This is a genomic window from Pseudomonas sp. R2-37-08W (assembly GCF_003851705.1).
GTDB lineage: Bacteria > Pseudomonadota > Gammaproteobacteria > Pseudomonadales > Pseudomonadaceae > Aquipseudomonas.
On record NZ_CP027728.1, the window covers coordinates 412359 to 470029 of the forward strand.

The window sequence follows — 57671 nt, forward strand, 5'->3', positions numbered from 1 at the left end:
CGATCACCAGGGCGATCGTCAGGGCCAGCGAAGTGAGGCGGGACAAATGCAGCATGTCGAACGAGCTCCTAATGTAGATGCGACCCTATCCTTGGGATCGGCACCATTGTGCGGGATCGCTCGGGCGACCCTGCTGACGAATAGCGAAGTACAGCGCCGGCGTGTCCTGGCCACCACTGTTACCGACAGTGGAGATGGATTCACCGGCTTTTACCACATCACCTGCCGACTTGAGTAACGTCTGATTGTGGCCGTAAAGGCTCAAATAGCCATTACCGTGGTCAAGAATCACCAGCAAACCGGCCCCGCGCAGCCAATCGGCAAACACCACGCGCCCGCCGTGGACGGCGTGGACCTGGCTGCCGGCAGAGGCGCTGATCATCACCCCATCCCACTTGGCGCGGGTGTCGTCGCCACGGGTTTCCCCAAAGCGTGCCAATAGTCGACCATCAACGGGCCATGGAAGTTTTCCGCGAGCTGAAGCAAAAGGCCCGCCGAACGACTCGCCGCTGCTGGAAACCAATGGGCCAGGCGCTGCATGTGCCGGCTTGCGTAGAGCCGGCGCATCGGTAGTGGCTGCCAGTTCGGCCTCACGCTGGCGCTTTTTTTCGGCTTCCTGCTGCGCGATCAACGCCTTTTGCCGCGCTTCTTCGGCCTCGCGCGCCTGGCGCGCCAGGGTTTCTTCGATAGTCTTGAGCACTTTGGCCAAATCGGCCTGGTCTTGCTCGCGCGCTTGCAGCTTGGCGTCGCGGGCTTTCACGTCGTCGTTGAGCTTGGCCAGGGCTTGCTGGCGTTCCTTGCGGACTTTATCGAGCTCGTTGCGCTGGGTGTCGAGTGCGGTTTTCTGGTCGAGCAGCTGTGCCTGCTGGTCATTGATCTCCTGCTCGACATTGGCCAACTGGCGCAGGGTTTCGTTGAAGCTCTTCAATTGCGCCAGGCGTGCCTGGCTCACGTAATCGTAATAGGTGAGGGTGCGGGCGAATTTTTCCGGGTTCTGCTGGTTGAGCAGCAGCTTGAGGTATTCCTGGCGGCCGCTCTGGTAGGCGGCGCGGGCCTGGATCGCGATCAGGCGTTGCTGCTCAACGCGTGCGCTCTGGAGTTTTTTTTTCTCAGCGTCGAGTCGCTCCAGTTCCGACTCGCTCTTCTTTAATTCTTTTTGCAGCTCCTGGACCTGCTTCTCCAGCTTGCCCATTTCGGTTTCCGTGCCGCGCAGGTCTTTCTGCACGCCGGATTTCTCTTCCTGGAGCTTGCCGAGCAGTTTTTTCAGCTCGGTAATATCCTGACGCGTAGCGTCCAACTGTTGTTGGGTTTGGGCGCGCTCATCGGCAAACGCCGGTTGGAGCAGGCAGACAAGAGCAAGGGTAATCAAGGCGCGAAGCATAGAGGCGGGCGACACCAGGGGAAAGGGACGGCCTAGTATGCCCGCCAAGCGCTGCAAAAAAAACGCCCAATTGGGGCTTGCGGGCAAGATAGGTGCCGAGTGGCGGTGGTATGGCAAAAAGATATCTAGCAAACGCTGCAAAGCTAATGTGGGAGGGGGCTTGCTCCCGATTGCGGTAGCTCAGTCACATAAGCGTCGACTGGCACACCGCTATCGGGAGCAAGCCCCCTCCCACATTGTTATGCGTTGCTGTTTAGATCAGACCAAGATCGAGGTCCCGGTCATCTCTTTTGGCTTCTCCAGACCCATCAACATCAGCATGGTCGGTGCCACATCCGCCAGTACGCCACCGTTGCGCACTTTGAAGTCGCGCTTGCCGACGTAGATGAACGGCACCGGTTCGGTGGTGTGGGCCGTATGGGCCTGGCCGGTGGATTCATCGGACATCTGCTCGCAGTTGCCGTGGTCCGCCGTGATCAGCGCTTCGCCACCGACCTTGTCCAGGGCATCGACGATGCGACCGACGCACAGGTCCAGGCATTCCACGGCCTTGACCGCCGCTTCCAGGTTGCCGCTGTGACCGACCATGTCGCCGTTGGCGTAGTTGACCACGATCACGTCGTAACGCTGATGCTCGATGGCGTCGACGATCTTGTCGGTGACTTCCGGCGCGCTCATTTCCGGCTGCAGGTCGTAGGTGGCGACTTTGGGCGAGGGGATCAGGATGCGCTCTTCGCCGGGGAACGGTTCTTCACGCCCGCCGGAGAAGAAGAAGGTCACGTGGGCATATTTTTCGGTTTCGGCGATGCGCAGTTGCGTCTTGCCGTTTTTTGCCAGGTAGTCGCCCAGCACGTTTTCCAGGCTGCCCGGAGCGAATGCCGAGGGGGCCGGGATATTGGCAGCGTATTGGGTCAGCATGACGAACTCGACGTTCGGCTGGCGTGCGCGTTCGAAGTCTTTGAAGCCGTCGTCGACAAACACATGGCTCAGCTCGCGGGCACGGTCGGCGCGGAAGTTCATGAACACCATGGCGTCGCCGTCTTCGACCTTCACCGGCTCGCCGATGGTGGTGGCCTTGACGAATTCATCGCTCTCGCCACGCGCATAGGCGGCTTCCAGGCCTTGCTGGGCGGTAGGGGCGTTGAATTCGGCCTGGCCGTCGACGATCAGGTTGTAGGCTTGGGCCACGCGGTCCCAGCGGTTGTCGCGGTCCATGGCGAAGTAGCGGCCCACGATGCTGGCGATACGGCCCTTGCCCAGGGCGGCGAAGGTGGTGTCGAGCAGTTCGATGGACGACTGCGCACTTTTGGGCGGGGTGTCGCGGCCATCGAGGAAGGCGTGCAGGTAGATTTTGTCGGCGCCGCGCTTGAAGGCCAGTTCGGCCATGGCCACCAGGTGGTCCTGATGGCTGTGCACGCCGCCATCGGACAGCAGGCCCATGAAGTGCACGGCCTTGCCGGCGGCGACGGCTTTATCCACCGCCGCGCAGATGGTTGGGTTCTCGAAGAACTCGCCATCGCGGATCGCTTTGGTCACGCGGGTGAAGTCCTGATAGACCACTCGTCCGGCGCCGAGATTCATGTGGCCGACTTCCGAGTTGCCCATCTGGCCGTCCGGCAGGCCCACATCCATGCCGGAACCGGAGATCAGGCCGTTGGGTACGGTGGCGGTGAGGCGGTCCAGCACGGGCTTGTTCGCTGCGTACACAGCGTTGTCGTGGTGGCTTTCACTGTGTCCGAAGCCATCGAGAATTATCAGGACCAAAGGTTTAGGCGTGGTAGTCATAGATCCTCTCGCGGCGGTAATAAAGGAAGACAATGGAAAAGGGAGTGGCAGTTTAAAGCGAAGTTCCAACCGCGTCACCGCTTTACGGGGGTTGGCCGCCCCTGGCGGCTGTGTATACTTACCGCCATTTTAACGCCCTGGAACCTCCTTGATGGTTGATCACCTGATTGCATTTGCCACTGCCCACTATCTGCTCGTGGGTGCCTTCGTCATCCTGCTGGCGCTGCTGATCGCTCACGAATTGAGCCGTGGTGGCCGCAGCCTGAGCACGTCGGAGCTGACCGCGCTGGTCAACAAGGATGAAGCGGTTGTCGTGGATATCCGCCCGGCCAAGGATTTCGCCGCCGGCCATATCGTCGGCGCCCTGAACATTCCCCAGGACAAGCTGATGGCGCGTCTGGGAGAGCTGGAAAAGCACAAGGCCAAGACCATCATCCTGGTCGACGCCCAGGGCCAGCATTCCGGCACTCACGCGCGTGAAATGCTCAAGGCCGGCTTCACCGCCGCCAAACTGTCCGGCGGTATCGGCAGCTGGAAGGCCGATAACCTGCCGCTGGTGAAGTGATATGAGCCAGGTTGTCGTGTATTCCAGCGATTATTGCCCTTATTGCGTGCGAGCCAAGGCTTTGCTGGGTAAGAAGGGCGTTGCCTTCGAAGAGATCAAGGTCGATGGCAAGCCCCATGTGCGCGCCGAAATGGCCCAGAAGGCAGGGCGCACGTCGGTCCCGCAGATCTGGATCGGCACCCGGCACATCGGTGGCTGCGACGACCTGTTTGCCCTTGAGCGCGCCGGTAAACTTGATGCGCTGCTGTCCGCCTAACCCCTAAAAGCCCCAAGATAGAGAAGGATCTGCGATGACTGATCAACAGAACACCGAAGCAGCAGAAGCCCAAGGCCCACAGTTTTCGCTGCAGCGCATCTATGTGCGTGACCTGTCGTTCGAAGCACCGAAAAGCCCGGCCATCTTCCGCCAGGAGTGGACCCCAAGCGTTGCGCTGGACCTGAACACCCGTCAAAAAGCCCTGGAAGGCGACTTCCACGAAGTCGTGTTGACCCTGTCGGTCACCGTCAAGAACGGCGAAGAAGTGGCCTTCATCGCTGAAGTGCAACAGGCCGGTATCTTCCTTATCCAGGGCCTGGACGAAGCGTCCATGAGCCACACCCTGGGCGCGTTCTGCCCGAATATCCTGTTCCCGTACGCCCGTGAGACCCTGGACAGCCTGGTCACCCGTGGCTCGTTCCCGGCGCTGATGCTGGCACCGGTGAACTTCGATGCCCTGTACGCTCAAGAGCTGCAGCGCATGCAACAGGAAGGTTCGTCGACGGTTCAATAAGTCGATGCGGTAAAAAATGTGGGAGGGGGCTTGCCCCCGATGGCGGTGGGTCAGCTACAGATATGCTGGCTGATATACCGCTATCGGGAGCAAGCCCCCTCCCACATTTGCTATGCGGTGTTACTTGAAGCCGAGTTGGCGCCAGCCTTCATAGACCGCCACGGCGACGGTGTTCGACAGGTTCAGGCTGCGACAGCCTTCGCGCATCGGCAAGCGCAGGCGATGGCCGTCGGGCAGGGCGTCGAGCACTTCGGCCGGCAGGCCCCGGCTCTCGGGCCGAACAGAAACGCGTCGCCCTCGGCGAAGCTGGCATCATGAAACGGCCGCGAGCCCTTGGTGGTGAATGCGAACAAGCGCGGGTGGCCCAGGCTTTCCAGGCAGCTTGCCAGGTCGGCGTGGCGCTTGAGGGTGGCGTACTCGTGGTAATCCAGCCCGGCGCGGCGCAGGCGTTTGTCGTCCATGTCGAAGCCCAGCGGCTCGATCAAATGCAGGTGGCAGCCACTGTTGGCGCACAGCCTGATAACGTTGCCGGTATTCGGCGGAATTTCTGGTTGAAAAAGGATGACGTGAAACATGCACGGCTCCGAAGGTAAAGATGCGCTGCATTCTACCCCCGAAGACGACCCGAGGCCGAAGCTATTGCCACGGGTGCTCGGCTCACTGGCGATTGTCGGCTTGATGATTGGCTTGATGATCGGTCGCTTGACCACTGCGGACCCGGTCGAGCTGCAACAGGTGGAACCTGCGGCGGACGGTTTGGTGGTGTGGTTCAACAGCGAACCCAAGCTGCACGGCGAGCATATCGACGGCACCGTGGCGCTGCTGTTCGACGCACAGGGCAAGGCCGCCAGTGGGCAACTCAAGGTCAATGACAAGGACGTGAACTGGCGCATCCGCAAGACCGACGGCGGTTTGCTGCTGAACCTGGTGGCGGCTCGGCCATTGCGAGGGGAGTGGAAGGGCGAAGAGGTCGATGACCGCTGGCGGCTGGAGATCCATCTCCACGAGCAATAAAAGAGGGAGTTCCCGGCCTGCCTGTACCAGGGCTCCCAAAACGGGGTAAAGCCTAGGGCTTCGGTGTTAAAGAGGGGATTCTCGGCCTGCCTGTACCAAGGTCCCGAAACTGGGTAGTACAAGAGTTATTGCAGGGGGCGTGCCAGAGTTTGCAATTGGCGCCATAAAACTTGCAAGAAAGCGCAAAGCCCCGGAATTCGGGGCTTTGGTGGCCTCAGCGTTGAAGAGTTTTTCAGCCGTAGCAATCTTTCGGGCGCCGGCTCCATGCCCGATGCCGGTTCATGGTGCATTGAATCGGTGCATGACTATGAGCCTTGTGAAGATCCAAATGTGGGAGGGGGCTTGCTCCCGATAGCGGTAGATCAGACACAGATGTTGTGACTGAACAACTGCTATCGGGAGCAAGCCCCCTCCCACATTGGATCTTCGGTGGATCAGAGAGCGGTGATCAGCTTTCGTCACCTTCGTCGTCGTCACCGCCGTCGACCTTCATCCCCAGCTCCTTGATCTTGCGCGTCAGGGTGTTACGCCCCCAACCCAGCAGCACGGCGGCATCGCGACGGCGGCCAGCGGTGTGCTTGAGCGCGGTCTCGATCATGATCCGCTCGAACGCCGGCACGGCGCTGTCCAGCAGGTTCGACTGGCCGCGTGCCAGGGCTTGGTCGGCCCATTGGCGCAGTGCCTGTTCCCAGTTGGTGACCGGTGCCGAATCCTGCGGCAGGCTCAGCAGTTCCGGCGGCAGGTCGCTGATGTGCACTTCGCGCCCGGAGGCCATCACCGTGATCCAGCGGCAAGTGTTCTCCAGCTGGCGTACGTTGCCGGGCCATGGCAGGTTCTTCAGGTATTCCTCGGTCTCGGTCTTGAGCAGCTTCGGCTCGACGGCCAGCTCCTGGGCGGCGCGGCTGAGGAAGTGACGGGCGAGGGTGGGAATGTCTTCGCGGCGGTCCGACATGCGCGGGATGTGGATACGGATCACGTTGAGGCGATGGAACAAGTCCTCGCGGAATTTGCCGGCGTGGACCAGGGTTTCCAGGTTCTGGTGCGTCGCCGCGATGATGCGTACATCCACCTTGACCGGCGTATGCCCGCCGACGCGATAGAACTCACCATCGGCCAGCACCCGCAGCAGGCGGGTCTGGGTATCGGCGGGCATGTCGCCGATTTCATCGAGGAACAGAGTGCCGCCGTCCGCTTGCTCAAAGCGCCCGCGCCGCAGGTTGGCCGCACCGGTGAACGCGCCTTTTTCATGGCCGAACAGCTCGGACTCCATCAAGTCTTTCGGGATAGCCGCCATATTCAACGCGATAAACGGCGACGCCGCCCGAGGGCTGTGACGGTGCAGCGCGTGGGCGACCAGCTCTTTACCGGTACCCGACTCGCCGTTGATCAGCACAGTGATGTTGGAGTGGCTCAAGCGCCCGATGGCGCGAAACACTTCCTGCATCGCCGGCGCTTCACCGATGATTTCCGGCGTGCGCGTCAGGGCCGGCGGGGCTTCCTGGTTCTGCTGTTCCTGGGCGTGCTGGTTGGCGCGCTTGACCAGCGCTACCGCCTCATCCACATCGAACGGCTTGGGCAGGTATTCGAAAGCGCCGCCCTGATACGACGCGACAGCGCTGTCCAGGTCCGAGTGCGCCGTCATGATGATCACCGGCAGGCGCGGGTGCTGTTCGCGAATCCGCGCCAGCAGGTCCAGGCCGCTGGCGCCGGGCATGCGGATATCGGAGATGATCACATCCGGCTGCTGGCGAGCCAGGCGGCTCATCACACCGTCGGCGCTGTCGAAGCTCTGGGTGGTCATGCCTTCCTGTTGCAAGGCTTTCTCCAGGACCCAGCGGATAGAACGGTCGTCATCGACGATCCAGACAGTTTCACTACGGCTCATGTCGTGGGGGCTCCTTGTTCCAATGGCAGGAAGATCGAGAACGTGGTGTGGCCGGGATGGCTCTCACATTCGATCAGGCCCTGATGCTGGCTGATGATGTTCTGGGTAATGGCCAGGCCCAGCCCGGTACCGTCCGGGCGGCCACTGACCATGGGGAAGAAGATGGTTTCCTGCAATTCCGCAGGAATGCCCGGGCCGTTGTCGATGATTTCGACCTTGGTCACCAGGCGATGGCGCACATGGCCGATGGTGAACTGGCGCAGGGCGCGGGTGCGCAGGCTGATGCGGCCCAGGCGCAACTCGTTCTGGCTGCTGATGGCCTGCATGGCGTTGCGCACGATATTGAGCACCGCCTGGATCATCTGCTCGCGGTCGATCAAGACATCGGGGATGCTGGGGTCATAGTCGCGCACCAGGGTGATGCAGCCCTGGCTTTCGGCCTCGACCAGCTGGCAGACGCGCTCCAGCACTTCGTGCACGTTGGTCATCGCCAGCGACGGCAGCTTGTTGGAGCCGAGCATGCGGTCCACCAGGTTGCGCAGGCGGTCGGCCTCTTCGATGATGACGTTGGTGTAGTCCTTGAGATGCTCCTCCGGCAGCTCGCGGGCCAGCAACTGCGCCGCGCCACGAATGCCGCCCAGCGGGTTCTTGATCTCGTGGGCCAGGCCGCGCACCAGCATCTTGCTGGTTTCCTGCTTGGACAGCTGCGCCTCCTCCTTGGTGATGCGCAGCAGGCGGTCGCGGGGGTGCACTTCGAGCAGCAGCAGCGTCGCGCCATTGCTCAGGATCGGCGTCACCGCGTAGTCGACAGTCAGCGTCTGCCCGGTCAGGGCGGTGAGCATCGCTTCGCGCTTGGTGAACGGGTGTGCCTGCTCCACGGCCTGGCGCAACGAGCTCAAGGCCTCGGCCGACTCGGTGAACAATTCGCTGATGAACTGCCCATGGCTGCGCTGGCCGCTGATAGCCAGGAGCATCTCCGCCGCCGGGTTCATGTACTCAAGGCGCAGGTCGGCGTTGAGCAGGATGGTCGCAGTAGTCAGGTTGTCGAGTAACAAACGGTGCAGTGCATCACTGATGGTCATCAGGACCTCTTTTGGAGCAAGGCGCAGGCTTGAGGCACACGCTGATACAAGGAAAATGCAAAAACCAAACCAAGGCTCCGAAAAGAAGCGTTAAAGCCCTGAAATAAGGAGTTCAGGCGCGAAACTGTGGCGTTCTGCCAGCTTGTTCGGGAAGAATCGAACCAAAATGGGCTGCGCTGGTGGGGTGGGTGCAACCTGTCGCACCAATATAGTGCGTTTTGAGAAAGTCTGTTCAGGAAGCTGAATGCACCCAAATCCAATGTGGGAGGGGGCTTGCTCCCGATAGCGGTGTATCAGCTGTTAAATATGCTGACTGACACTCTGCTATCGGGAGCAAGCCCCCTCCCACAGTTTTGATTGGGTTTGCACGCGTTAACCTTTGTAAACGCACAGCTCCGCGGTGGCGCGGATCATCGCCAGTTGGCGTAGCGGGTCATTCAGTGGCTCATGCACTGCCTCGGCAAGCCATTGCGGGCATTGAGGGTCTGTGCGCAGGGGTGTGAAGTCGGCCAACTGTTGCAGCAGGCGTTTTTGCAGCTCATCCAATCGCGGGCGAATCTGCTTGACCAAGTCCGGACGCGGATCGTCGGGGGCCTTGCCCTGGAATTGCCAGTCGGACAAATGGGTGTACTGCACCAGTTTGTTTGCCTCGATCTGCGCCGCGAAGAATTGCTCGGCAGAGGCGGGGTCCAGTTTGTAGCTCGGTGCTTGGGCGACGACGCTGGCGATCACTTCCTGCTCGCGCTTTTTATCTTCCACGGGCTTATGGCTGTCCCATTTGCTCAAGGCTACCTGGTCGGCGATCTCCAGGCGCTCGGCGATGCTGTTGAGCAGTGGCTCAAGGGTAGGCGGGGCGGCGCAAGCACCGGCACTGACGAACATCAAGGCAAATACGAATCGAGATTTCAAAGGCGATCCCCTGTAGGAGCGAGCTTGCTCGCGAAGGTCGTTAACGATAGCGCGTAAATGTTGAAGAAATGAGGTGTCTTTGCGTTTTTCGCGAGCAAGCTCGCTCCTACAAAAAATTGCGCAAAAAAAGACCTCCCGAAGGAGGCCCTTTTTCAATCACGCTACATCAAGCAGCGCTACCGGATCAGCAGCTGTAGTACAGCTCGTATTCCAGTGGGTGTACGAAGGTACGAACCTTGATTTCTTCTTCGCTTTTCAACTCGATGTAGGCATCGATGAAGTCGTCGCTGAACACGCCGCCTTTGGTCAGGAACGCACGGCCCTTGTCCAGCTCTTCCAGGGCTTCTTTCAGGCTGCCGCACACTTGTGGGATCTCTTTGGCCTCTTCAGGCGGCAGGTCGTACAAGTTTTTGTCGGCGGCGTCGCCAGGGTGGATCTTGTTCTGGATGCCGTCCAGGCCAGCCATGACCAGGGCTGCGAAAGCCAGGTATGGGTTGGCTGCCGGGTCCGGGAAGCGGGCTTCGATACGACGAGCGCGCGGGCTGGACACGTAAGGGATACGGATAGAGGCGGAACGGTTACGGGCCGAGTAGGCCAGCATCACCGGCGCTTCGAAGCCTGGAACCAGACGCTTGTAGGAGTTGGTCGACGGGTTGGTGAAGCCGTTCAGGGCCTTACCGTGCTTGATGATACCGCCGATGAAGTACAGGGCGGTGTCGGACAGGCCGGCATAACCTTCGCCGGCGAAGGTGTTCTTGCCTTCTTTGGCGATGGACAAGTGAACGTGCATACCCGAACCGTTATCGCCGTACAGCGGCTTAGGCATGAAGGTAGCGGTACGGCCGTAGGCATCAGCCACGTTGTGTACGCAGTACTTCAGGGTCTGGACTTCGTCAGCCTTGGCGACCAGGGTGTTGAACTTCACACCGATTTCGTTCTGGCCGGCAGTCGCCACTTCGTGGTGGTGAACTTCGATGACCAGGCCCATTTCTTCCATGGCGTTGCACATGGAGGTACGGATTTCGTGGTCGTGGTCGAACGGCGGAACAGGGAAGTAGCCACCTTTGATGCCTGGACGGTGGCCTTTGTTGCCGCCTTCCACGTCCTGGTCGGACATCCACGAGCCTTGTTCGGAGTAGATCTTGAACATGGAGCCGGAGATGTCGGACTTGAACTTGACCGAATCGAAGATGAAGAATTCTGGCTCAGGGCCTACGAATACGGTGTCGCCGATACCGGTCGACTTCAGGTATTCCTCGGCACGCTTGGCGATCGCACGTGGGTCGCGGTCGTAGCCTTGCATGGTCGAAGGCTCGATCACGTCGCAGACGATGATCAGGGTTGGGTCTTCGGTGAACGGGTCGAGGACGGCAGTGCTGTCGTCCGGCATCAGGATCATGTCGGAGGCTTCGATGCCTTTCCAGCCGGCGATGGAGGAACCGTCGAACATCTTGCCTTCTTCGAAGAAAGCATCATCCAGCGCGTCGCGAGCCGGCATGGTCACGTGGTGCTGAGTACCTTTGGTGTCCGTGAAGCGCAGATCAATCCATTTAACGTCATGATCTTTGATGAGTTGAACCGACTTCGACATGGTGTCCTCCGGGTGGCTTCGGGCTAGGGTAGTGGAGTTAGCCCTTAGAATTTGGGTGATGCCGGCGCGGATACTCCGCCAAGGCAACCTGCCTCACAAGAGAGCAAATTGCATGCCAGTGCGCCAACATGGTCTTTTTGCGTCAAAATGGCCCCTATAACGGTGCAATTGGCCAAAGCGCGGTAAATAGCGCACTGCAATGTAGCGCTAACGGGCGAAAATGACCCGTTTTGGTGCGTAGCGAATGCGCTGCATATTAACTGGTTAAACCTTGAGCGATTTCCGCTATAATCCGCGCCCCCCTTTTTCAGCAGGCCCGGCGCGCGCTGTTTCCATGAAATTAATCGTTAAAGTCTTCCCCGAGATCACCATCAAGAGCCGACCGGTACGGACGCGTTTCATCCGTCAATTGGCCAAGAACATCCGTGCCGTGCTCCGTGACCTGGACCCGGCTGTGGTGGTGAATGGCGTGTGGGACAACCTCGAGCTGGAAACCCGCCTGACCGACGCCAAAGCCTTGAAGGACATGACCGAGCGCCTGAGCTGCATGCCGGGTATCGCGCATTTCCTGCAGGTGGATGAGTACCCGCTGGGCGACTTCGACGACATCACCGAGAAGTGCAAACAGCACTTCGGTGACGCGCTGGCCGGCAAGATCTTTTCGGTGCGCTGCAAGCGTGCCGGCAAGCATCCGTTCAGCTCCATGGATGTGGAAAAATACGTCGGCAGCAAGCTGCGTCGCGAGTGCGGCGCCGCCGGAATTTCCCTGAAAGCACCGCAAATTGAAGTGCGCATGGAAATTCGCGACAAACGGTTGTTCGTGATCCACAGCCAGCACAACAGCATCGGCGGCTACCCGCTGGGTGCCCTGGAACAGACCCTGGTATTGATGTCCGGCGGTTTCGATTCGACGGTGGCGGCCTACCAGATCATGCGTCGCGGCCTGATGAGCCACTTCTGCTTCTTCAATCTGGGCGGGCGTGCACACGAATTGGGCGTGATGGAAGTCGCGCACTTTATCTGGAAGAAGTACGGCAGCTCCCAACGCGTGCTATTTGTGAGCGTACCGTTCGAGGAAGTGCTGGGCGAAATTCTCGGCAAAGTCGATAACGGTCATATGGGCGTCGTATTGAAGCGTATGATGTTGCGCGCGGCGTCGCGGATTGCCGATCGGTTGCAGATCGACGCGCTGGTGACCGGTGAAGCGATCTCTCAGGTATCCAGCCAGACGCTGCCAAACCTGTCGATCATCGACTGCGTCACCGAGAAACTGGTGTTGCGCCCGCTGATCGCCAGCCACAAGCAGGACATCATCGATCAGGCAGAGCAGATCGGCACCGCCGACTTTGCCAAGCATATGCCTGAGTATTGCGGGGTCATCTCGGTGAACCCCAAGACCCACGCCAAGCGCAACCGCGTGGAGTATGAAGAACAACAGTTCGACATGGCGATTCTGGAGCGAGCGCTCGAGAACGCCAAACTGGTCCCGATCGATCGCGTCATCGACGAGCTGGGCCAGGATGTGCAGATCGAAGAAGTCAGCGAAGCCCTGGCCGGCCAGATCATCGTCGACATCCGTCACCCGGATGCCGCCGAGGATGAGCCGCTGGAAATTCCTGGCATCGACGTACAAACGCTGCCGTTTTATGCATTGAACGCGCGTTTCAAGGAACTGGATGACAGCCGTCAGTACCTGCTGTATTGCGACAAAGGCGTGATGAGTCGCCTGCATGCCCACCATTTGCTCAGTGAGGGGCATGCCAATGTGCGCGTTTATCGACCGAGCTAAGAGCCCGGGGCTGTTTGCCTGTGGCCTGCGTCACCGGCCCCCCGACTCTGCCGTCAAGCTGTAACGGCAAGGCCTGACTCTACTGTAAATCGCTGCCACGACCTGTCAGCACACCGAATCCTCTGATCGAGATACACAAGTGATCGAAAATCTACGTAACATCGCCATCATTGCTCACGTTGACCATGGTAAAACCACCCTGGTAGACAAACTCTTGCGTCAATCCGGCACCCTGGAGCGCAACGAGCTCAACGACGAGCGCGTGATGGACTCCAACGACCAGGAAAAAGAGCGCGGTATTACCATCCTGGCAAAAAACACCGCAATCAACTGGAACGGCTACCACATCAACATCGTGGACACCCCGGGCCACGCCGACTTCGGCGGCGAAGTAGAACGCGTAATGTCGATGGTTGACTCCGTTCTGCTGCTGGTTGACGCTCAAGACGGCCCTATGCCGCAAACCCGTTTCGTGACCAAGAAGGCCTTCGAAGCCGGCCTGCGTCCGATCGTGTGCATCAACAAGGTTGACCGTCCAGGCGCGCGTCCGGACTGGGTTCTGGACCAGATCTTCGACCTGTTCGACAACCTGGGTGCCACCGAAGAGCAGCTTGATTTCCAAGTGATCTACGCCTCGGCCCTGAACGGTATTGCCGGTCTGGAACACACCGCCATGGCGGAAGACATGACCCCGCTGTACCAGGCCATCGTTGACCACGTTCCACCACCGAAGGTTGACCGTGAAGGCCCGTTCCAGATGCAAATCTCGGCACTGGACTACAACAGCTTCCTGGGTGTTATCGGCGTTGGCCGTATCGCCCGTGGCAGCGTCAAGCCGAACACCCCGGTTGTCGCGATCGGCGCCGACGGCAAGAAGCGTAACGGCCGTATCCTGAAGCTGATGGGCCACCACGGCCTGCACCGTATCGACGTTGAAGAAGCCTTCGCCGGCGACATCGTGTGCGTCAGCGGCATGGACTCGCTGTTCATCTCCGACACCCTGTGCCAGCCGGACACCGTCGAGGCGATGAAGCCTCTGACCGTTGACGAGCCAACCGTTTCCATGACCTTCCAGGTCAACGACTCGCCGTTCTGCGGTAAAGAAGGCAAGTTCGTGACCTCCCGTAACATCAAGGAGCGTCTGGACAAAGAGCTGCTGTACAACGTTGCCCTGCGCGTTGAAGAAGGCGACTCGGCCGACAAGTTCAAGGTCTCCGGCCGTGGTGAGCTGCACCTCTCGGTACTGATCGAAACCATGCGTCGCGAAGGCTTCGAAATGGGTGTTGGTCGTCCGGAAGTGATCATCCGTACCGTTGACGGCGTGAAGCAGGAACCGTTCGAAAACGTCACCATCGACACCCCGGAAGAATCCCAGGGCAAGGTGATGGAAGAGATGGGCCTGCGTAAGGGCGACCTGACCAACATGGTGCCGGATGGCAAAGGCCGTGTGCGTCTGGAATACAACATCCCTGCTCGCGGTCTGATCGGTTTCCGTAACCAGTTCCTGACCCTGACCAACGGTGCTGGCATCCTGACCTCGATCTTCGATCGCTACGACACCATGAAGTCCGGCGACATGTCCGGCCGTCAGAACGGTGTTCTGGTATCGGTAGAAACCGGCAAGGCGCTGACCTACTCCCTGGAAACCCTCCAGGCACGTGGCAAGCTGTTCGTTGAACACGGTCAAGAGATCTACAACGGCCAGATCGTTGGTCTGAACAGCCGTGACAACGACATGGGCGTCAACCCAACCAAAGGCAAGAAGCTCGACAACATGCGTGCTTCGGGTAAAGACGAAACCATCGCTCTGGTTCCACCGGTGAAGTTCACCCTGGAACAGGCCCTGGAATTCATCCAGGACGACGAGCTGTGTGAAGTCACGCCTAAGTCGATCCGCCTGCGTAAGAAGATCCTGGACGAAGGCGAGCGCACCCGCGCTGCCAAGAAAGCCAAGAACTGAGTTAACTCAGGCTGAATAAAAACGCCCCCGGTCGAAAGGCCGGGGGCGTTTTTTTATGTCTGATCGTTCCCACGCTCTGCGTGGGAATGCCTCTGGGGACGCTCTGCGCCCGCCCTTAAGAGCGGACGCGGAGCGTCCAGGGCTGCGTTCCCACGCGGAGCGTGGGAACGATCATCAGAACTTGTCGAGCGTCTTGAAATTAGTCTCGCGCACCACTTCCTTGGGCTTGTACGCGCAATACCCCGGCCGCGGCCCGATTTTCGGGTGGTTGCGGCAGGTATCCGGGCGCTTGTCATAAATAGTGCAAAAGCGCGTCTTACGATCCAGGTACAGGCAGTCGTTGTTGCTCATGCGCTGCAAGGTAAAAATTTCGGATTTGGAATTGAAGCGCTCGACGATGCCTTCCTTCTGCAAACGCTTGGCGATGTTCTTCGGCGGGTCGCCGCGCTCGAACTCATCGACGATGCCGATGCGGATCAGGTCCTTGATCTTCACTTCGACCGGCAGCGTGCAGCAGCTGGACACGCAGCCACCGCACATGTGGGCGGAATATTTCTGCCAGGTCTCGAGACGGTCGAGTTCCGCGGCGGCGATCAGTTGAGGCTTCATCAGGGTTCCAAAAGGTGGGGCTGTATCCGGGCGCGCGATCATACCGGGGTTGGTGGTTTTTTGAACAACCTTTTCAGAGTTTCTGCGCGAACGGCGATCAGGCACGACCTCTGCATCAAATTCATGCAACGCGCAATGAGTTAAAAAACTGACGAACCAGAGCGTCCACCGTCTGTCAGACCGTCTAGGCTCTAGCAACTCCTTCTATCTCGCCCGAGGTCGCAATTGATGTCTCAGGAACCACTTGCACGAGAAGCAGAGGTAGCCGCATTTCGCGATGCTGTCTTGACCAAACTCACCTACGCGGTGGGCAAGGACCCGGATCACGCCTTCGACCACGACTGGTTCGAAGCCATTGCCCTGGCCGCCCGCGACCAGATGGTCGACCACTGGATGGACCATACGCGGCGCATCTACCGCAAAGGCCAGAAACGGGTTTATTACCTCTCGCTGGAATTTCTCATCGGCCGCTTGCTCTACGACAGTCTGAGCAACCTCGGCGTGCTGGAAATCGCGCGCGAAGCGCTGTCCGAGCTGGGCGTCGACCTTGAGCGCATTCGCCTGCTCGAACCCGACGCGGCGCTTGGCAACGGTGGCCTGGGGCGCTTGGCCGCCTGCTTTATGGAAAGCATGTCGACCCTGGGCATTGCCGGCCACGGTTATGGCATTCGTTACGAACATGGCTTGTTCCGCCAGGCGATTGTCGATGGCTGGCAGCAGGAGCAGACCGAACGCTGGCTGGATTTCGGCAACCCGTGGGAGTTCGAGCGCGCCGAGGTGATTTACCCGATCGGCTTTGGCGGCAGCGTCGAAACCCTGCCGGACGCCTCCGGTAAGCTGATCCAGGTGTGGACGCCCAGCGAAACAGTACGTGCCGTTGCCTACGACACCCCGGTGGTCGGTTGGCGGGGTGCCAGCGTCAATACCCTGCGCCTGTGGCGAGCCCGTGCGGTGGAAGACCTGCACCTGGAACGCTTCAACGCCGGTGACCACTTGGGCGCCGTGGCCGAGGTGGCCCGCGCCGAAAGCATTTCCCGGGTGCTCTACCCGGCCGACAGCACCGAAGCGGGGCAGGAACTGCGCCTGCGCCAGGAATACTTCTTCGTTTCCGCCTCGTTGCAAGACTTGCTGCGCCGCCACAAAAACATGCATGGCTCGGTGCTGAGCCTGGGCGAACACGCCGCCATTCAACTCAACGATACCCACCCGTCCATCGCCGTGGCCGAGTTGATGCGCCAGTTGGTCGACCTGCACGACATTCCGTGGGAAGCGGCGTGGGACGTCACTGTCGAAACGCTTTCCTACACCAACCACACCTTGCTGCCCGAGGCATTGGAAACCTGGCCGGTCGGTTTGATGGAGCGCATGCTGCCCCGGCATATGCAGATCATCTACCTGATCAACGCCCAGCATATCGACTCGCTGCGCGCCAAGGGCATTCACGACTTTGACGTGCTGCGCGCCGTGTCGTTGATTGAAGAAGACAACGGCCGCCGTGTACGCATGGGCAACCTGGCGTTCCTCGGTTCCCACAGTGTCAATGGCGTGTCCGGCCTGCACACCCAACTGATGCGCAGCACGGTGTTTTCCGAACTGCATAAGCTCTACCCTGAGCGCATCAACAACAAAACCAACGGCATCACCTTCCGCCGCTGGCTGTACCAGGCCAACCCCCAGCTCACCGATATGCTGGTGAAAGCGCTGGGTGCTGACATTCTCGACAACATGGAAACACGCCTGGGCGAGCTGGAAACCTTCGCTGAGAAACAGACCTTCCGCAAAGCCTTCGCCGACCAGCGCCTGCACAGCAAGCGGGCGCTGGCCGAGATCATCCATGAGCGCCTGGGCATTTCGGTGAACCCGGCGGCGATGTTCGACGTGCAGGTCAAGCGGATCCACGAGTACAAGCGCCAGTTGCTCAACCTGCTGCACACCGTGGCGCTGTATCAGGCGATCCGGGCCGAGCCGGAGGTCGATTGGGTGCCTCGGGTGAAAATCTTCGCCGGCAAGGCGGCGGCGAGTTATCACCAGGCCAAGCTGATCATCAAGCTGACCAACGACATCGCCCGCACCGTCAACAACGACCCGACCGTACGCGGCCTGCTCAAGGTGGTGTTCCTGCCCAACTACAACGTCAGCCTGGCGGAAAGCATCATCCCAGCGGCGGATTTGTCGGAGCAGATTTCTACCGCCGGTTTCGAGGCGTCGGGCACCAGTAACATGAAGTTCGGCCTCAACGGTGCGCTGACCATCGGCACCATGGACGGCGCCAACGTGGAGATGCACGAGCGGGTGGGCGCCGAGCACATGTTCATCTTCGGCCTCAGTGCCCAGCAGGTCGAAGGCCGCAAGCACACCGGTGAGTTCAACGCCGGGCCGGAAATCGCCGCCTCCCATCGCTTGAGCGATGTGCTGCAGGCGATCCGTGGCGGGGTGTTCTCGCCGGATGATCCGGGCCGGTACGTGGGCTTGGTCGATGGGCTGATCGAGTACGACCGCTTCCTGGTGTGTGCCGACTTCGACTCCTACTGGGACGCCCAGGCGCGGGTCGAGGCGCACTGGCATGACTCCAAGGCCTGGTGGCGCTCGGCGGTGCTCAATACGGCGCGGATGGGCTGGTTCAGCTCGGACCGCACCATTCGCGAATACGCCACCGAAATCTGGAAAGCCCTCGACTAAACACCGCAGTACAAGATGTGGAAGGGGGCTTGCTCCCGATAACGGTCTACCAGTTAACAGATATGTCGACTGGAACACCGCTATCGGGAGCAAGCCCCCTCCCACATTGGTTGCGCGTCGATATACTGGCCCCCGGTTTGCCCGCCTCGGGCTGCTTAGGGAATATCGACCATGCAATGGATTTTCATGCTGATTGGCCTGGTGCTCGGCTGGACGCTCGATGAGTCGTTCAGCGATGCGGGCATTGGTGCGTTATTGGGGTTGGGCATCGGCCAGGCGATTCGCTTGTCGAAACTGGCGACCCAGGCGGACCAGCAGGCGCAACAGCTGGAAACCACGCAGAAGGCCCTGATAGCCCTGGGCGAGCGCCTGCGGCAGTTGGAAGTGCCGGTGCCGTCCCAAAACGTCGTGGTTGCAGCGCCTATTCCTCAGGTGGAACCTGAACCTGTCGCCAACGCCCCCGAGCTTGTCTGGGAGTTGCCGGCTGAATTGACACCCGTCGCCGTGGTGGCCGAGCCGAGCCAGCCGCTGCCGGATGCCGTTCGGGTTTCTGCGCAGCGCCCTCAAGCGCCTGCCACCCCCCGGGAGCCCAACCTGATCGAACGCGGCATCAGTGCTGCGCGCAATTGGCTGTTTGGCGGCAACGCCGTGCTGCGCGTCGGCGTGGTGCTGTTGTTTCTCGGCCTGGCGTTCCTGCTGCGCTACGCCACCGAAGGCATGGTGGTGCCGGTCGAGCTGCGCTACGCCGGGGTTGCCGCAGCTGCCGTCGGCCTGCTGGGCCTGGGCTGGTGGCTGCGACTGCGCAACCGCCAATACGGGCTGATGCTGCAAGGCACCGGCATCGCGGTGTTGTACCTCACGGTGTTTGCGGCGATGCGCCTGCACCCGCTGATCGACCCGGGCGCGGCGCTGGGCCTGCTGGTGGCGGTCACGGTGTTCTCGGCGATCCTGGCGATTACTCAGGATGCGTTGGGCCTTGCCTGCGCCGCAGCGCTCGGTGGTTTTGCGGCACCGATCCTCACGTCGACCGGCGCTGGTAACCATGTCGCATTGTTCAGTTATTTCGCCTTGCTCAACGCCGGCATCCTCGCTATCGCCTGGTTCAAGGCCTGGCGTCTACTCAACCTGATCGGTTTTGTCGGCACCTTCGGCATCGGCTTTGCCTGGGGCATGCGCTCCTATACGCCGGAACTGCTGTGGAGCACCGAGCCGTTTCTGATTGTGTTTTTCCTGATGTACCTGGCTATCGGCCTGCTGTTTGCCCGGCGCAAGTTGCTGGAAGCGGGGAGTGCGCCCGAGGACCGTGATGGGTTGCTGCGCTGGTCGGCGGCCAAGGGCGATTATGTCGACGGTAGCCTGCTGTTCGGCCCGCCACTGGTGGGGTTCGGCTTGCAGTTCGCGCTGGTCCAGCACCTGGAATTTGCCGCCGCCTTCAGTGCGTTGGGCCTGGGCATTATCTATATGGGGCTGGCGCGGTTGTTGAGCGGCGGGCGCGCCTTGCTGCTGGCGCAAACCTGCCTGGCGCTGGGCGTAATCTTTGCCAGCCTGGCCATTCCCCTGGGGCTGGATGCGCGCTGGACCGCTGCGGCCTGGGCGGTGGAAGGGGCGGGGATCTTCTGGCTGGGCTTGCGTCAGCAACGGCCGTTGGCGCGGGTGTTCGGCTTGCTGTTGCAGTTGGGTTCGGCGCTGGCGTTTCTCAGCGAACTGCACCCCGGCGAGCTGGCCTTGCTCGACGGCGCGCCATTGGGTGCACTGCTGCTGGGCGCCGCGCTGCTATTGAGCTTCCATCATTTGCGCAAGGCGCCGGCCGAACAGGCGAGGGAGTGGGAGCGCAACGGTTTGCCGGTATTGGCGAGCCTGGGCCTGGGCTTTCTATACCTGCTGGCGCCGCTGCTGTTGCTGACCCAGGGCACTGCCATCAGTTGGGCATTCGCTGGCCTGGTGACGTTGTTCGTCGGCCTGCGCATCGGCTCGCGCACTTTCCTCTTCGTGGCCTTCGCCGTGCAGTTGCTGGGCGGCGCGTTGTTCCTGCTGCGCTTGCAGGGCGGTGATGGCGCGGCCGTGTTCAGTGCTGGCTGGGGCGGTTTGATCACCGCCTCGTTGATCGGCTTGGCCTTGATCGCAGGCATGCTGCTGGCGGCGCGTGACGACATGGTGCGCAGTGATGGGCGGCTGCTGCGCGGGTTGTCGGTGGTGATGCTGGCCGGACTGGTATTGATTAACCTGGCGGTGCTGTTCGTACTGCCATGGGAAAGCGCCAGCGGCGTATGGGCAGCCAGTGGTTTGTTGATCATCTGGCTGAGCCTGTACCTGCAACAGCGCGTCAGTTTTGTGTTTGGTCTGCTGCTGCAACTGGTTGGCGGCGGGTCGTTCCTGCTCGCCGTGCCGCAGTGGGTCGGGCCGTTGACTGGCGAGGGCTTGAGCCCCTTGGCGCACAGCGGTTTCTGGACGCCGATGGTGCTGGGGCTGGCGTCCTTGGTGGGCGCCTGGCGTTTGCAGCGTGAACCCCATGCGCCGCTGTTTGCGTGGCTGAAACTGCAACGTCTGTCCGACCTGCTGCTGGTGTGGGGCGCGGCCTGGTGGACGCTGGCGGTGACGGGCGAAGTGTTGAGGTTTGTTCCCGGCGAGCTGCGAGGCGCCTTTCTGCTGGGCAGCGTGGCGATCAGCGTGGCGGTCTGGACGCTGCTGGCTTGGCGGCTGAAGTGGCCCTCATTGGGCCTGTTGTGCACCTTGCTGATGCCGGCGGCGAGCGTGGTGTTGCTGGTGTGCGCGCATACCTATTACCACCCGGCGGCGCATTACGGCTGGCTGGCTTGGCCGGCGCTGTTTGGGGTGCATTTCCTTTCGCTGCGCCGCTTGGCGGCGATGGCTCCGCGCAGCGCGCTAAGCGTCGCCCATGTGTTGGGCTGCTGGATGTTGCTTGGCCTGCTGGCGCTGGAGCTGCGTTACGGGTTACTGCGCTTTACGGCCGAATACAACGCCTGGCGCTGGCTGGGCTGGGCGATCCTGCCAAGCCTCTACCTGGTGCTGGCCGCCGCGCCGCGCAGCTTTGCTTGGCCGGTGTCGGCGTATGCCAGGGAATACCGTGTATTCGCAGCGCTGCCCCTGGGTGTGCTGATGCTCGGGTGGTTCTGGCTGGCGAATATATTCAGCGACGGTACGGCCAATCCGTTGCCCTACGTGCCCTTGCTGAACCCGCTGGACCTGGGCCTGCTGTTCGCATTGCTGGGAGTGTATGTGTGGTCGCGAAGCGTGGCGCCGCAGCGCGGGCCGCATGCCGAGCGGCTCGCCCAAGGTATCGCGGGGCTTTCACTGTTTGCGTTCTTCACCGCATTGGTGATGCGCACCGCTCACCATTGGAGCGGCGTGCCGTTCCATCTGGATGCGTTGCTCGAATCGATGCTGGTGCAAGCCGGCCTGTCGATCGTCTGGACCCTGATCGCGCTGGGCCTGATGATCGGCGGCCACCTGCGTCATCGTCGCGAAGTGTGGCTGATCGGCGCGGTATTGATTGCCGTGGTGGTGGCCAAGCTGTTTTTTGTCGAACTGAGCAACCGTGGCGGCCTGGCGCGGATCGTGTCGTTCATCGGCGTGGGCGCATTGTTGCTGGTGGTGGGCTACTTCGCGCCGCTGCCGCCCAAGCGCGCCGAGCCCGTACTGGAAACTGAAGGAGCAGCCTCTTGATAGGTAAGTTGAGCGTAGTCGCAGTGGGCATGTGTGTGACGTTGTCCGCGTGGGCTCAGGAAACGCCCGCCGACTTCAGTACCCAGGTGGCGATGAGTGTCAGCGGCGAAGGCCCTTGGTATCGCCTCGAATTGCCCTTGGCCGTGCAACTGAGCGCGCGCCAGGCCGACCTCAGCGATGTGCGGGTGTTTAACGCCGCCGGCGAACCGCAGGCTTATGCACTGTCGCGTCAATCGCCCTCGCACACTGAAAGCCGCGATGTGACGCCGGTGAAGTGGTTCCCACTGTACGCCGCCGACACCCAGGAAAACCTGCCCGGTGTGGTGATGAAGACCACGGACGAAGGCACACTGGTTGAAATCAAACCGGCCAGCGTTGCGAAACCGGGCAAGCAGGTATTGCGTGGCTGGGTGCTCGATGCCAGCGCGATCAAGGCCCCGTTGCAGCAGCTGAGCCTCGACTGGAGCCACGAACAGGACGGCTTCCAGCGTTTCAGCATCGAAGCCAGCAACGACTTGCAGCACTGGCAAGCCTGGGGTGACGGGCAAGTGGCGCGCCTGTCGTTTGCCGATGAGCGGGTCGAACAGCATGACGTCAGCTTGCCGGGCCAATCAGCGCGTTACCTGCGCCTGGTGTGGCAGGGGCAGGCGGCGCCACTGCTGACGTCTGCCATGCTGGCGAGCGCGACGCGCAGCAGCCTGCCGTTGCCGCTGGTGTGGTCGCAACCATTGGCGGGCGTGCGGCTCACGGCGGGTGAATATAGCTGGCAGTTGCCGACGGGGCTGAATGTCGAGCGCTTGCGCGTCGAACTGAAGCAGCCCAACACCTTGGCGCCTGTGACGCTGCTGGGGCGAAGTGATGCCAGGCAAACGTGGCAGCCGTTGAGCAAGGGCTTGTTGTACCGCCTGACCCAGAACGGCAAGGACGTGATGCAGGACCAGTTGCAGTTGCCGGGCCAGACGGTCGCTGAGCTGAAACTGCAAGTGGACGAGCGCGGCGGTGGCCTGGGCAGCGAAGCCCCGGCGTTGCGCTTTGCGGTGCGCTCCACGCAGCTTGTGTTCCTGGCGCGGGGCGAGCCACCGTTCACGCTGGCGCTGGGGAATGGGGCGGTCAAGGCGGCGAATCTGCCGTTGTCCACCCTGATTCCCGATTACAGCACTGAGCGTCTCAACGCGCTCGGGCAGGCCACGCTTGCGGGGGAGGTGGTGCTCAAGCCATCTGCCGTTGCCGTATCGCCGCCGGTGGGCGCCGACTGGAAAAAGCTCGGTCTGTGGGCCGTGTTACTGCTCGGCGTGGCTGCGCTTGGGGCGATGGCCTACAGTCTGTTGCGCAAACCGCAGGGCCAGCCGTGAACTCTATTGGCGTTAAATCCTCTGATTAGAGGAAATCAGCCCCGACTCGCGTTAAACTGCGCGGGTTTTTAAGCCCCCCATTCTCCGGAGCCGTCCATGTCCCGCGTTACCTTGAGTCGCTATTTGATCGAGCAGACCCGCAGCAACAACACGCCTGCCGATCTGCGCTTCCTTATCGAAGTGGTGGCGCGTGCTTGCAAGGAGATCAGCCACGCCGTGTCCAAAGGCGCACTGGGTGGTGTCCTGGGCAGCATGGGCACTGAAAACGTGCAGGGCGAAGTGCAGAAAAAGCTCGACGTTATCTCCAACGAAATCCTGCTCGAAGCCAACGAATGGGGCGGTCACCTGGCCGGCATGGCCTCCGAGGAAATGGACAATGCCTACCAGATTCCGGGCAAATACCCCAAAGGCGCGTACCTGTTGGTATTTGACCCACTGGACGGTTCGTCCAACATCGACATCAACGCGCCGGTCGGTACTATCTTCTCGGTACTGCGTTGCCCGAACGAATACCTGAGCCAGAACGAAGCCCTGAACGAAAAGGCCTTCCTGCAGCCGGGCACCGAGCAGGTCGCCGCCGGTTACGCGATCTACGGCCCACAGACCATGCTGGTGCTGACCCTGGGCGATGGCGTCAAGGGCTTCACCCTGGACCGCGAAATGGGCAGCTTCGTACTCACCCACGAAGACATCTCCATTCCGGCTTCCACCCAGGAATTTGCGATCAACATGTCCAACCAGCGTCACTGGGAAGAACCGGTGAAGCGCTACGTCAACGAGTTGATGGAAGGCGAAGAAGGCCCGCTGAAGAAAAATTTCAACATGCGCTGGGTCGCGGCCATGGTTGCCGACGTGCACCGCATCCTGACCCGAGGTGGCTTGTTCATGTACCCACGTGACGGCCGCGAGCCGTCCAAGCCGGGCAAGCTGCGCCTGATGTACGAAGCCAACCCGATGTCGTTCCTCGTGGAGCAGGCGGGCGGTGCATCCACTGACGGCCACCAGCGCATCCTCGACATCCAGCCCGAAGGCCTGCACCAGCGTGTGGCGGTGTTCCTGGGTTCCAAGGAAGAAGTTGAGCGTGTGACGGCGTATCACAAGAAGTAAGCTGCTGCGATAGGTTATCCGCCGTGTTGTGAGGCGGATCACCGTTAAAGAAGCCCCGAAACGTTTCAGCGTTTTCGGGGCTTTTTTGTTTTCGCTCGTCGGGAACCAGACACCTCTTTTCCCTTCTAAGCTTCTGGCAGATACCCCAGCTGCCTTGTCTCTCCAGGAGCTTTTCCATGTCTTTACGCCGTCTCGCCCTGCTGGCTTTTTGCGTGCTCTTAGCCGCCTGCAGCAAGGTCAACCAAGAAAATTACCAGAAGCTGTCGGCCGGCATGGCCAAGGCCGAGGTGGAGTCGTTGCTGGGCAAGCCGACCGATTGTTCTGGCGCACTGGGCATGTCCAGCTGCACCTGGGGCGATAAAAACAGCTTTATCAGCGTGCAGTACGCCGGTGACAAAGTTCTGATGTTTTCCGGGCAAGGCCTGAAGTAAACCGGGGCGCGAGCCTACGGGAGAAGAAGAATGATGCGTTTTGTTGTGTTCCTTTGCGCCAGCCTGTTTTTGGCGGGCTGCGCCAGCCATTCTGGCGATGATCTGCAACCCAAGACCGCGAGCAACGTCAACCTCAAGCGTTACCAGGGCACCTGGTATGAGTTGGCTCGCTTGCCGATGTACTTCCAGCGCAACTGCGCGCAGTCCGAAGCCCGCTACACCTTGTTGCCGGATGGCGACATGTCGGTATTCAACCGTTGCCTGACGCCTGAGTGGAAATGGCAGGAAGCCAAAGGCACGGCCACGCCGCAAGTGCCCGGCAAGACCGACAAGCTCTGGGTAGAATTCGATAACTGGTTTACGTCGTTGTTGCCGGGCGTTGCCAAGGGCGACTACTGGGTGCTGTATGTCAGCGATGACTACAAGACCGCCATCGTCGGTAGCCCGAGCCGGCGTTACATGTGGATTTTGTCGCGTACCCCGACGGTGAGCGCCGATACACGTGAAGACCTCTTGAGCAGGGCACGACAGCAGGGGTATGACACCACGCGTTTGATCTGGCGCACGTCCGACAAGCAGATGGCGAAGACTTCGCAGTAACTGGATCACCATAAATCCAAATGTGGGAGGGGGCTTGCCCCCGATAGCGGTGTGTCAGTATCAGATGTACTGACTGACACACTGCTATCGGGGGCAAGCCCCCTCCCACATTTTTAACCGAGTAGGTCTTTCAAGACCTGGGTGAATGCCCGGTTGCTGTCTTGCTCAGCAGCGTGATGGCCGTCGCGAACCACCCACTTGCCATTGACCAGCACGTCGCGCACTTGTCGATCACCGCCGGCAAACAACCAACGGTTGAGAATCCCGTCCTCGCTGGCCGTCGCCAGGTACGGATCGTCACCGTCCAGCACGATCCAGTCCGCGCGCTTGCCCACCTCCAATCGACCAATCGGCTGGCCCAATGCCTGGGCGCCGCCGTCCAATGCGGCATCGAACAGCGTGCGCCCGACCATCGGCTGGTCATTGCGATACAAGCGATTGCGCCGTTGATCGCGCAGGCGCTGGCCGTATTCCAACCAGCGCAGTTCTTCCACCACGCTAAGTGACACATGGCTGTCGGACCCGATGCCCATGCGCCCGCCCTGGGCCAGAAAATCCACCGCCGGGAAAATCCCGTCGCCCAGGTTGGCTTCGGTGGTCAGGCACAAACCGGCAATCGCCCGGCTCCTGGCCATGCGCGCGACTTCGTCGGCATCGGCATGAGTGGCGTGCACCAGGCACCAGCGCTCGTCGACGTCCACGTTGTCGTACAGCCACTGCAAGGGGCGTTTGCCGCTCCAGGCCAGGCAGTCGTCGACTTCTTTTTGCTGTTCGGCAATGTGGATGTGCACCGGGCACACCTGATCACTGGCGGCCAGCACGTCCTTGATCTGCTCGGGCGTGACCGCACGCAGGGAGTGGAAACACAGGCCCAGTTGCTGCGCAGGTTGCGCGGCGAGCATCGGCTGCAAGCGCGCCTGCAGATCCAGGTAGTTGTCGGTGCTGTTGATAAACCGGCGCTGGCCGTCGTTGGGCGCCTGGCCACCGAACCCCGAATGCGTATAAAGCACCGGCACCAGCGTCAAGCCGATGCCACTGCTGGCGGCGGCCTGGCTGATCTGGCGCGATAGTTCCGTGCGATCGGCATAGGGCTGGCCGCTGACATCGTGGTGCACATAGTGAAACTCGGCCACCGAGGTGTAGCCAGCCTTGAGCATCTCGATGTACAGCTGGCGGGCGATGACCTGCAACTGCTCCGGGTTGATCTTGCCGACCATGCGGTACATCAGGTCACGCCAGGTCCAGAAACTGTCATTCGGATTGCCCGCGACTTCCGCCAACCCCGCCATGGCGCGTTGGAAAGCGTGGGAGTGCAGGTTGGGCATGCCGGCCAGTACCGGGCCTCTGAGCCGTTCGGCACCCTCTGCGCTGGCATTGGCCTCAACCTGTATCAGGGCCCCATCGGCGCTGACTTCAAGACGTACATCATTGGCCCAGCCATCAGGCAGCAGCGCGCGTTCGGCAAAGAAAGCGGACATGATCAAGGCACCCCGGTCGTGTGTTTATTTGTATATACATATACAGACGTTTGCCTGCTCGGTAAACTCCGGCAATCTATGCATCTTTTCCCCCTGCAAGGATTCCCTGTGCCGACTCCGCCTGCCAAGTCTCCGCTGGCTGCCCACATGGACGAAAGTCCGGCGCCCTTGTATGCCCGCGTCAAACAGATGATCAGCCAGCAGATCCTCAACGGCAACTGGCCGCCCCATTACCGCGTGCCGTCGGAGAGCGAGCTGGTCAGCCAACTGGGCTTCAGCCGCATGACCATCAACCGCGCGCTGCGCGAGCTCACGGCCGAAGGTTTGCTGGTGCGCATGCAGGGCGTCGGTACGTTCGTCGCCGAGCCCAAGAGTCAGTCGGCGCTGTTTGAAGTGCACAACATTGCCGATGAGATCGCCTCCCGCGGCCATCGGCATACGTGCCAGGTCATCACCCTGGGCGAAGAAGCGGCCGGCTCGGAACGTGCCGTCGCGCTGGAAATGCGCGAAGGCGGGCGGGTGTTTCACTCGCTGATCGTGCATTTCGAAAACGACATTCCGGTGCAGATCGAAGACCGTTTCGTCAACGCCCTGGTTGCGCCGGAATACCTGCAACAGGATTTCACCCAGCAAACGCCCTACGCCTACCTCAACCAAGTCGCACCGCTGACTGAGGGCGAGCATGTGGTCGAGGCGATCCTCGCCGATGCTGCCGAGTGCAAGCTGTTGCAGATCGAGCCGAGCGAGCCCTGCCTGTTGATCCGCCGACGCACCTGGTCTGGCCGCCAGCCGGTGACGGCCGCACGCTTGATCCACCCCGGTTCCCGACACAGCCTCGAAGGACGCTTCAGCAAATGAGTTCAGTCAACGTCTGGCGCGCTGCCGACTACGTGCGCATGCCGTGGAAGAATGGCGGCGGCAGTACCGAAGAAATCACCCGTGACGCGGGCACCGGCCTCGATGGTTTCGGCTGGCGCCTGTCGATTGCCGACATCGCCGAGTCGGGTGGATTTTCCACCTTCGCTGGCTACCAGCGCGTGATCACCGTGATCAAGGGCGCGGGCATGGTGTTGACCGTGGACGGTGAGGAGCAGCGCGGTTTGTTACCGCTGCAACCGTTCGCGTTCAAGGGTGACAGTCAGGTGGCGTGCCGCTTGATCACCGGGCCGATCCGCGATTTCAACCTGATCTACTCGCCCCAGCGTTATCACGCGCGGTTGCAGTGGGTGGATGGCGTACAGCGGTTTTTCAGTTCGGCGCACACTGTGCTGGTGTTCAGCGTGGCGGATGAAGTGAAGGTGCTGGACCATGTGCTGGGTCATCACGATTGCCTGCAAGTGGACGGTAACACCGGCTTGCTGGATATTTCGGTCAGTGGCCGCTGCTGCCTGATCGAACTGACCCAGCGCGGTTAAAAATGTGGGAGGGGGCTTGCTCCCGATAGCGGTGGATCAGTCAATATATCTTTGACTGACACGCCGCTATCGGGAGCAAGCCCCCTCCCACATTTGTTTTGTGTTGCTCTTAGGATCTGTTTCCACAGCCCCGCACCAAATTGTTACTTAACGCCCCAGCGCGGCGCAAAGCCACGTTGTCGTGACAAACCTCCCTCGCTGTAAGACTCCCTCGTAAGAAATTTCATCACGCCTCGAAGCCTTAATTTCCAAGGCTTCCACGCGCTTTTGAAAAAAATCCAAACCCTCGCTCTGAAAGTTGGCCGCTTGATTGCATATGCTTGTACATACAAGTAAATATGTGTGCGTAAGACTGTGCTTCGCACCATCAATGTTCGCGCATCATGCCGAGGAGTCCAGCTGTGACAGATTTTTCGAAAGCAAGGCCTACAAAATACCGTGACGTCGAAATCCGCGCCGCCCGCGGTAACAAGCTCACCGCCAAAAGCTGGCTGACTGAAGCGCCGCTGCGCATGCTGATGAACAACCTCGACCCGCAAGTGGCCGAGAACCCCAAGGAATTGGTGGTGTACGGCGGTATCGGGCGTGCCGCGCGCAACTGGGAGTGCTACGACCAGATCGTCGAGAGCCTTACGAATCTGAACGACGACGAAACCCTGCTGGTGCAATCCGGCAAGCCGGTCGGCGTGTTCAAGACCCACAGCAATGCCCCGCGCGTGCTGATCGCCAACTCCAACTTGGTGCCGCACTGGGCCAGTTGGGAACACTTCAATGAACTGGATGCCAAGGGCCTGGCCATGTACGGCCAGATGACTGCCGGCAGCTGGATCTACATCGGCAGCCAGGGCATCGTCCAGGGCACTTACGAAACCTTCGTCGAAGCCGGTCGCCAGCATTACGACAGCAACTTGAAAGGCCGTTGGGTCCTCACCGCCGGCCTCGGCGGCATGGGCGGTGCCCAACCTTTGGCCGCGACCCTGGCCGGCGCGTGTTCGCTGAACATCGAATGCCAGCAGGTCAGCATCGATTTCCGTTTGAACAGCCGCTATGTCGACGAGCAGGCCACCGACCTTGACGACGCCCTGGCGCGCATCGCCAAGTACACCCAGGAAGGCAAGGCGATCTCCATTGCCCTGCTGGGTAACGCGGCTGAAATTCTGCCGGAGCTGGTCAAGCGTGGCGTGCGCCCGGACATGGTCACCGACCAGACCAGCGCCCACGACCCGCTCAACGGCTACCTCCCGGCCGGCTGGACCTGGGACGAGTACCGCGCCCGCGCCAAGACCGAGCCTGCCACTGTGATCAAGGCCGCCAAACAGTCGATGGCGGTGCACGTCAGAGCCATGCTCGAGTTCCAGAAACAAGGCATTCCGACCTTCGACTACGGTAATAACATCCGTCAGATGGCCCAGGAAGAAGGCGTGGAAAACGCTTTCGATTTCCCAGGCTTCGTACCGGCCTACATCCGCCCGCTGTTCTGCCGAGGTATCGGCCCGTTCCGCTGGGCTGCGCTGTCGGGCGACCCGCAAGACATTTACAAGACCGACGCCAAAGTCAAAGAACTGATTCCCGACGACGCCCACCTGCACAACTGGTTGGACATGGCCCGCGAGCGCATCAGCTTCCAGGGCTTGCCGGCGCGTATCTGCTGGGTCGGCCTGGGTCAGCGCGCCAAGCTCGGCCTGGCGTTCAACGAGATGGTGCGCAGCGGCGAGTTGTCCGCGCCTGTGGTTATCGGTCGCGATCACCTCGACTCCGGCTCGGTGGCCAGCCCCAACCGTGAAACCGAATCCATGCAGGACGGCTCCGACGCTGTGTCCGACTGGCCGCTGCTCAACGCCTTGCTCAACACCGCGAGCGGCGCGACCTGGGTGTCGTTGCACCACGGCGGCGGCGTCGGCATGGGCTTCTCGCAGCACTCGGGCATGGTGATCGTGTGTGACGGCACCGACGAAGCCGCCGAGCGCATTGCGCGGGTGCTGCATAACGATCCGGCTACCGGGGTGATGCGGCACGCGGATGCGGGTTATCAGATTGCGATCGATTGCGCCAAGGAACAGGGCCTCAACCTGCCGATGATCAAGTAATAGGTGTGGGAGGGGTCAAGCCCCCTCCCACATTGGAACGGCGGCAAACCCAAGACAATCCATCAGAGGTTGAACACCCATGGCTACAAACGACACCACCCCGTTGATCGAAAGGCGTTCGATCGACTACATCCCGGAAGCGGAAAGACATGGTCGTCTATTGAGCCAGTTCACCCTGTGGCTGGGTGCTAACCTGCAGATCACGGCTATCGTCACCGGGGCCCTGGCCGTGGTGCTGGGCGGGGATGTGTTCTGGTCGTTGATCGGTCTGTTGATCGGCCAACTCCTGGGCGGCGGGGTGATGGCGTTGCATGCGGCGCAAGGGCCCAAGCTCGGCCTGCCGCAGATGATTTCCAGCCGGGTGCAGTTCGGCGTGTATGGCGCGGCCATCCCGATCGTGCTGGTGTGCCTGATGTACCTGGGCTTCACCGCCACCGGCACGGTACTGTCCGGGCAGGCGCTGGGCCAGTTGTTCGGGGTCAGCGACAGCGTCGGCATCCTGATCTTCGCCAGTGTCATCGCGCTGGTTACGGTGCTCGGTTACCGGGTGATCCACTTCATCGGTCGCGTCGCCAGCGTCATTGGCGTGATCGCCTTCGTCTACCTGTTCAGCCGCTTGATGGGCCAGGCCGACATCGGCGCATTGCTGCAGATCCGCCATTTCAGCTGGAGCAGCTTCCTGCTCGCGGTTTCGCTGGCAGCGTCCTGGCAGATCGCGTTCGGGCCTTATGTGGCGGACTACTCACGTTACCTGCCGAGCAGCACCTCCTCGGTGAAAACCTTCCTGGCGGCTGGCGCAGGCTCGGTCATCGGCGCGCAGGTGGCGATGGTTCTCGGCGTCTTTGCCGCCGCCATGGCCAACGGGCAATTCGCCGGGCACGAAGTGGCTTACATCGTTGGCCTGAGCGGCAGCGGTGCAGCGGCGGCGTTGCTGTACTTCAGTATCGCGTTCGGCAAGGTCACGATTTCCACGCTGAACTCCTACGGCAGTTTCATGTGTATCGCGACCATCATCAGCGGCTTCCAGGGCCACCTGCGGGTATCGCGCCTGCAGCGCCTGCTGTTCGTGCTGGCGATTGTCGGCACGGCCACCCTGATCGCGCTGCTCGGCCAGCATTCGTTCCTGGGGGCGTTCAAGTCGTTCATCCTGTTTCTGCTGGCGTTCTTCACGCCCTGGAGCGCGATCAACCTGGTGGATTACTACTGCATCACCCGCGAGCGTTATGACGTGCCGGCGCTGGCTGACCCCAAAGGTCGCTACGGGCGTTGGAACCCCCTGGGCATCAGCGTTTATGTATTCGGTGTGCTGGTGCAGCTGCCGTTCATTTCCACCAAGTTCTATACCGGCCCGCTGGTGGAAACCCTGGGTGGGGTGGATATCTCCTGGATCATCGGCCTGGTGTTGCCGGCGGCCCTGTACTACCTGTGCGCGAAAAAATGGCACGGCACGATGCCTGATCAACTGATCCTGCCGGTCGAGCAGGACAGCGTTGCACCCACGCAAACAAGCGGTATCGGTCGCGCTGCGGCGCAGGCCTGACGGGACGTGGACAAGGCAGGATGCCTTTTGACTGCCGTAATCCATTTCATGATTGGGAGCGTCACACAATGAAAATGCATAAGACCCTGCTGACCACGTTGCTTTCTGCGGGCTTGCTGGCAAGCGCCGGCGCCCAGGCGGCCGGCTGGTGTGAATCCGGCAAGCCGGTGAAGTTCGCCGGCCTGAACTGGGAAAGCGGCATGTTGCTCACCGACATCCTGCAAACCGTGCTGGAGAAAGGCTACGACTGCAAAACCGACAGCCTGCCGGGCAACTCCATCACCATGGAAAACGCCCTGAGCAGTAACGACATCCAGGTGTTCGCCGAAGAGTGGGTCGGCCGCAGCGAAGTCTGGAACAAGGCCGAGAAGGCCGGCAAAGTCGTCGGCGTTGGTGCGCCCGTGGTTGGCGCCATCGAAGGCTGGTACGTGCCGCGCTACGTGATCGAAGGCGATGCCAAGCGCAAGCTGGAAGCCAAGGCCCCGGACCTCAAGACGATTGCTGACCTGGCCAAGTACGCCGCCGTGTTCAAGGACCAGGAAGAACCATCCAAGGGGCGCTTCTACAACTGCCCGGCCGGCTGGACCTGCGAGCTGGATAACAGTGAAATGCTCAAAAGCTACGGCCTGGAAAGCACCTACACCAACTTCCGCCCCGGCACCGGCCCGGCGCTGGATGCGGCGGTGCTGTCGAGCTACAAGCGCGGCGAGCCGATCCTGTTCTACTACTGGTCGCCGACGCCGCTGATGGGCCAGGTGGATCTGGTCAAGCTGGAAGAAAAACCGGGCGTGGATAAAAGCGTGAGCATCAAGGTCGGCCTGTCCAAGGCCTTCCACGAGCAAGCGCCGGAACTGGTGGCCGTGCTGGAAAAGGTCAACCTGCCCATCGACCTGCTGAACCAGAACCTGGGCCGCATGGCCAAGGAGCGGATCGAGTCGCCGAAACTGGCGAAATTTTTCCTCAAGGAACATCCTGAAGTCTGGCACGCCTGGGTGAGCGAAGACGCCGCCAAGAAAATCGACGCGGCCTTGTAGGTCAAGCGTGTCCGGCTACCCTGAGGGGCAGCCGGGCGCCTGGCCTCAACCCATTGGATCGAGAGCACGCTATGTTTCCTGAGAGTTTTACGTTTTCCATTGCCGACTGGGTCAACGGTTGGGTGGATTCGCTGGTCACCAACTACGGCGACGTGTTCCGGCACATTTCCGACACCCTGCTATGGGCTATCGTCAATCTGGAAAGCCTGCTGCGCGCAGCGCCCTGGTGGCTGATGCTGGCCATCGTCGGCGTCATCGCCTGGCATGCCACGCGCAAGGTGGTGACCACGGCCGTGATCGTCGGTCTGTTGTTCCTCGTCGGCGCGGTCGGCCTGTGGGACAAACTGATGCAGACCCTGGCGCTGATGATGGTCGCCACGGTGATCTCGGTGCTGATCGGCATTCCCTTGGGCATTCTTTCCGCGCGCAGCAACCGCTTGCGTTCGGTACTGATGCCGTTGCTCGACATCATGCAAACCATGCCCAGCTTCGTGTACCTGATCCCGGTGCTGATGCTGTTTGGCCTGGGCAAGGTGCCGGCGATTTTCGCCACGGTCATTTACGCCGCACCGCCGCTGATCCGCCTCACAGACCTGGGTATCCGCCAGGTCGACGGCGAAGTCATGGAAGCCATCAACGCCTTCGGCGCCAACCGCTGGCAGCAGCTGTTCGGCGTGCAACTGCCGTTGGCGCTGCCGAGCATCATGGCGGGCATCAACCAGACCACCATGATGGCGTTGTCGATGGTGGTGATCGCCTCGATGATCGGTGCCCGTGGCTTGGGTGAAGACGTACTTGTCGGCATCCAGACCCTCAACGTCGGCCGAGGCCTCGAAGCCGGGCTGGCGATCGTGATTCTCGCCGTGGTCATCGACCGCATTACCCAGGCCTATGGTCGTCCACGGCATGAGGCGAGCAAATGACTACTGTCAGCAAAATCGAAGTCAAGAACGTCTTCAAGATCTTCGGCAACCGCTCCAAAGAAGCGCTGGCGCTGATTGGCCAGGGCAAGACCAAGGATCAGGTGCTGGCCGAGACCGGTTGCGTGGTCGGCGTGAACGACCTGTCCCTGAGCATCGGTACCGGTGAGATCTTTGTGATCATGGGCCTGTCGGGCTCCGGCAAATCCACCCTGGTGCGCCACTTCAACCGCCTGATCGACCCCACCAGCGGCGCGATTTTGGTCGACGGTGAAGACATTCTGCAACTGGACATGGAAGCCCTGCGCCAATTCCGTCGCCACAAGATCAGCATGGTGTTCCAGAGCTTCGGCCTGTTGCCCCACAAGAGCGTGCTCGACAATGTTGCCTATGGCCTCAAGGTGCGCGGCGAAACCAAGCAGGTGTGTGCTGAGCGCGCCCTGCACTGGATCGAAACCGTGGGCCTCAAGGGCTATGAAAACAAATACCCGCACCAGCTCTCTGGCGGCATGCGTCAACGTGTCGGCCTGGCCCGCGCCCTGGCGGCTGACACCGACATCATTCTGATGGACGAGGCCTTCAGCGCCCTCGACCCACTGATCCGCGCCGAGATGCAGGACCAGTTGCTCGAGCTGCAAAAGACCCTGCACAAGACCATCGTATTTATCACCCACGACCTCGACGAGGCGGTGCGTATCGGGAACCGCATTGCGATCCTCAAGGACGGCAAGCTGATTCAGGTCGGCACGCCGAGGGAGATCCTGCATTCGCCGGCGGATGAGTATGTGGACCGGTTCGTTCAGCGGCGGGCGGCGGTGGTCTGACTGATCGTTCCCACGCTCCGCGTGGGAATGCATCCCGTGACGCTCTGCGTCACTCCCTGACAGCGGGACGCGGAGCGTCCCAGGCGGCATTCCCACGCAGAGCGTGGGAACGATCAACTTAAGAGGCTGAAAATGTCCCAGGCAACAAAAATCACCCTCGCCGACACCCCGTTGCACTGGCAGGACGTCGTCGCCGTCGCCCGCCACGGCGCCGTGCTCGAACTCTCGGGCCACGCCTGGGCGCGTATCGACAATGCCCAGGCCATCGTGCAGCGCATCGTCGCCAGCGGCGAACGCGCCTATGGGGTGAACACCGGCCTGGGCGCGCTGTGCAATGTTTCGCTTGAGGGCGAGCAACTGAGCCAGTTGTCGCGCAACACCTTGCTCAGCCACGCCTGTGGTGTCGGTCCGGTACTGAGCGATGAGCAGACTCGCGCGATCATCTGCGCCGCCATCATCAACTACTGTCACGGCAACTCCGGCCTGCACCCGCAAGTGGTGCATGCGCTGCTGGCGCTGCTCAACCACGGCATCACGCCGCAGGTGCCGTCCCAGGGTTCGGTCGGTTACCTGACTCACATGGCCCATGTCGGCGTGGCGCTGCTCGGGGTCGGCAACGTCAGCTATCGCGGCCAGGTGGTGACCGCGCAAGCAGCGCTGGCGGCCGAAGGTTTGCAGCCGGTGGTACTTGGCGCCAAGGATGGGCTGTGCCTGGTCAACGGTACGCCGTGCATGACCGGCCTGAGCTGCCTGGCCCTGGCCGATGCCCATCACTTGCTGGAATGGGCTGACGTGATCGGCGCCATGAGCTTTGAAGCCCAGCGCGGTCAGATCGACGCGTTCGACGAAGCAATCATCGCCCTCAAGCCGCACCCGGGGATGCAGCACGTCGGCCGCCATCTGCGCGCCTTGCTCGACGGCAGTGAAGTGATCGCCAGCAGCCGGGGCATTCGTACCCAGGACGCCTTGAGCCTGCGCTCGATCCCGCAAATCCACGGCGCGGCGCGCGATCAGGTGGAGCACGCGACCCGCCAGATCGAGACCGAACTCAACAGCGCCACGGATAATCCGCTGCTGCTCGGCACGCCGGGCAACTACCGCGTGGTGTCCCAGGCCAACCCCCACGGGCAGTCCGTGGCAATGGCCGCCGACATGCTCGCCATCGCCATGGCCGAAATCGGCTCGGTGGCCGAACGCCGCCTGGACCGCCTGATCAACCCGCACGTCAGCGGCCTGCCCGCATTTCTGGTGAGCAAACCGGGGGTCAACTCCGGAATGATGATCGTGCAGTACGTCGCCGCTTCCTTGTGCGGGCAAAACCGCCAGTTGGCGCAACCTGCGGTGCTCGACAACTTTGTCACCTCGGGTCTGCAGGAAGACCACTTGAGCATGGGCACCAACGCCGCGCTCAAGCTGCATCAGCTACTGGCCAACGTTACCCAGATTCTGGCCATCGAATACCTGCTGGCGGCCCAGGCGTTCGAGTTCCTCAAGGACCAGCGTTTCGGCGCCGGCACCGACCGCGCCTGGCGCTTGCTGCGCGAAGTCGTACCGGCCTACGAAGAGGACCGCTGGCTGGCGCCGGACATCGCGGCGGCCGCCAACCTGCTCAAACACACTGCATTACCGAATGTGCACTGAACGCCTATTCAAGAAGAACAATTCACAAGGAGAACGAATGTGACTGCGCTAAACCTGATTCCAGGCCAACTGAGCCTCGCCCAACTGCGGGCCATCTACCAGCAGCCGGTAACCCTCAGCCTGGATGACAGCGCCACTGCCCAAATCGACGCCAGTGTGGCCTGTGTGGAGCAGATTCTCGCCGAGAACCGCACCGCCTATGGCATCAACACTGGTTTCGGCCTGCTGGCCTCGACCCGCATCGCCAGCGAAGACCTGGAAAACCTCCAGCGTTCCCTGGTGCTGTCCCACGCTGCCGGCGTAGGTGAGCCGATCAGCGATGCGCTGGTGCGGCTGGTCATGGTGCTCAAGGTCAACAGCCTGAGCCGTGGGTTTTCCGGGATTCGTCGACAGGTGATCGACGCGCTGATCGCGCTGATCAACGCCGAGGTTTACCCGCATATTCCGCTCAAGGGCTCGGTCGGTGCGTCCGGTGACCTGGCGCCGCTGGCCCATATGTCCCTGGTGCTGCTTGGCGAAGGCAAGGCGCGTTACCAGGGTGAGTGGCTTTCGGCCACCGACGCATTGAAAATCGCCGGCCTCACGCCGCTGACCCTGGCCGCCAAAGAAGGCCTGGCCCTGCTCAATGGTACCCAGGTGTCCACCGCCTACGCCTTGCGCGGCCTGTTCGAGGGCGAAGACCTGTTCGCCGGCGCGCTGGTCTGTGGCGGCCTGACCGTGGAAGCGGTGCTCGGCTCGCGCTCACCCTTCGACGCGCGTATTCATGCCGCGCGCGGCCAACGTGGGCAGATCGATTCGGCGGCGGCCTATCGTGACCTGCTCGGCGAAAGCAGCCAGGTGTCCCAGTCGCACCAGAACTGCGACAAGGTGCAAGACCCGTATTCCCTGCGTTGCCAGCCACAAGTGATGGGCGCCTGCCTGACCCAGTTCCGCCAGGCTGCCGACGTGTTGGTCGTTGAAGCCAACGCCGTGTCGGATAACCCGCTGGTGTTTGCCGCAGAAGGCGATGTGATTTCCGGCGGTAACTTTCACGCCGAGCCGGTGGCCATGGCCGCTGACAATATGGCCCTGGCCATCGCCGAAATCGGCTCCCTCAGTGAGCGCCGTACCTCGTTGATGATGGACAAGCACATGTCGCAATTGCCGCCGTTTCTGGTGGGCAATGGCGGGGTCAACTCCGGCTTCATGATCGCCCAGGTCACGGCTGCGGCCCTTGCCAGCGAAAACAAGGCGTTGGCCCATCCCCATAGCGTCGACAGCCTGCCGACGTCGGCCAACCAGGAAGACCACGTGTCCATGGCCCCGGCTGCGGGCAAGCGCCTGTGGGAAATGGCCGAAAACACCCGTGGCATCCTGGCTGTCGAATGGCTGGCCGCCTGCCAGGGGCTGGATCTGCGCGACGGCTTGAAAACCTCGCCAGCACTGGAAAAAGCCCGTGGCCTGTTGCGTGACAAAGTGGCGTTCTATGACAAGGACCGCTTCTTCGCCCCGGACATCATCGCCGCCAGCGAACTGCTCGCCAGCCGCTGCCTGAATGAACTGGTGCCGGCCAAGTTGCTGCCAAGCCTGTAACCCACCGATCGTTCCCGCGCTCTGCGTGGGAATGCCGCCCTGGACGCTCTGCGTCCGCTTTTAGAGTTGTGCATTCCCACGCAGAGCGTGGGAACGATCTTCTCCTCATAAGAATGTCTCATCGATAACTGAGGGAGGCGTTGATGAAAACCCTTTGGCAACACTGCCACATCGCGACCATGGCTCATGGCAAATACTCGATCATCGAGGACGCCGCCATGGTCACCGCACACTCGCTCATCGAGTGGATCGGCCCACGCAGCCAAGTGCCGACGGCGGATTACGCCCAGGTCCACGACCTGCAAGGCGCGTGGGTCACCCCAGGGCTGATCGACTGCCACACCCACACGGTGTTTGGCGGTAACCGCAGCGGCGAATTCGAGCAACGCCTTCAGGGCGTGAGTTACGCCGAGATCGCGGCCAAGGGCGGCGGTATCGCCAGCACCGTGCGCGCTACTCGTGCGGCGACGGAAGATGAGTTGTTCGTCAGCGCGGAAAAACGCTTGCGCAGTCTGTTGCGCGACGGCGTGACCACGGTGGAGATCAAGTCCGGCTACGGCCTGGACCTGGCCAACGAACGCAAGATGCTGCGCGTGGCGCGACGCCTTGGGCAAGCGCTGCCGGTGAGCGTGCGCGCCACCTGCCTGGCGGCCCACGCGTTGCCGCCGGAGTACAAAGACCGCGCCGATGACTACATCGAGCACATCTGCAACGACATGCTGCCGGCCCTGGCGGCCGAAGGGCTGGTGGACGCGGTGGATGCCTTCTGTGAATACCTGGCGTTTTCCACCGAGCAGGTGGAACGTGTGTTCAAGGTGGCCCAGCAACTCGGCCTGCCGGTGAAATTGCACGCCGAGCAATTGTCTTCTCTGCACGGCTCCAGCCTGGCGGCGCGCTATCAGGCGTTGTCGGCGGATCACCTGGAATTCATGACCGAAGAGGATGCCATCGCCATGGCTGCTGCCGGCACGGTCGCCGTGTTGTTGCCGGGCGCGTTCTACTTCCTGCGTGAAACCCAGTTGCCGCCCATGGAGGCCTTGCGCAAACACGGCGTGAAGATTGCCATTGCCAGCGACCTCAACCCCGGCACCTCACCGGCACTGTCGGTGCGCCTGATGCTGAACATGGCCTGCACCCTGTTCCGCATGACCCCGGAAGAAGCCCTGGCCGGCGCCACGCAGCATGCGGCCGCCGCCCTGGGCATGGGCGATACCCATGGTTCCCTGGAAGTGGGCAAGGTCGCGGATTTTGTCGCCTGGCAGATCGACCGCCCCGCCGACCTGGCCTATTGGCTGGGTGGCGAACTGGATAAACGCGTCGTACGCCATGGCGTCGACGTCACTGTGTAAGGAGTCGCGTTGTGGATAAAGTTCTGACGTTCAAACAAGGCAACACACCGCTGCTGATCAGCATGCCTCACGCGGGCCTACGCCTGACGCCTGCGGTGGAAGCCGGGCTGATCCCCGAAGCGCAAAGCCTGCCGGACACCGATTGGCACATCCCCACGCTGTATGACTTTGCCGATGAACTGGGCGCCAGCACCTTGTCGGCCGAGTATTCGCGGTTCGTCATCGACTTGAACCGGCCGTCCGATAACAAGCCGCTCTACGCCGGCGCTACCACCGGCCTGTTCCCGGAGACGCTGTTCGATGGCGTGCCGTTGTTCCGCGATGGACAGACACCCTCCGAGACCGAGCGCGCTACCTATCTGCAAAAAATCTGGGGGCCGTATCACCGCACGCTGCAAGAGGAGCTCGCCCGCCTAAAGGCCGAGTTCGGCTATGCGTTGTTGTTCGACGCGCATTCGATCCGCTCGGTGATCCCGCACCTGTTCGACGGCAAATTGCCGGACTTCAACCTCGGCACTTTCAACGGCGCCGCGTGCGATGCGCAACTGGCCCGCCAGCTCGAAGCCATCTGCGCCAATCACCCGCAATACACCCATGTGCTGAACGGGCGCTTCAAGGGTGGCCATATCACCCGCCACTACGGCGACCCGATGCAGGATATTCATGCGGTGCAGTTGGAGTTGTGTCAGAGCACTTATATGGAAGAGTTCGAGCCGTTCCGCTATCGCAAGGATTTGGCCGAGCCGACGCGGGTGGTGTTGAAGCAGTTGCTGGAGGGTGTTTTGGCTTGGGGTGCCCAACACTACTGTTGAGTGTCGGTAAGCAACAGGTGCGATTTCTGAAGATAAGAAGTCGCACCTTAAATTTTCTCTTTTTCAGATGGTATGTGGGCCCTTGTTGAATATGTGAAAGTAGCCGTTTACTTTGAATATCTGTCCGTTGTCGTCGATGGCGGAAAAGCCAAAGTTACCTTCCACTTGTTTGTTGTCTTCGCTCCAAGCGTATTTTATGGCACCTCCGGTGCCGAGGTAATCTACGATGGTGTCGATCTTTTTTTGAGGATCGGGAATTTTATCCACGATTTTGAAATAGCTCGCACTGTTTTGTAACAGGTCCGGTGGGGTTAAACCTCCAACCAGGTCGACTTCGCCCTTCAAAGAGCTTTTTGGCAAATATATGTGAATTCCGTTTACTTCCGGGCTTCCCGTGGTCTCGTTGACGGCGTCTTGAAAAGCCATGATTGTCCAGCATGGGACTCCAGTAATATCTGTGCTGGATACAATGTTGATTTTATTGGCGACAAAGTTGAAGTCATTGTTTGCATACTCTACAAGGGCTTTGAAATGTTCGGATGGGAATGTTGAATAAGTCATGATCAGTTCACCCTGTTGATCTTGATGTCCGAAGGTAGTGCTGTTTCATTTTGATTTAAGACCGAAGAGGGAGGTGCGTCTGCTGTTAAAGTTGACAGTTTTTTATATGGCTTAGTTATCGATTATAGAGTTTTTATTCGGGTTTATCGTGATGGGTAATGGAATGTCGTAGCCATGTCATGGCGGTCAAGTAGGTCAACGTCTTCGATACGCCCAGTCGTGGCGCGCGATTACCCTGACGCCCCGCATCACCGTGCGCAGGACTGAGCCCTGCGGTGACAGTGGGGCGACTCAGAGCGTGGGAACGATCTATGCGCGCTCAAGGACATGCTCATTGCACAATTCGGGTTTATAGTGCCAGACGGCAAAATAAAAGACGTCCCCCCAGGGATGAACCCGACCCCCTACGGAGCGCGCAATGCAGACTTGGTACCCGCAGATCAAACCCTATGCCCGGCACGATCTGGCAGTCGATGATGTTCACACCCTGTACGTCGATGAAAGCGGCTCCCCGAAGGCTTGCCTGTCGTATTCATCCACGGTGGCCCTGGCTCCGGTTGCGATGCCCAGAGTCGCTGCTATTTCGATCCCAACCTGTACCGCATTGTCACCTTTGACCAGCGTGGCTGCGGCCGCTCCACCCCGCGCGCCAGTCTGGAAAACAACACCACCTGGGACCTGGTCGCCGACCTTGAGCGCATCCGCGAGCACCTGGGCATCGACAAATGGGTGTTGTTCGGTGGCTCCTGGGGTTCGACGCTGTCCCTGGCCTACGCGCAAACCCATCCCGAGCGCGTGCATGGCCTGATCGTGCGCGGCATTTTCCTCGCGCGCCCACAGGACATCGAATGGTTCTACCAGGCCGGTGCGAGCCGCCTGTTCCCGGACTACTGGCAGGACTACCTCGCGCCGATTCCTGTCGATGAGCGTCACGACATGATCGCGGCCTACCACAAGCGCCTGACCGGCAACGACCAGATCGCCCAGATGCACGCGGCCAAGGCCTGGTCCGGTTGGGAAGGGCGCATGCTGGGCCTGTGCCCGAGCCCGCAGCATGTCGAGCGCTTCTCCGAGCCGCAGCGTGCCTTGTCCATTGCCCGCATCGAATGCCATTACTTCACCAATAACTCCTTTCTGGAGCCCAACCAGCTGATTCGCGACATGCACAAGATTGCCCATCTGCCTGGCGTCATCATCCATGGCCGCTACGATATGATCTGTACGCTGGATAACGCCTGGGAGCTGCATCAGGCCTGGCCGAACAGCGAACTGCAGGTGATCCGCGAAGCGGGGCATGCGGCGTCCGAGCCTGGGATTACCGATGCGCTGGTACGCGCAACCGGCGAAATGGCACGACGCCTGCTTGATTTACCGCCTGAAGAAGCATGAAGGGCCTGTTGCAACGGGTGCGAGGCGCCCGGGTCGAGATTGCCGGCGAAGTCGTCGGGGCGATTGAGCAGGGTTTGCTGGTGCTGGTGGCCTTCGAACCTTCAGATACCCCCGAGAGCGCCGATAAACTGCTGCATAAGCTGCTTAACTATCGGGTGTTCAGCGACGACGAGGGCAAGATGAACCTGTCGTTGAAGGACATCGGCGGCGGTTTGCTGCTGGTGTCGCAGTTCACGCTGGCGGCGGACACCAAAAGCGGGCTGCGGCCAAGCTTCTCCACAGCGGCCCCGCCGGCCCTGGGAGCGGCGCTGTTTGATCACTTGTTGTTACAAGCGCAACAATTGCATGGCAAGGTGGCGTCAGGGCGTTTTGGCGCGGATATGCAGGTGCATCTGGTCAATGATGGCCCTGTGACCTTCCTCTTACAGACCTGAATGTATGAAAAGCGACGTTAATGCCTAAAAACGCAGGGTTTCGCTACAAATACTTCGTTGTCCCTGATGCGTTGTCTCGCGGGCTACTAGATAATCGCGCGCTACGGGGATCAGCGTTGTTTGGTCCATTTTTGACTTAGGTAGAGACTTGTCCGACAAACCAGTGGGGAATCATTTTGCCCCTGAGGAGTCGGAACAATGCTCGCCAACCTGGCATATAGATAGCTGGCCGTTGGTTTTTTGATCTGTTTTCGGCGAGGGTTGCTCGTGATTGTTAGTCCCTGTAATGCACCAAAATTGTCTGCCAAACGGTTACGAAACGCACTGGTGACGGGCTCTGCCCTGTTTTGCCTGTTCGGCGCGGGTCAACTGTGGGCATTCAGTCTGGACGATGTGTCGGCCAAGGCAAAAGAACTGGCTGGGCAGAAATACGAAGCTCCGCGCAGCAATCTGCCGAACGAATTCCGCGAAATGAAATTCGCTGACTACCAGAAGATTCGTTTCCGCAACGAAAAAGCCGAGTGGGCCGATCAGAACACCCCGTTCAAGCTGTCCTTCTATCACCAGGGTATGCACTTCGATACGCCGGTGAAAATCAATGAAGTCACCGCTGACAGCGTCCAGGAAATCAAATACGACCCCAATCGTTTCGATTTCGGCGACGTAAAGTTTGATCCAAAAGCCACCGAACAGTTGGGTTATGCCGGCTTCCGTGTGCTGTTCCCGATCAACAAGGCTGACAAGCAAGACGAAATCATGACCATGCTTGGCGCCAGCTATTTCCGCGTCGTCGGCAAGGATCAGGTGTATGGCCTGTCGGCCCGTGGCATGGCGATCGACACCGCGCTGCCGTCCGGCGAAGAATTCCCGCGTTTCACCGAATTCTGGATCGAGCGTCCGAAGCCGGGCGACAAGCACCTGGTTATCTTCGCCCTGCTGGATTCCCCCCGTGCGACGGGCGCCTACCGCCTGATTCTGCGTCCGGGCACCGACACCGTGGTCGACGTCAAATCCCAGATGTACCTGCGCGACAAAGTCAGCAAGCTGGGCGTGGCCCCGTTGACCTCGATGTTCCTGTTCGGCGCCAATCAGCCGTCCAAGGTCCTCAACTACCGTCGCGAGCTGCATGATTCCAGCGGCCTGTCGATCCATGCCGGCAATGGCGAGTGGATCTGGCGCCCGTTGAACAACCCTAAACACCTGTCGGTCAGCAACTTCAGCGTCGAAAACCCGCGTGGGTTCGGCCTGCTGCAACGTGGCCGCAACTTCAGCCACTACGAAGACCTGGACGACAACTACGACAAGCGCCCGAGCGCCTGGATCGAACCTGAAGGCGACTGGGGCAAAGGCAGCGTCGACCTAGTAGAAATTCCGACCGCCGACGAAACCAACGACAATATCGTTGCCTTCTGGAGCCCGGCCGAACTGCCGGAAGTCGGCAAGCCGCTGGACGTGTCCTACCGCCTGCACTGGACGCTGGACGATGCTGCCTTCCATTCGCCTGACAGTGCCTGGGTCAAGCAGACCCTGCGTTCCACCGGTGACGTGAAGCAATCGAACCTGATCCGTCAGCCGGACGGCAGCGTGGCTTACTTGGTCGACTTCGAAGGCCCGGCCCTGAAAAAACTGCTGCCGGACGCCCCGGTGCGCAGCCAGGTGAGTGTTGGCGACAACGCCGAGCTGGTTGAAAACAGCGTGCGCTACAACGAGCACACCAAAGGCTGGCGCCTGACCCTGCGCATGAAGATCAAGGACGCGGGCAAGCCGACTGAAATGCGCGCCGCGCTGGTGCAGGAGATCGCACAGGCCGAGCCAGAACAGGTGTCGACCCACGTGCTCAAGGCTGACAAGGTCTTGGCCAAGCAACATGAGAAACAGGCCAAGAAAGACGCCAAAGAGGCGAAGGACAAGGACGCCAAGCAGCCAGAAGCTGCCCCGGCCCCTGTCACGCCGGAGCCGGCCAAGACCGAACAAGTCCTGACCGAAACCTGGAGCTACCAGTTGCCCGCCGATGAGTAATTCACAAGTCAAGCCAGAGACTCTGACCGAGTACCTGGCGCATCTGCCCATGACCGCTGAGCAGCGTGCCGAACTGGCGGGCTGCAGCTCCTTCAGCGAATTGCACGAACGCCTGTCGTCCGCAACCTTCGACGCACCTACCGACGCCGCCCAAGCGTCGGTGGGCCGCAGGCTCACCCTCAGCACGGCCGAAGAGCTGCAGGACGCCGAGATGCTGGCGCTCGACGCCAGCGGCCGCGTCTGCCTGAAGGCCACGCCGCCGATCCGTCGGACCAAAGTCGTGCCCGAGCCTTGGCGCACCAACATCCTGGTACGCGGCTGGCGCCGGATGACCGGTCGCACCAACCCGCCCAAACCGCCGAAAGACGAGCGGGTACTGCCGGCTGCGCGCTGGCGCACCGTGGGTTCGATCCGCCGCTATATCCTGTTGGTGCTGATGCTTGGCCAGACCATCGTGGCCGGCTGGTACATGAAAGGCATCATGCCGTACCAGGGCTGGTCGCTGGTGGACTTCGACGAAATCCGCAACCAGACCCTGCTGCAAACCGCTACCCAGGTTCTGCCTTATGCACTGCAGACCAGCATCCTGATAATGTTCGGGATTCTGTTCTGCTGGGTGTCGGCCGGTTTCTGGACCGCGCTGATGGGCTTCCTCGAACTGCTGACCGGCCACGATAAGTACCGTATCTCCGGTAAAAGTGCTGGTAATGAGCCGATTCCGAAGGATGCCCGCACCGCGTTGGTCATGCCGATCTGTAACGAAGACGTGCCTCGGGTATTCGCCGGTTTGCGTGCGACGTTCGAATCGGTGGCGGCTACCGGTGATCTGGACCGCTTCGACTTCTTCGTGCTCAGCGACAGTAACGACGCCGATATCTGCATTGCCGAACAGCAAGCCTGGCTCGACGTGTGCCGCGAAGCCGGTGGTTTCGGCAAGATTTTCTATCGCCGCCGTCGCCGTCGCGTCAAGCGCAAGAGCGGTAACCTCGACGACTTCTGCCGTCGCTGGGGCGGGGACTACAAGTACATGGTGGTGCTCGACGCCGATAGCGTGATGAGCGGCGAATGCCTGACCAGCCTGGTACGCCTGATGGAAGCCACGCCGGATGCCGGGATTATCCAGACCGCGCCGCGTGCGTCGGGCATGGACACCCTGTATGCGCGCATGCAGCAGTTCGCCACCCGCGTCTACGGCCCGCTGTTCACTGCCGGCCTGCACTTCTGGCAGCTGGGTGAATCCCATTACTGGGGCCACAACGCAATCATCCGCATGAAGCCGTTCATCGAGCACTGCGCCCTGGCGCCGTTGCCGGGCAAAGGCGCGTTCGCCGGTGCGATTCTCTCCCACGACTTCGTCGAAGCCGCGCTGATGCGCCGTGCCGGCTGGGGCGTGTGGATTGCCTACGACCTGCCGGGCAGCTACGAAGAACTGCCGCCGAACCTGCTCGACGAACTCAAGCGTGACCGTCGCTGGTGCCACGGTAACCTGATGAACTTCCGCCTGTTCCTGGTCAAAGGCATGCACCCGGTGCACCGTGCGGTGTTCCTGACTGGCGTGATGTCGTACCTGTCGGCGCCGTTGTGGTTCTTCTTCCTGGTGCTGTCCACCGCGTTGCTGGCGGTGAACACCCTGATGGAGCCGCAGTACTTCATGGCGCCACGCCAGTTGTACCCGCTGTGGCCACAATGGCACCCGGACAAGGCGGTGGCGCTGTTCTCCACCACCATCGTGCTGCTGTTCCTGCCTAAATTGCTCAGCATCATCCTGATCTGGGCCAAGGGCGCGAAAGAGTTCGGCGGCAAGTTCAAGGTGACCCTGTCGATGCTGCTGGAGATGCTGTTCTCCATGCTGCTGGCGCCGGTGCGCATGATCTTCCACACCCGTTTCGTACTGGCCGCGTTCCTCGGCTGGGCTGCGACCTGGAACTCGCCGCAACGCGACGACGACTCCACGCCTTGGAGCGAAGCGGTCAAGCGCCACGGTCCGCAGACTGTGCTGGGTTTCTTGTGGGCACTGCTGGTGGTGTGGCTGAACCCGAGCTTCTTGTGGTGGCTGATCCCCATCGTCGGTTCGCTGATGCTGTCGATCCCGGTGTCGGTGATTTCCAGTCGGGTCAAGCTGGGCCTCAAGTCTCGCGATGAGAGCCTGTTCCTGATCCCCGAGGAATACAATCCACCGCAGGCGTTGCTGTCGACCGAGAAGTACACCCACGAAAACCGTTGGCACGCGCTTAACGACGGGTTCGTGCGTTCGGTGGTAGACCCACAGCAGAACGCCCTGGCCTGCGCCCTGGCGACTTCACGTCACCGCGAGGCGGAGCCGATCGAGTACCTGCGTGGGGAGCGTGTTCGCCACGCGTTGAAAGTCGGCCCGGCCGGCCTCAACAACGGCGAACGCCTGGCCTTGCTCAGCGATCCGGTGGCCCTGGCCCGCTTGCATGAACAGGTGTGGAGCGAAGGCCATGCCGAGTGGCTGGACGCTTGGCGTGCTTCGATCAAGGCTGACCCGCACGCGCCATTGCTACCCCTGCAACCGCAGTCGTCCCAGGCTCTACCGGCCTGATTCAGACGCCCCCGAGGGCTCACCTCGGGGGTGTTCCAAGCGCTTGTCCTACAGCGTTTACCGTCCCTTCCTTTGTTTGCTAACCCCTTGTTATTTCGAAACAAAACACCTTCGTTCGAAGCGTGTTGCCGTGCCTGTGGCTGGGGTAGCATCGCCCCCAATTTGACTCGCCATGGGGGCACATATGTTCAAAAGGTATGGTTCGGCACTGCTGATGGGTGTTGTCGCATTGATTCACACAGGCTTGCTCAACGCCGGGGCAATTGACGACGCCGTTCGCCGTGGAGTGCTGAAAGTCGGCACCACGCCGACTTACGTACCGTTCGAAATGACGGACAGGCAGGGGCGCGTCGTCGGCTTCGAGATCGATTTGCTCCACGCCATGAGTCGCGCGCTGGGGGTTGAACTCGAACTGGTCACGGTGCCCTATACGGAGTTGCTGTCGGGGCTGATCACGAAGAAGTTCGACTTGATCGGCAGCGGTATGACGGTCACCCAGGAGCGCAACCTAAAGCTCAATTTCAGTGATTCTTTTATCGTGGTGGGCCAGACCGTCCTGCTGCATCCGCGCCTGGCCGGCACGGTGTCGAGCATCGAAGACCTGGACGAGGCGAGCTATCGGATCGCGGTCACCGAAGGCACCACCGGCGAGGCGGCGGCGCAGCGCTTCCTGGGGGCGGCCCGGCTGATGAGTTTCGTAACGCCGGAGGAGGGTGTGCGCGAGGTGGTGGAGGGCAGGGCTGACGCATTTATTTATGATGCGCCCTACAACCTGATCGCGATGGCCCGGCCCGAGAACAGCGCATTACTGACGCTGGAGCAGCCGTTTACCTTTGAGCCTCTGGCGTTCGGCCTGAAAAAAGGTGATTACGACAGCCTCAACTGGATCAATCATTTTCTCAATCAAGTGGCCCAGGACGGGACCTACGATCAATTGCATGACAAGTGGTTCAAGGACACTGCCTGGATCGCGGAAATTGACTTGTCGTCATAACCGCTTACACATCAACCCATTAGTGAACCCAGGCGCTGACCGGCCCAGGCCTGCGGTCACGCGCGGCGCCGTAGGGTTTCTCTTGCACACGCCGATAACATTTAGCCGTGAAACCTTTGTGACGGGCAACGAGTGGGTTAGGATCGCACCCCGAAATGGCGCAGCCCTTTTGTGCGCCCACTTTATAAGAACCGTTCAGGGGACTTGATGATGAAAAAGTATCTTTCGATGCTGATGCTCGGCGTCACCGCGCTGGTGGCGGCCACTGCGGCCCAGGCCGGCGCCATCGATGATGCGGCCAAGCGCGGCACGCTGAAAGTCGGCATGGACCCGACCTACATGCCGTTCGAAATGACCGACAAGCGCGGTGACATCATCGGTTTCGAAGTGGACATCCTCAAGGCCCTTGCCAAGTCCATGGGCGTCAAGCTGGAACTGGTGTCCACCGGTTACGACGGTATCATCCCGGCCTTCCTGACCGGCAAGTTCGACATGATCGGCAGCGGCATGACCCTGACCCAGGAACGCAATCTGCGCCTGAACTTCAGCGAACCGTTCATCGTGGTCGGCCAGACCCTGCTGATTCGCAAGGACCTGGAAGGCACCATCAAGTCCTACAAAGACCTGAATGACGAAAAGTACCGCCTGACCTCCAAGCTTGGCACCACCGGTGAAATGGTCGCCAAAAAACTGATCGCCAAAGCCAAGTACCACGGCTACGACAACGAGCAGGAAGGCGTGCTCGACGTAGTCAACGGCAAGGCTGACGCGTTTGTCTACGACGCACCGTACAACGTGGTGGCCGAGAAGAAAGTCGGCAACGGCAAGCTGGTGTTCCTTGACGAACCCTTCACCTTCGAACCCCTGGCGTTCGGCCTTAAGAAAGGCGACTACGACAGCGTCAACTTCATCAACAACTTCCTGCACCAGATCAAGCACGACGGCACCTATGATCGCATCCATGACAAGTGGTTCAAGAGCTCCGAGTGGCTCAAGGATATGGAATAAGGCTGATTGATCGTTCCCACGCTCCGCGTGGGAATGCAGCCCGTGACGCTCCGCGTCACAAAGCAGACGCAGAGCGTCCATTGAGGCGTTCCCACGCGGAGCGTGGGAACGAGCTCTAATCCCGGAATCTGAAATGAAACAGAAAAAAGCCCAATGGCCCTGGCACCTGCTGACGGTGCTCGTACTGGTCGGCCTGGCTGGCGCCTTGTACTACGCCACCTCGCTGATGTCCTACGAATGGCGCTGGAACCGCGTGCCGCAGTACTTCGCCTATCAGGCTGAGGAAGCGCAGCGTGCGGCGGATATTTCGACGGTCATTGAACTGGTACGCAAAGGCGACGTGGCCGAGGTTACCCTGCGCAATGACGCCGGCACCGAACAAACGCTGACGGTTGCCGACAACAGCCTGCAGGTGGCGCGCGGCGATGATGTGGCTGAAGGTGACGTCATCGGTGTCAACCGTCATTGGGCGTTGGGGCCGCTGATGTGGGGCCTGTGGACCACGCTGTGGTTGTCGGTGGTGTCCGGCGTCCTGGGCCTGGCGATTGGCCTGGCCACCGGCTTGTGCCGCCTCTCCAGCAACCCGACCTTGCGCGATCTGTCGACGCTCTACGTCGAACTGGTGCGCGGTACGCCGCTGCTGGTGCAGATCTTCATTTTCTATTTCTTTATCGGCACGGTGCTCAACCTGTCACGGGAGTTTGCCGGGATCGCCGCACTGTCGCTGTTCACCGGCGCCTATGTAGCGGAAATCGTGCGTGCCGGTGTGCAGTCGATCACCCGTGGCCAGAACGAGGCCGCGCGCTCCCTGGGCTTGAGCGCCGGCCAGTCGATGCGCCATGTAGTGTTGCCTCAGGCGTTCAAACGCGTGCTGCCGCCGCTGGCCGGGCAATTCATCAGCCTGGTGAAAGACACCTCGCTGGTCTCGGTGATCGCGATCACCGAGTTGCTCAAGAGTGGACGCGAAGTGATCACTACCTCGTTTTCGCCGTTTGAAATTCTGTTCTGTGTGGCAGGCCTGTACCTGCTGATCAACCTGCCGCTGTCGAAAATGGCCAGCCGGCTTGAGCGGAGGCTCGCGCAAAGTGATTGAAGTCCGCGATCTGGTAAAAGTCTTCGACACCCGTGGTCATGTGGTGCGTGCGGTGGATCATGTCACCACCCAGGTGGCCAAGGGCGAAGTGCTGGTGGTGATCGGCCCGTCCGGCTCCGGCAAGTCCACCTTCCTGCGCTGCCTCAATGGGCTGGAGGAATTCGACTCAGGTTCGGTCAGCATTGACGGTTTGCAGCTGGCCGACCCGAAGACCGATGTGAATGCCTATCGCCGTGAAGTCGGCATGGTGTTCCAGCATTTCAACCTGTTCCCCCACATGACCGTGCTGGAAAACCTGTGCCTGGCGCAAAAGGTCGTGCGCAAACGCGGCAAGCAAGAGCGTGAGGCCAAGGCCCTGGCACTCCTGGAAAAGGTGGGTATTGCGCAGAAAGCCAATGAGTTCCCGTCACGCCTTTCCGGCGGCCAGCAGCAACGCGTTGCGATTGCCCGTGCCCTGGCGATGGAACCCAAGGTGATGCTGTTCGACGAACCCACCTCGGCCCTCGACCCGGAAATGGTCGGTGAAGTGCTCGACGTCATGAAGACCCTGGCACTGGAAGGCATGACCATGGTGTGCGTTACCCACGAGATGGGCTTTGCCCGCGAGGTGGCGGACCGGGTGTTGTTCTTCGATCACGGCAAATTGCTGGAAGACGCGGCGCCGGCCGAATTCTTCGCGGCGCCGAAGGACCCGCGGGCCCAGGCTTTCCTGCGTCAGGTCTTATAGGTTCGGGCGCCTATGTGGGAGCAAGCCCCCTCCCACATTGGATGGCGGTGTTTCAGAGCTTGAATTTGCCGATCAGCGTCTGCAGATCCAGGCTCAACCTCGTCAACTGAACACTCGCGGCCGCCGTTTCCTCGCTGGCGGCGGCGGTCTGTTCCGACACATCCCGCACCTTCAAGACACTGCGATTGATTTCCTCGGCCACCGCGCTTTGCTGTTCGGCGGCGGCGGCAATCTGCGGGTTCATTTCCTGGATGACCGATACCGTGCGGGCAATCGCTGCCAAGGCCTCGCCGGCGTCGCGAGTCAGGGCAACGCTGTTGTCGGTCAGGTTGCGACTGCTGTCCATGATGTCCGCGACCTGCTGGGTGCCGTTATGCAACCCCAGGATCAGCCCTTCAATCTCTTCAGCCGATTCCTGTGTGCGCTGGGCCAGGCTGCGCACTTCATCGGCGACCACGGCAAACCCTCGCCCGGCAGTGCCTGCGCGCGCCGCTTCGATGGCGGCGTTCAGGGCGAGCAGGTTGGTCTGCTGGGACACGGACTTGATAACGTCCAGCACGCTGGCGATCTTTTCGCTCTCTTTTTGCAGAGCCAGCATCGCGCGGCCGGATAAGGCCATTTCACTGGCCAGGTTGCCGATTTGCTCAACCGCATGGATGACTACCTGCTCGCCGGCACCGGCCTGCTGGTCTGCTTCGTTCGCTGCAACGGACGCGCGTTCGGCATGGCGCGCCACTTCCTGGGCGGTGGCGAGCATTTCATTCATTGCCGTGGCCACTTGGTCGGTTTCATCTTTCTGATTGTTCAGCCCGTTGCGGGTCTGTTCGGTCACGGTGGATAACTGCGTCGCCGCACCGGCAATCTGCCGAGCGCTGTCACCGATGCTGCTGATCAGGCTGCGCAGGCTGCGGGTCATTTGCCCGATGCTTTGTTGCAGCTGGCCCAGTTCGTCGCGGCGCTCCACGTGGGTGTCGTGGCTCAGGTCGCCTTGAGCGACACGGTTGGCGGCAACGAGGATGTCACGCAACGGCGAGGCGATCTGGCTGGCAATCCACCACGCGGCCAGGGCGCCCAGCACCAGTGCAGCCGCCGTGACGCCAATCAGCAGCGTGCGCGTGTGGTCGGCCTCGTCATTGCGCTTGGTGTTCTGGCTCTGGCTCAGCAAGTTACTGTTCTCGCGCAACTCATTGAGCTGCTGTTCGAAGCGGTTTTGCACGGTTTCGACGTTGAGCTGGGCTTGCTTGAGCTTGAGCAGTTGTGCACGGTAGTCGTTCAGGTCGGTTTTGAGCAGTGCTGAGTCCACGGGCAGCATGAACACTGCCTTCTGTGCGATGTCCAGCGCATCCAGCGCCTGGCTTGCTGCCTCGGCATAGGCTTGCAACGACTCGGCGGCCCAGGCGGGATTCTGGGCACGATCCTCGGCCTGCTCCATGGCTTGGCGCAGTTGCTCAATGGCGTCGAGCGCCTTTTCGTCATTCTGGTCGGGCAAGTCGCTGGCGAATTGGGCCAGGGTGTCACTGGCTTGCAGGGCGGATTTTTTGAGCGCTGGCCGGACACTCTCTCGTTGCTCGATCAACGCGGGCAGCTCCGCCAGCGCGACCTTCAAGCCAGCCACCAGGCGTTTTGCCTCCTCATTGCGTTGCACATCGATCGGGTCTACCAATCGATGCGAAAGGTCTGCCAGGAGCTGGTCGATTTTCTCGGTCTTCTGCGTCATCTGGGCCAGGCTGGCTTTGTCCGCAAGGGTGCGGTAGACGGTGCGGTCGGCGCGCATGGCCTCCGCGTACACGGCCAGTTCGCCCAGGCTCGTCAGGCTATTGGACCGATAAAGCACGGCGTTCAGGGCTTGCCAGCCCGCCGCGGCGATCATGAAACTGAGGATCAGCACTTGGCCAAAACCCAGAGCCAGCTTGAGGCGAACACTGGCGTTAACCAGTATGCGGGTCAGCCGAGAAAACATGGCACACCTCCCAATCAGAAAAAGCGTTTCGCGACAGATGAACGCTAATCCGATTCGAGGTGAGGGCTGGCTGATAACTGTGTAGGAAATTTCACAAGATGCGGCGGCCTCAATCGGCCGCCGCTCAAGTCAGTCAGATGCGGAAGCGCCCGACCAGGGTTTGCAGGTAGATGCCCAGGCGTGCCAGCTCTGCGCTGGACGCCGCCGTTTCTTCGCTGGCTGAAGAGGTTTGTTCGGAGACATCGCGCACATTCAACACGCTGCGGTTGATCTCTTCGGCGACCGCGCTTTGCTGCTCGGCGGCCGTGGCGATCTGCGAGTTCATCGCCTGGATGGTCGAAACGGTACGTGTGATGTTCTCCAATGCGCTGCCGGCGCGGCGGGTCAGTTCGACACTGCTGTCGGTCAGGCCGCGGCTGTTGTCCATGATGGTCGCCACCTGCTGGGTACCGTTTTGCAGGCCGACGATCAGTTCCTCGATCTCCTCGGTGGACTTCTGTGTGCGCTGGGCCAGGCTGCGCACTTCGTCGGCTACCACGGCGAAGCCACGCCCGGCTTCACCGGCACGCGCCGCTTCAATGGCCGCGTTCAGCGCCAGCAGGTTGGTTTGCTGGGCCACGGACTTGATCACGTCGAGCACGCTGCCGATTTTGTCGCTTTCGCGCTTCAGGTCGGCCATGGCGATCGTCGAATTGCCGACTTCGGTGGCCAGGCGCTCGATCTGGGCGATGGCTTCGCCGACTACCTTGTCGCCTTCACGGGCCTGCAGGTCGGCGGCCACGGCGGCTTCCGAGGCTTCTTCGGCATTGCGCGCAACTTCCTGCACGGTAGCGGCCATCTCGTTCATGGCCGTGGCGACCTGGTCGGTCTCGATCTTCTGACTGTTGACCCCGGCGCTGGTCTGTTCGGTCACTGCCGACAACTGCTCGGCGGCGCTGGCGATTTGCGTAACGCCATCGCTGATGCCGCCAATCAACTCGCGCAGGCCCACGGTCATGCTTTGCATGGCGCGTTGCAGTTGGCCGAGTTCATCCTGGCGGGCAGATTCCAGATTGTGGCTCAGGTCGCCCGAGGCTACGCGTTCGGCGACTTTTAGGGTTTGATTGAGCGGAATGATGATCTGGCGAGTGATGGCCCAGGCGGCGAAGAGACCAAAACTCAATGCCAGCAGGGCAGCCAGCAGCAACAGCCGTTTGGCTTGCGCGGCATCACTGTCGCGGACCACGGTTTGCGAGGCGGTGAGTGTGCTGCTGCGGTCCAGCAGAATGTCGCCTTGGACGTTCATGAGCTTCAGCGCAGCGGCGCTGGCCACCTGCGAATCGCGGTACTGGCTGACAGCGGCGCGGTAGGCTTGCAGCGAGGCGCTGGCCTGTTGCAGGTTGGTCGAGAATTGGTCAGGTAGCTGGCCGTTAAGGGCGGCGATTTTCTTCAGGGTATTGTCGATGGCATCCAGCGCAGGCTGCTCGGCCTCGACTTTGCCGCTGTAGGTGTAGCCGCGAACCTGAAATCGCGCCTGCTGGATCAGCTTGCTCAGGTCGACGATGCTGTTGAACTGGCTGACGCTGTCGCCCTGTAACAGGGCCTTTTCCACTTCGCCGACTTTGAGCACCGCGTTGTCGGCGGTATCGCCGAGTTTGCTGCGCGCGTTTTCGCGATTGGCACCTGCCTGGACCATGGCGTCGAATGCACGCTTGTACTGGTCAACCGCCGCAAGTTGGTCATCGACCAACGCGATATCGGCGGGCTGTTCAATCAGCGCCCGCGCAGTTTTCAGGCCGCTTTCCAGGTGGTCGAGAAGGCCATTGACAGTTGCCGGGCCCTGTTCGCCACGGCGCATTTCAAAGTCCAGTCGCGCGATGCGCAGGTCCTTGCTCAAGTCGTTGAGACTGGCGATGTAGCCCAGTTTGTCGCCACGGCTTATCACGCTGGAAAGCCCGGTCCAGCCGGTGAGTGTGATGATTGACGTAAGCAGCAACACCAGGCCGAAGCCTACGCCCAGTTTGGTTTTGACGCTCACATTTCCGAGCTTTTCGGCCGACCAACGATACATGCTGCGAACTCCCCTGGAACAAGGCTTGGACTTATTCACAGGCTATCGGCATGTGCACGGGATTCTGTAGCGCCACCGATTCACTGGGGGAGGAGGCTTGCCCCGATCATCATAGAGCGTCCGTGACAGGCGCCTGAGGCAGCGCCGCACCCTTGGGCCACAACATCCAGATCTGCCCCTGTTGCTTCATGTTCCCCGCCAACTCGCCCGCTGCCTCGCCTGTGCCCCAGAACAAGTCAGCCCGCACTTCGCCGGTGATTGCGCCCCCGGTGTCCTGGGCTGCGACGGGTCTGGTGATGGCTGAACCGTCAGGTTTGGTGGTCGACAACCACAACAGGCTGCCCAGCGGAATCACCTTGCGGTCCACCGCCACGCTGTACCCCGCCGTCAATGGCACATTCAGCGACCCGCGCGGCCCTTCGTTGCTGTCGGGGCGGGCGCTGAAGAATACATAGCTGGGGTTGCTCGCCAACAACTCTGGAATACGCTGCGGGTGCGCCTTGGCCCAGGCGCTGATGGCACCCATGCTCACCTCTTCTTTTTTCAGCTCGCCTTGCTCGACCAGCCAGCGGCCGATAGGGCGGTAGGGGTAGCCGTTCTGGTCGCCATACCCCACGCGCAGTTGACGCCCACCGGCCAGTTGAATACGCCCAGAGCCCTGGATCTGCAGGAACTGCAGGTCCATCGGATCGGTCAGCCAGGCTATCGGCTTGGCGGTCGAGCCCTGGCCGTTGATGGTGCTGGCATCGTCATACGGCTTGAGCACGCGGCCTTCCAGGCGGCCGCGCAGGCGTTTGCCCTTGAGTTCCGGATAGATTGCTTCCAGGTTGACGATAATCAGGTCATCCGGCACGCCGTACACCGGCACATGCGCGGTGGCGGTTTCGGTCAGGCTGCCGGGGTAGACCGGCTCGTAGTAGCCGGTGATCAGGCCGTTCGGGGTGTTGTCGGCTGAACGCAGGCCGAATACATCCAGGCGCTCTTTAAGAAACCCGCGAACCGCCACGGCATTGCCCGGTACGCTGGCTGCCGCTGCGCAGGTCGCGCTCCAGATCGGGTCGGCCTTGAGGCGCTGACAGGCACTGCGCCAGGATTCGAAGCCCGCCAGCAAGTCGCTGTCGGAAACCGCCGGCAGCGCTTCCCACGGAGCGCTCACATAAGTGGCGACGGCATGGGGTTTGGGCGCCTCTTCTTTGGCTGTCTCTTTGCCAGTGTCTTTGCCCACGTCGCAGCCGGCCAGCAGCGCGATCATCGGTAGAGCCCACGCCAGGCGGCTCCAGGGTTTCCAATTGACATTCATGCACGTAATTCCTGAAGCGATTGCCCGTGCTTTATCGCGCTTGGGCAACCTTGTTATTAATAGGGCTATTGGCCTTTGCGGAGGGGGCGGGGATACTGACCGCCGTTTCCGTGACCCTGAGCCACCATGACTTTAAAAAATATGACCGTTGTAGTGTTGGCCTGCCTGGCCTTGTCCGCCTGCGGCGGGGTTGACCCCAATTCCCCCCTGGGCCAGCGCAAGGCGATCTTCAAACAGATGCTCAAGACCGCCGAAGGCCTGGGCGGCATGTTGCGCGGGCGCATCCCTTTCGACGGCGCCCAGTTCGCCGACGGCGCGGTCAAGCTGGACGCGTTGTCCCATCAACCCTGGCAGCACTTCCCGAACGTGCGTGAAGAGGACCACACCAGTGCCAGGGACGAGGTGTGGCAAAAGCAGGCGCAGTTCCAGCAAATGGCCCGCGACCTTGAAGCGGCCACCGGTGAATTGGTGATCGCAAGCCAGGTCCAGCCCTATAAGGCCAGCAATCTGCAACCTGCAGTGCAGAAAGTTGAAGATGCCTGCAGCGCCTGCCATAAGCAGTTTCGGGACCACTGACCGGTTTACTGGTCGAGTTCTTCCACCGCATCCTGCAGTTCTTTGCGCGATTCGGCGAGCTTGTCCTTGCGCTTGTTGATCTTGTCCGGATCGCCTTTTTTCATGGCCTTGTCGAGGTCGGCCTGACGGCGGCTGACTTCGTGCTTGGCATCCAGCACCTTGTTTTCGCGTTCTTTCTTCAGCGATGCGTCAGTGCAGTTGGCGGTGACCTCGCTCAGGGCTTTTTCCAGGCCGGCCTGTTGGGCGCTGTTGCCATGGGCCTTGGCCTGTTCGATCTGGGTGCTGATGGCCTGGCGCTTGGCGGCGCAGCCGGTCAGTTCGGGCGCTTCGTCGGCGGCCAGCAGCGGCGTGGCCATGAAGCTTGCGACAGTCAGTAAGGCAAGAGGGGCAAGAAATTTCATATAAGGACTCCAAGTAGCATTCAGAGGGTCGGGCCGGACTCAGAAACCGTCTATACCGGCTTCACGTAATGTTTCAGCCAATGCCTGGACCTGCGGGTCGCGGAAAAAGGCGCTCAGTTGCACTGCGCGGCCCGGGCCGATGCCGTCTGAGGCCAGCCAGGCTTGGGTGTCTTTGGCGACCAGGGTATGCCAGTCGCCCTCCAGGTTGTTGCGCGCCGCAGGCGGTACGCCCAGGGCTTTGAGCCACTGTGCAAACGGGCGTTGCCGGGCGCTGTGAATACTGTCGAGCACCCGCGCGCGGGTGCGTTCGCCGAAGCCATCAATGTTAGCAAGCTCTGCCGCATCCAGGGTCAACCAATCGAGAAAGCCTGCGATTAGACCGGCCTGGATCAATACGTTCCAGGTTTCCCGCCCCATATGTGGCAAGGCCAGGCCCTGGTTGCTGCTCAGCCAGGTGAGGCGCGAGAGCAGTTGCTCCTCGCAGCCAGGGTCCAGCTGCCAGCAGCTCAAGGCGTGAAAGTCTCGAGTATCGGGTACTGGCACTTCCACTCGGGTGTTGTTGCGCAGGATCACCTCGTCGAGCCGGGGAATGACCTGGCCGGCAAGGCTGATGGATACCTGATCGCCGGGCCGGATGTCGAGGGCCTGCCAGTTTCTCAACGAACCCGCGCTGACCCGGCTGATTTGCCGGTCATCCAGTCGCACCGGTTCCAGTTCGAGAATCGGTGTGA

At 61.0% G+C, this 57671-nt stretch carries 45 protein-coding genes and 4 pseudogenes (2 of these 49 cut by a window edge); 32 read left to right on the forward strand and 17 right to left on the reverse strand.

Annotated features, from left to right (window positions below; translation table 11 throughout):
• The 3 genes from C4J93_RS01735 to gpmI all read right to left on the reverse strand — a co-directional run.
• Positions 1–55, reverse strand: partial view of a S41 family peptidase gene (locus C4J93_RS01735; RefSeq protein WP_124365488.1) — the 5' portion only. It extends 1262 nt beyond the left edge of the window; 55 of the gene's 1317 nt are visible here — the first part of the coding sequence; its start codon is at positions 53–55; its stop codon lies beyond the left edge, outside the window.
• Positions 56–85: 30 nt separating this feature from the next.
• Complete coding sequence (locus tag C4J93_RS01740) at positions 86–1381, reverse strand: murein hydrolase activator EnvC (protein WP_124428438.1); 1296 nt, start codon at positions 1379–1381, stop codon at positions 86–88.
• A 258-nt stretch (positions 1382–1639) separates the two neighbouring features.
• Complete coding sequence (gpmI, locus tag C4J93_RS01745) at positions 1640–3166, reverse strand: 2,3-bisphosphoglycerate-independent phosphoglycerate mutase (protein ID WP_124369266.1); 1527 nt, start codon at positions 3164–3166, stop codon at positions 1640–1642.
• Between the two features lie 151 nt (positions 3167–3317).
• Here gpmI and C4J93_RS01750 point away from each other — a divergent pair, with 151 nt between their 5' ends.
• Genes C4J93_RS01750 through secB form a run of 3 tightly spaced genes read left to right on the forward strand, consistent with a single transcriptional unit; the run spans position 3318 to position 4501 of the window.
• Entirely contained in the window at positions 3318–3731 is a 414-nt protein-coding gene (locus C4J93_RS01750) for a rhodanese-like domain-containing protein (RefSeq protein WP_124360862.1), read from the forward strand.
• Position 3732: 1 nt separating this feature from the next.
• Positions 3733–3987 carry a glutaredoxin 3 gene (gene grxC, locus C4J93_RS01755; protein WP_124428439.1) on the forward strand — a complete coding sequence of 85 codons (255 nt, stop codon included), beginning with the start codon at positions 3733–3735 and terminating at the stop codon, positions 3985–3987.
• Between the two features lie 34 nt (positions 3988–4021).
• The gene (secB, locus tag C4J93_RS01760; RefSeq protein WP_012721755.1) at positions 4022–4501 is read left to right on the forward strand and encodes a protein-export chaperone SecB; all 480 of its coding nucleotides are present in this window, start codon (positions 4022–4024) and stop codon (positions 4499–4501) included.
• Between the two features lie 120 nt (positions 4502–4621).
• Here secB and C4J93_RS01765 read toward each other — a convergent pair.
• Positions 4622–5076: pseudogene (locus C4J93_RS01765) on the reverse strand (tRNA (cytidine(34)-2'-O)-methyltransferase).
• On the opposite strand from C4J93_RS01765, the gene C4J93_RS01770 reads away from it, so the two are divergent.
• Positions 5075–5515, forward strand: a complete 441-nt coding sequence (locus C4J93_RS01770; protein WP_124428440.1) for a hypothetical protein — start codon at positions 5075–5077, stop codon at positions 5513–5515. The pseudogene C4J93_RS01765 and the gene C4J93_RS01770 overlap by 2 nt on opposite strands.
• Before the next feature lie 448 nt (positions 5516–5963).
• Here the strand turns inward: C4J93_RS01770 and ntrC are convergent, their stop codons facing one another.
• The 4 genes from ntrC to glnA form a co-directional block, all read right to left on the reverse strand.
• Entirely contained in the window at positions 5964–7400 is a 1437-nt protein-coding gene (ntrC, locus tag C4J93_RS01780; RefSeq protein WP_124360865.1) for a nitrogen regulation protein NR(I), read from the reverse strand.
• Positions 7397–8482: a nitrogen regulation protein NR(II) gene (gene glnL, locus C4J93_RS01785; protein WP_005783937.1), complete on the reverse strand. Its 1086-nt coding sequence runs from the start codon at positions 8480–8482 to the stop codon at positions 7397–7399. Before glnL ends, ntrC begins: the two co-directional genes overlap by 4 nt.
• 372 nt (positions 8483–8854) lie before the next feature.
• Positions 8855–9391: a chorismate mutase gene (locus C4J93_RS01790; protein ID WP_124428441.1), complete on the reverse strand. Its 537-nt coding sequence runs from the start codon at positions 9389–9391 to the stop codon at positions 8855–8857.
• Between the two features lie 184 nt (positions 9392–9575).
• Positions 9576–10982: a glutamate--ammonia ligase gene (gene glnA / locus C4J93_RS01795; RefSeq protein ID WP_124360867.1), complete on the reverse strand. Its 1407-nt coding sequence runs from the start codon at positions 10980–10982 to the stop codon at positions 9576–9578.
• Positions 10983–11316: 334 nt separating this feature from the next.
• Here glnA and thiI point away from each other — a divergent pair, with 334 nt between their 5' ends.
• Both thiI and typA read left to right on the forward strand, forming a co-directional pair.
• A complete protein-coding gene (gene thiI / locus C4J93_RS01805) occupies positions 11317–12771 on the forward strand; it encodes a tRNA uracil 4-sulfurtransferase ThiI (RefSeq protein ID WP_124360869.1) in 1455 nt (484 codons plus the stop codon).
• A 139-nt stretch (positions 12772–12910) separates the two neighbouring features.
• On the forward strand, positions 12911–14731 hold the full coding sequence (gene typA / locus C4J93_RS01810; RefSeq protein WP_124365497.1) for a translational GTPase TypA: 1821 nt from the start codon (positions 12911–12913) through the stop codon (positions 14729–14731).
• A 174-nt stretch (positions 14732–14905) separates the two neighbouring features.
• Here typA and C4J93_RS01815 read toward each other — a convergent pair whose 3' ends face one another.
• Positions 14906–15340 carry a YkgJ family cysteine cluster protein gene (locus C4J93_RS01815; RefSeq protein WP_003237464.1) on the reverse strand — a complete coding sequence of 145 codons (435 nt, stop codon included), beginning with the start codon at positions 15338–15340 and terminating at the stop codon, positions 14906–14908.
• Positions 15341–15568: 228 nt separating this feature from the next.
• On the opposite strand from C4J93_RS01815, the gene C4J93_RS01820 reads away from it, so the two are divergent.
• The 6 genes from C4J93_RS01820 (at position 15569) to C4J93_RS01845 (ending at position 25193) form a co-directional block, all read left to right on the forward strand.
• Complete coding sequence (locus C4J93_RS01820) at positions 15569–18019, forward strand: glycogen/starch/alpha-glucan phosphorylase (protein WP_124428442.1); 2451 nt, start codon at positions 15569–15571, stop codon at positions 18017–18019.
• Between the two features lie 171 nt (positions 18020–18190).
• Positions 18191–21703 (forward strand): DUF2339 domain-containing protein, encoded by a 3513-nt coding sequence (locus C4J93_RS01825; RefSeq protein WP_124428443.1) that lies wholly within the window; start codon positions 18191–18193, stop codon positions 21701–21703.
• Complete coding sequence (locus tag C4J93_RS01830) at positions 21703–23055, forward strand: DUF3999 domain-containing protein (RefSeq protein WP_124430833.1); 1353 nt, start codon at positions 21703–21705, stop codon at positions 23053–23055. The genes C4J93_RS01825 and C4J93_RS01830 overlap by 1 nt, the downstream gene beginning before the upstream one ends.
• A gap of 96 nt (positions 23056–23151) precedes the next feature.
• Entirely contained in the window at positions 23152–24162 is a 1011-nt protein-coding gene (locus C4J93_RS01835) for a class 1 fructose-bisphosphatase (RefSeq protein WP_124360871.1), read from the forward strand.
• A gap of 176 nt (positions 24163–24338) precedes the next feature.
• Positions 24339–24593 (forward strand): lipoprotein, encoded by a 255-nt coding sequence (locus C4J93_RS01840; RefSeq protein ID WP_033897714.1) that lies wholly within the window; start codon positions 24339–24341, stop codon positions 24591–24593.
• A 30-nt stretch (positions 24594–24623) separates the two neighbouring features.
• Entirely contained in the window at positions 24624–25193 is a 570-nt protein-coding gene (locus C4J93_RS01845; RefSeq protein ID WP_124360872.1) for a lipocalin family protein, read from the forward strand.
• A gap of 113 nt (positions 25194–25306) precedes the next feature.
• Here C4J93_RS01845 and C4J93_RS01850 read toward each other — a convergent pair whose 3' ends face one another.
• Complete coding sequence (locus C4J93_RS01850; RefSeq protein ID WP_124428444.1) at positions 25307–26671, reverse strand: formimidoylglutamate deiminase; 1365 nt, start codon at positions 26669–26671, stop codon at positions 25307–25309.
• A gap of 78 nt (positions 26672–26749) precedes the next feature.
• On the opposite strand from C4J93_RS01850, the gene hutC reads away from it, so the two are divergent.
• From hutC to hutG, 11 genes are all read left to right on the forward strand, one after another.
• Positions 26750–27529, forward strand: a complete 780-nt coding sequence (gene hutC, locus C4J93_RS01855) for a histidine utilization repressor (protein WP_177412738.1) — start codon at positions 26750–26752, stop codon at positions 27527–27529.
• Positions 27526–28086 (forward strand): HutD family protein, encoded by a 561-nt coding sequence (locus tag C4J93_RS01860; protein WP_124365501.1) that lies wholly within the window; start codon positions 27526–27528, stop codon positions 28084–28086. The genes hutC and C4J93_RS01860 overlap by 4 nt, the downstream gene beginning before the upstream one ends.
• A 383-nt stretch (positions 28087–28469) precedes the next feature.
• Positions 28470–30173, forward strand: a complete 1704-nt coding sequence (hutU, locus tag C4J93_RS01865) for a urocanate hydratase (RefSeq protein ID WP_124428445.1) — start codon at positions 28470–28472, stop codon at positions 30171–30173.
• Positions 30174–30252: 79 nt separating this feature from the next.
• Positions 30253–31713, forward strand: coding sequence for a cytosine permease (locus tag C4J93_RS01870; protein WP_124428446.1), 1461 nt, complete (start codon positions 30253–30255; stop codon positions 31711–31713).
• 68 nt (positions 31714–31781) lie between these two features.
• Entirely contained in the window at positions 31782–32747 is a 966-nt protein-coding gene (locus C4J93_RS01875; protein WP_124428447.1) for an ABC transporter substrate-binding protein, read from the forward strand.
• 71 nt (positions 32748–32818) lie between these two features.
• On the forward strand, positions 32819–33670 hold the full coding sequence (locus C4J93_RS01880; protein ID WP_124360879.1) for a proline/glycine betaine ABC transporter permease: 852 nt from the start codon (positions 32819–32821) through the stop codon (positions 33668–33670).
• On the forward strand, positions 33667–34491 hold the full coding sequence (locus C4J93_RS01885; RefSeq protein ID WP_124360880.1) for a glycine betaine/L-proline ABC transporter ATP-binding protein: 825 nt from the start codon (positions 33667–33669) through the stop codon (positions 34489–34491). The genes C4J93_RS01880 and C4J93_RS01885 overlap by 4 nt, the downstream gene beginning before the upstream one ends.
• A gap of 132 nt (positions 34492–34623) precedes the next feature.
• A complete protein-coding gene (gene hutH, locus C4J93_RS01890; RefSeq protein WP_124428448.1) occupies positions 34624–36132 on the forward strand; it encodes a histidine ammonia-lyase in 1509 nt (502 codons plus the stop codon).
• Positions 36133–36171: 39 nt separating this feature from the next.
• On the forward strand, positions 36172–37704 hold the full coding sequence (gene hutH, locus C4J93_RS01895) for a histidine ammonia-lyase (protein WP_124365506.1): 1533 nt from the start codon (positions 36172–36174) through the stop codon (positions 37702–37704).
• A 143-nt stretch (positions 37705–37847) separates the two neighbouring features.
• Positions 37848–39053 carry an imidazolonepropionase gene (hutI, locus tag C4J93_RS01900; protein WP_124428449.1) on the forward strand — a complete coding sequence of 402 codons (1206 nt, stop codon included), beginning with the start codon at positions 37848–37850 and terminating at the stop codon, positions 39051–39053.
• Between the two features lie 11 nt (positions 39054–39064).
• Positions 39065–39865 carry an N-formylglutamate deformylase gene (gene hutG / locus C4J93_RS01905; protein WP_124428450.1) on the forward strand — a complete coding sequence of 267 codons (801 nt, stop codon included), beginning with the start codon at positions 39065–39067 and terminating at the stop codon, positions 39863–39865.
• A gap of 63 nt (positions 39866–39928) precedes the next feature.
• Here hutG and C4J93_RS01910 read toward each other — a convergent pair whose 3' ends face one another.
• Positions 39929–40426 (reverse strand): hypothetical protein, encoded by a 498-nt coding sequence (locus C4J93_RS01910; RefSeq protein WP_124428451.1) that lies wholly within the window; start codon positions 40424–40426, stop codon positions 39929–39931.
• 418 nt (positions 40427–40844) lie between these two features.
• On the opposite strand from C4J93_RS01910, the pseudogene pip reads away from it, so the two are divergent.
• The 8 genes and pseudogenes from pip to C4J93_RS01950 all read left to right on the forward strand — a co-directional run bounded on the left by pip (position 40845) and on the right by C4J93_RS01950 (position 50653).
• Positions 40845–41815, forward strand: a pseudogene (pip, locus tag C4J93_RS01915) (prolyl aminopeptidase).
• Positions 41812–42249: a D-aminoacyl-tRNA deacylase gene (gene dtd, locus C4J93_RS01920; protein WP_124428452.1), complete on the forward strand. Its 438-nt coding sequence runs from the start codon at positions 41812–41814 to the stop codon at positions 42247–42249. Before pip ends, dtd begins: the two are co-directional and overlap by 4 nt.
• A 267-nt stretch (positions 42250–42516) precedes the next feature.
• Positions 42517–44268, forward strand: a complete 1752-nt coding sequence (locus tag C4J93_RS01925) for a glucan biosynthesis protein G (protein WP_124360889.1) — start codon at positions 42517–42519, stop codon at positions 44266–44268.
• Positions 44261–46833, forward strand: a pseudogene (gene mdoH / locus C4J93_RS01930) (glucans biosynthesis glucosyltransferase MdoH); the annotation flags it as partial. The gene C4J93_RS01925 and the pseudogene mdoH, both read left to right, overlap by 8 nt.
• A gap of 182 nt (positions 46834–47015) precedes the next feature.
• Positions 47016–47825 (forward strand): transporter substrate-binding domain-containing protein, encoded by an 810-nt coding sequence (locus C4J93_RS01935; RefSeq protein WP_124372381.1) that lies wholly within the window; start codon positions 47016–47018, stop codon positions 47823–47825.
• A gap of 210 nt (positions 47826–48035) precedes the next feature.
• Positions 48036–48833, forward strand: a complete 798-nt coding sequence (locus C4J93_RS01940; protein WP_124369285.1) for a transporter substrate-binding domain-containing protein — start codon at positions 48036–48038, stop codon at positions 48831–48833.
• Positions 48834–48966: 133 nt separating this feature from the next.
• Complete coding sequence (locus C4J93_RS01945) at positions 48967–49926, forward strand: amino acid ABC transporter permease (RefSeq protein ID WP_124428453.1); 960 nt, start codon at positions 48967–48969, stop codon at positions 49924–49926.
• Entirely contained in the window at positions 49919–50653 is a 735-nt protein-coding gene (locus C4J93_RS01950) for an amino acid ABC transporter ATP-binding protein (protein WP_124360894.1), read from the forward strand. The genes C4J93_RS01945 and C4J93_RS01950 overlap by 8 nt, the downstream gene beginning before the upstream one ends.
• A gap of 52 nt (positions 50654–50705) precedes the next feature.
• Here C4J93_RS01950 and C4J93_RS01955 read toward each other — a convergent pair whose 3' ends face one another.
• The 4 genes and pseudogenes from C4J93_RS01955 to C4J93_RS01965 all read right to left on the reverse strand — a co-directional run bounded on the left by C4J93_RS01955 (position 50706) and on the right by C4J93_RS01965 (position 55963).
• Positions 50706–52613, reverse strand: coding sequence for a methyl-accepting chemotaxis protein (locus C4J93_RS01955; RefSeq protein ID WP_124428454.1), 1908 nt, complete (start codon positions 52611–52613; stop codon positions 50706–50708).
• Positions 52614–52746: 133 nt separating this feature from the next.
• A complete protein-coding gene (locus tag C4J93_RS27595; RefSeq protein ID WP_372237489.1) occupies positions 52747–53619 on the reverse strand; it encodes a methyl-accepting chemotaxis protein in 873 nt (290 codons plus the stop codon).
• Between the two features lie 33 nt (positions 53620–53652).
• Positions 53653–54663, reverse strand: a pseudogene (locus C4J93_RS27600) (methyl-accepting chemotaxis protein); the annotation flags it as partial.
• A gap of 109 nt (positions 54664–54772) precedes the next feature.
• Entirely contained in the window at positions 54773–55963 is a 1191-nt protein-coding gene (locus C4J93_RS01965; RefSeq protein ID WP_124428456.1) for a murein transglycosylase A, read from the reverse strand.
• Between the two features lie 126 nt (positions 55964–56089).
• On the opposite strand from C4J93_RS01965, the gene C4J93_RS01970 reads away from it, so the two are divergent.
• Complete coding sequence (locus tag C4J93_RS01970) at positions 56090–56539, forward strand: cytochrome c (protein WP_124406070.1); 450 nt, start codon at positions 56090–56092, stop codon at positions 56537–56539.
• Between the two features lie 5 nt (positions 56540–56544).
• On the opposite strand, the gene C4J93_RS01975 is transcribed toward C4J93_RS01970, so the two are convergent.
• Together C4J93_RS01975 and ligB are read right to left on the reverse strand one after the other, a co-directional pair.
• Complete coding sequence (locus C4J93_RS01975) at positions 56545–56940, reverse strand: DUF1090 domain-containing protein (RefSeq protein WP_124360899.1); 396 nt, start codon at positions 56938–56940, stop codon at positions 56545–56547.
• A gap of 39 nt (positions 56941–56979) precedes the next feature.
• Positions 56980–57671, reverse strand: partial view of an NAD-dependent DNA ligase LigB gene (ligB, locus tag C4J93_RS01980; RefSeq protein WP_124428457.1) — the 3' portion only. The gene runs 970 nt beyond the window's last position; the window shows 692 of its 1662 coding nt (coding positions 971–1662); its start codon lies beyond the right edge, outside the window; it ends in the stop codon at positions 56980–56982.

What these genes read in the sequence shown, in the direction of transcription:
- glnL (WP_005783937.1), bottom strand. Translation starts at nt 8,482, where the DNA reads ATGACCATCAGTGATGCACTGCACCGTTTGTTACTCGACAACCTGACT.
- thiI (WP_124360869.1), top strand. Translation starts at nt 11,317, where the DNA reads ATGAAATTAATCGTTAAAGTCTTCCCCGAGATCACCATCAAGAGCCGA.
- C4J93_RS01835 (WP_124360871.1), top strand. Translation starts at nt 23,152, where the DNA reads ATGTCCCGCGTTACCTTGAGTCGCTATTTGATCGAGCAGACCCGCAGC.
- C4J93_RS01845 (WP_124360872.1), top strand. Translation starts at nt 24,624, where the DNA reads ATGATGCGTTTTGTTGTGTTCCTTTGCGCCAGCCTGTTTTTGGCGGGC.
- C4J93_RS01870 (WP_124428446.1), top strand. Translation starts at nt 30,253, where the DNA reads ATGGCTACAAACGACACCACCCCGTTGATCGAAAGGCGTTCGATCGAC.
- C4J93_RS01770 (WP_124428440.1), top strand. Translation starts at nt 5,075, where the DNA reads ATGCACGGCTCCGAAGGTAAAGATGCGCTGCATTCTACCCCCGAAGAC.
- C4J93_RS01815 (WP_003237464.1), bottom strand. Translation starts at nt 15,340, where the DNA reads ATGAAGCCTCAACTGATCGCCGCCGCGGAACTCGACCGTCTCGAGACC.
- C4J93_RS01975 (WP_124360899.1), bottom strand. Translation starts at nt 56,940, where the DNA reads ATGAAATTTCTTGCCCCTCTTGCCTTACTGACTGTCGCAAGCTTCATG.
- C4J93_RS01880 (WP_124360879.1), top strand. Translation starts at nt 32,819, where the DNA reads ATGTTTCCTGAGAGTTTTACGTTTTCCATTGCCGACTGGGTCAACGGT.
- dtd (WP_124428452.1), top strand. Translation starts at nt 41,812, where the DNA reads ATGAAGGGCCTGTTGCAACGGGTGCGAGGCGCCCGGGTCGAGATTGCC.
- gpmI (WP_124369266.1), bottom strand. Translation starts at nt 3,166, where the DNA reads ATGACTACCACGCCTAAACCTTTGGTCCTGATAATTCTCGATGGCTTC.
- C4J93_RS01820 (WP_124428442.1), top strand. Translation starts at nt 15,569, where the DNA reads ATGTCTCAGGAACCACTTGCACGAGAAGCAGAGGTAGCCGCATTTCGC.
- hutH (WP_124428448.1), top strand. Translation starts at nt 34,624, where the DNA reads ATGTCCCAGGCAACAAAAATCACCCTCGCCGACACCCCGTTGCACTGG.
- C4J93_RS01850 (WP_124428444.1), bottom strand. Translation starts at nt 26,671, where the DNA reads ATGTCCGCTTTCTTTGCCGAACGCGCGCTGCTGCCTGATGGCTGGGCC.
- C4J93_RS01860 (WP_124365501.1), top strand. Translation starts at nt 27,526, where the DNA reads ATGAGTTCAGTCAACGTCTGGCGCGCTGCCGACTACGTGCGCATGCCG.
- C4J93_RS01875 (WP_124428447.1), top strand. Translation starts at nt 31,782, where the DNA reads ATGAAAATGCATAAGACCCTGCTGACCACGTTGCTTTCTGCGGGCTTG.
- hutI (WP_124428449.1), top strand. Translation starts at nt 37,848, where the DNA reads ATGAAAACCCTTTGGCAACACTGCCACATCGCGACCATGGCTCATGGC.
- C4J93_RS01955 (WP_124428454.1), bottom strand. Translation starts at nt 52,613, where the DNA reads ATGTTTTCTCGGCTGACCCGCATACTGGTTAACGCCAGTGTTCGCCTC.
- glnA (WP_124360867.1), bottom strand. Translation starts at nt 10,982, where the DNA reads ATGTCGAAGTCGGTTCAACTCATCAAAGATCATGACGTTAAATGGATT.
- hutC (WP_177412738.1), top strand. Translation starts at nt 26,750, where the DNA reads ATGCATCTTTTCCCCCTGCAAGGATTCCCTGTGCCGACTCCGCCTGCC.
- C4J93_RS01935 (WP_124372381.1), top strand. Translation starts at nt 47,016, where the DNA reads ATGTTCAAAAGGTATGGTTCGGCACTGCTGATGGGTGTTGTCGCATTG.
- C4J93_RS27595 (WP_372237489.1), bottom strand. Translation starts at nt 53,619, where the DNA reads ATGCAAAGCATGACCGTGGGCCTGCGCGAGTTGATTGGCGGCATCAGC.
- C4J93_RS01750 (WP_124360862.1), top strand. Translation starts at nt 3,318, where the DNA reads ATGGTTGATCACCTGATTGCATTTGCCACTGCCCACTATCTGCTCGTG.
- C4J93_RS01885 (WP_124360880.1), top strand. Translation starts at nt 33,667, where the DNA reads ATGACTACTGTCAGCAAAATCGAAGTCAAGAACGTCTTCAAGATCTTC.
- C4J93_RS01910 (WP_124428451.1), bottom strand. Translation starts at nt 40,426, where the DNA reads ATGACTTATTCAACATTCCCATCCGAACATTTCAAAGCCCTTGTAGAG.
- C4J93_RS01940 (WP_124369285.1), top strand. Translation starts at nt 48,036, where the DNA reads ATGAAAAAGTATCTTTCGATGCTGATGCTCGGCGTCACCGCGCTGGTG.
- ntrC (WP_124360865.1), bottom strand. Translation starts at nt 7,400, where the DNA reads ATGAGCCGTAGTGAAACTGTCTGGATCGTCGATGACGACCGTTCTATC.
- grxC (WP_124428439.1), top strand. Translation starts at nt 3,733, where the DNA reads ATGAGCCAGGTTGTCGTGTATTCCAGCGATTATTGCCCTTATTGCGTG.
- C4J93_RS01840 (WP_033897714.1), top strand. Translation starts at nt 24,339, where the DNA reads ATGTCTTTACGCCGTCTCGCCCTGCTGGCTTTTTGCGTGCTCTTAGCC.
- secB (WP_012721755.1), top strand. Translation starts at nt 4,022, where the DNA reads ATGACTGATCAACAGAACACCGAAGCAGCAGAAGCCCAAGGCCCACAG.
- C4J93_RS01740 (WP_124428438.1), bottom strand. Translation starts at nt 1,381, where the DNA reads ATGCTTCGCGCCTTGATTACCCTTGCTCTTGTCTGCCTGCTCCAACCG.
- C4J93_RS01945 (WP_124428453.1), top strand. Translation starts at nt 48,967, where the DNA reads ATGAAACAGAAAAAAGCCCAATGGCCCTGGCACCTGCTGACGGTGCTC.
- C4J93_RS01825 (WP_124428443.1), top strand. Translation starts at nt 18,191, where the DNA reads ATGCAATGGATTTTCATGCTGATTGGCCTGGTGCTCGGCTGGACGCTC.
- hutU (WP_124428445.1), top strand. Translation starts at nt 28,470, where the DNA reads ATGCCGAGGAGTCCAGCTGTGACAGATTTTTCGAAAGCAAGGCCTACA.
- C4J93_RS01970 (WP_124406070.1), top strand. Translation starts at nt 56,090, where the DNA reads ATGACTTTAAAAAATATGACCGTTGTAGTGTTGGCCTGCCTGGCCTTG.
- C4J93_RS01965 (WP_124428456.1), bottom strand. Translation starts at nt 55,963, where the DNA reads ATGAATGTCAATTGGAAACCCTGGAGCCGCCTGGCGTGGGCTCTACCG.